The organism is Actinokineospora terrae (assembly GCF_900111175.1).
Taxonomy (GTDB): Bacteria; Actinomycetota; Actinomycetes; order Mycobacteriales; family Pseudonocardiaceae; genus Actinokineospora; species Actinokineospora terrae.
The window spans coordinates 457767-505507 of the sequence record NZ_FOGI01000007.1; the positions used below are offsets into that span (position 1 = coordinate 457767).

Here is a 47741-nt window from a genome sequence, read left to right on the forward strand (position 1 = left end):
GGGGTCGCGTTAGGGGTTCGCGTCGTTGACCTGCTCGTGGGGAGCGTATCCCGGCTCTAGCGCCGGTGAAGTAATCGCCGCGTTTGGTAAAGAGGAGGTCGGTAGGGGCGATAGGTCTAAGACAGTCACCTTTGGTCGAAGGGGGGCAGGCGATGCTGTGGATCCGTGGGCTCTGGGTGGCCGCTGTGGCGGCAGGCTCCGTGGGCGGCCTGTCCGGCGCGGCGTACACCCTCTTGCAGTCGCAGTCCCGACAAGCGCGCAGCATCATCGGTGTACCCCGCGACCTGCCGTTCAACGCGGACGGCTGCTACCTGCCCGACGGAACCGGCCCTGGGCAGGTCGCCGACGCTCTTACCTTCGGCATCTTCGGTGACTCCACCGCCGCGGGGCTGGGTGCTGAGTCGCCGGAAGCGCTACCTGGCGTGCAGCTCGCGAGGGGCCTGGCCGAGGAGGCGGGCCGCCCGGTGCGGCTCACGACCTACGCGGTCGTCGGCTCCCGCAGTACCCACCTCGCCGACCAAGTCGACCGCGCGCTGTTAGACCCACCGAGGGCCGCTGTGGTCATGGTCGGCGGTAATGACGTGACGGCTCGGCTCGGAGTGGCCGCGTGCGCCGAACTGCTCGGCGAGCAGGTCCGGCGGCTGGTCGCGGCTGGCACCGGTGTCGTCGTCGGAACCTGCCCCGACCTGGGCACGGTCCGGCCGATCCCGCAGCCGCTGCGGTCGCTGGCGCAGCGGTGGAGCCTGGCCCTGGGCCGCGCGCAGGCCCGTGCCCTGGTCGGCAGCGGCGCCGCTGTGGTGCCCATGACGCTGGTGTCGCGGCACTTCGCCCGGCGCCCAGACGAGCTGTTCAGCCCGGACCGGTTCCACCCCAACGGCGCCGGGTACGGGCTGGCGGCGGGCGTGATCCTCGCCCCACTGTGCGCGGTGGCCGGGGTGTGCCACAGTGCGGTGACACCCGGCTGAGCAGCGTGGCTCCACGGGTGAGTTACCCGAGGGTAACCTCAGCGGTGTCGTGCTGGACCGGCCTACCGCGAAGGAGCACCCGCCATGCCAGAGGCAGTCATCGTCTCCGCTGTCCGCTCGCCGATCGGCCGGGCGGGCAAGGGTTCCCTGGTCGACATCCGACCGGACGACCTGACCGCGCAGATGGTCCGCGCCGCCCTGGACCGGGTGCCCGCGCTCGACCCCACCGACATCGACGACCTCATGCTCGGCTGCGGCCTGCCCGGCGGCGAGCAGGGCAACAACATCGGCCGGATCGTCTCGGTGCTGCTCGGCTACGACTTCCTGCCCGGCTGCACCGTCACCCGCTACTGCGCCTCGTCGCTGCAGACCACCCGCATGGCGCTGCACGCGATCAAGGCGGGCGAGGGCGAGGTGTTCATCTCCGCCGGGGTGGAGACCGTGTCGCGCTTCGCCAAGGGCAGTTCCGACTCCTGGCCCGACACCCACAACCCGATCTTCGCCGAGGCCGAGGCGCGCACCGCGGCGGTCGCCGAGTCCGGCGCCGACGAGTGGCACGACCCGCGCCTGGACGGCCGGGTGCCCAACGCCTACCTCGCGATGGGCCAGACCGCCGAGAACCTGGCGCTGGCCAAGGGGATCACCCGCGAGGAGATGGACCACTTCGGCGTCCGCTCGCAGAACCGCGCGGAGCAGGCGATCAAGGACGGCTTCTGGGCCAGGGAGATCACGCCGGTGACCCTCCCGGACGGACGCGTGGTGGAGACCGACGACGGCCCGCGCGCCGGGGTGAACTACGAGAAGACCGCGACGCTGCAGCCGGTGTTCCGACCGGACGGTCGGGTCACCGCGGGCAACTGCTGCCCGCTCAACGACGGCGCGGCGGCCCTGGTGATCATGTCCGACCGCAAGGCGGCCGAGCTGGGGCTGACGCCGCTGGCGCGGATCGTCGCCACCGGCGTCTCCGGGCTGTCGCCGGAGATCATGGGCCTCGGGCCGGTCGAGGCGTCCCGGCGCGCGCTGGCCATCGCCGGTCTGTCCATCTCGGACATCGACCTGGTGGAGATCAACGAGGCGTTCGCCGCCCAGGTCATCCCCTCGGCGCGGGAACTGGGCGTCGACGACGACAAGCTCAACGTCAACGGCGGCGCCATCGCGGTCGGCCACCCGTTCGGCATGACCGGCGCCAGGATCGCCACCACGCTGATCAACTCGCTGCAGTGGCACGACAAGCAGTTCGGCCTGGAGACCATGTGCGTCGGCGGCGGCCAGGGCATGGCCATGGTGTTGGAGCGCTTGAGCTGAAGCTCTGAGACAAACGAGGACGGCCACCCCATCGGCACGTGGGGTGGCCGTCCTCGTTGTCGAGCGTTGGCTTGGGATCAGCCGCCGTACGGGACCGCCTTGGTCAGGGTGACCTTCTGGGTCTTGCCGTTGGGCAGGTCGTACTCCCTGGTCTCGCCCTCCTTGGCGCCGAGCAGCGCGCGGCCGAGCGGGGACTCGGGGGAGTAGACCTCCAGCTCGCCCTCGCCGCCCTCCTCGCGGGTGGCCAGCAGGAAGACCTCTTCGTCGTCATCGCCGTCGTAGCGGACGGTCAGCACCATGCCCGGCTCGGCGATGCCGTCGTTGGCGGGCGCCTCGCCCACCTTCGCGCCGCGCAGCAGTTCCTGGAGGTGGCGGATCCGGGCCTCCTGCTGGCCCTGCTCCTCGCGGGCGGCGTGGTACCCGCCGTTCTCCTTGAGGTCACCCTCCTCGCGGCTGGTGTTGATCTTCTGCGCGATGACCGGGCGGTTCTCAATCAGCTCGTCGAGCTCGTTCTTGAGCCGGTTGTAGGCCTCCTGGGTCAACCAGGTCACCTGGGTGTCGCTCACGGTCACCAACTCCTCGTCGTACTCCGGGCCCGTGGTCACAGGCCGGCAAACCAGGCCTGGTGGTGCGCCCGGAATGGAAAAAACACGGCCCTCCTAGGGGCCGTGCAGGTCTACGAGCGTACCACGAACACACGTGCTATAACGCCCGTTTTGTCTGGCTAATCGCTTTTCCGGCTGGAGTTCACCCCGTTGGCGGCGCGGTTGTGGACAGGTAGGAGGGTACCTGGTACGAGCAACCGAAGACGTCCGCGGTGACCGGTTCGCCGCTGCTCGCGATGACCGTCGTCATCCGCACGGACGCCTGGCCCGGCGCGATGTACACCTCTTTGCGACCGGTCTCGTCGCCGTTGATGCCGCGCACCCGAACCACGCACACCGCGGCCTGCTCCGGGGTGGTCCTGGTCACGTCGAAGGTCATCCGCATCCGGTTGCCCGGCTCCTCGCTGAACCCGGTCCGCTCGGCCTCGATGGGCGCGGTGCCGAGGTTCTTGTAGCCGAGGAACGCGACCACGATCCCCGCCGCCAACCCGAGGATCACCAGCACCACGGCGGTGCGGCGCGACCTCGGCGCCCGGCGCGCGCCGTAGCGGCCCTCTGGCGGTGTGCGACCGGCGGCGGTCATAGCGGGGGCCTCCTCACCGGGGCGGTCCACCAGGCGGGAACAATGGTCCCCGCCCGGCGCGTTGCGCTGTTCGGGTCGAGTATCCGCCGTGTGCGGGACCACGTTCCAGGAGGGGGCCGAGGAGGACCATGTCCGAGAAGCTGCGTTTGATGGCCGTGCACGCCCACCCCGACGACGAGTCGAGCAAGGGCGCGGCGACGATGGCCAAGTACGTCGCCGATGGGCACGAGGTCATGGTGGTCACCTGCACCGGTGGCGAGCGCGGGGACATCCTCAACCCGGCCATGGACCGCCCCGAGGTCACCGCCGACATCCCCGGGGTGCGCCGCGCCGAGATGGCCAGGGCCGCCGAGATCCTGGGCGTCTCGCACCGCTGGCTCGGCTTCGTCGACTCCGGCCTGCCCGAGGGCGACCCGCTGCCGCCGCTGCCCGAGGGCTGCTTCGCCCTGGTGCCGCTGGAGGAGTCGGTGCCGCCGCTGGTCAGGGCCATCCGCGAGTTCCGCCCGCACGTCGTCATCACCTACGACGAGAACGGCGGCTACCCGCACCCCGACCACATCCGCTGCCACGAGGTCTCCATCGCCGCCTTCGACGCCGCGGGCGACCCGGATCTGCACCAGGACGCGGGCGAGCCCTGGCAGCCGCTGAAGCTGTACTACTCGCACGGCTTCAGCCGCGCCCGCCTGGTCGCCATCCACGAGGCCCTGCTCGAACGCGGCCTCGAGTCCCCCTACGGCGAGTGGCTGGAGAACTGGCCCGCCGAACGCGGCGACATCGCCCACCGCGTCACCTCCCGCGTCGAGTGCGCCGACTACTTCGAGGTCCGCGACGCCGCCCTGCTGGCGCACGCCACCCAGATCGACCCCAACAGCCGCTGGTTCGCGGTACCGCTGGACCTGCAGCGCACCATCTGGCCGTACGAGGAGTACGAGCTGGTCCGCTCCCTGGTCGACAGCACCCTCCCGGAAGACGATCTCTTCTCCGGCCTCCGCGAGAAGGCCTCCCTGTGATCGCCGCCCTGCCCGGTGCCGACTTCCCGACCACCTTCGCCCAGGTCCAGACCAACCCCCCCAAACCCGCCGACCCCGGCGGCCAGGGCGAGGACTTCGGCAAGTCGTCGCCGTTGGGGTTCTTGATCCTGGTCCTGTTCTTCGTGGCGGTCGCCTTCCTGGTCCGCTCCATGACCAAGCACCTCAAGCGCCTCCCGGAGTCCTTCGACAACCCCACCGACGAGCCCGCCGAGGGCGCCGACCCCCCAGCCAAGCCCGCGGCGGGCTAGTCAATCTCACAGTCTTGGGTCGACCGGCTCCGACTCCAAGGCCAAGACGGCGAACACGGCCTCGTGCACGCGCCAGAGGGGTTCGGCCTTCACGAGTCGGTCCAGGGCTTCCAGGCCCAGGGCGTACTCGCGCAGGGCCAGGGAGCGCTTCGGGCCGAGTTTGCGGTCTCGGAGGCGGCTGAGGTGGTTGGGGTAGTCCGGGCCGTAGACGATGCGGAGGTAGTCGGGGCCGCGGACCTTGAGGCCGGGGAGGGTGAGTTTGCGGCCGGTGCGGACGAAGTTGGCGGCGGGTTTCACCACCATCCCCTCGCCGCCCGCCGCGGTCATCGATTCCCACCAGGCCACACCGGCGGCCACCGACTCGGCGCTGGTCGGGTCCACCTCGAGCCGCGCGGTCGTCGTGAACAGCCCGGGGTCGGCCGCGTGTAGCCGGTCGGCGATCGCCAGGTGCCAGGTGTGCGGGCGGTCGTGGTACGTGGTGCCCTCGCTGGCCAGGACCTGGAACGGCGCCAGCCGCACGCCGTCGAGTCCGGCGGTCGGCAGGCAGTAGCGGCGGTAGGCGTCGCGGAAGGCCGAGGCGTTGGCCAGGCGCGCCGAGGTGCGGGACAACAGGTCGCCCACCGGCACGCCCCGGTCGACCGCGTTGCCCACTGCGGACAGGGCAGCCGGTAGCGCGGCGTGGGCGGCGGCACCCACGGCGGCGAACCGGGTGGTGATCAGGTCCATCGCCTTGGCGCTCCACGGCAGCAGTTCCGCGTCCAGCAGCAGCCAGTCCGTGTCCAGTTCGTCCCACAGGTCCGCGACCGCCGCCCGGACCCGGTGCAGCAGCGCCGCGGTCGTCGCCTCGTCGAAGAACGGCCGCCCGGTCCGCGTGTAGACGGCCCCGTCGCCCTCCACCGCGAACCGCCGGGGACCGACCGCCGCCGAACGGGTCACCAGCACCACGGCCCGTGACCCCATGTGCTTCTCCTCGCACAGCACCGGCAGCGACCCGAACCCGGCGAACGCCTCCCGCGGGTGCTCCAGGACGTCCCCGTCCCGGTGCGTCTCCGCGGGTGCCATCGTCGGCGGCAGGTACACCAACCACCGCGGGTCGACCGAGAACCGGCTCATCACCTCCAACGCCGCCGCCGACTGCTCGCCGCGCACCGTCACCGCGCCCTGCGCCCACGTCTGCACGACCCGGCGCCCCATGACGTCGTCCAACGTCAGCGCGGTCGGCTCCCGATCGGGCAGCGGCGCCACCAGCGGGCGCACCGGCTCGTACCAGACCTCGTGCGCCGCAACCGAAACCAGCTCGCGCTCCGGGTACCGCAGTGCCGTGAGCTTGCCGCCGAAGACGCACCCGGTGTCCAGGCACATCGTCGAGTTGACCCACTCCGCGTCGGGCACCGGCGTGTGTCCATACAGGACCATCGCGCGCCCCCGATAGTCCCGCGCCCACGGGTACCGCACCGGCAGCCCGTACTCGTCGGTCTCCCCGGTGGTCTCCCCGTACAGCGCGAACGACCGCACCCGCCCCGACGCGCGCCCGTGGAACTCCTCCGGCAGACCGGCGTGCGCGACGACCAGCGCGCCGCCGTCGAGCACGTAGTGCCCGATCAGGCTGTCGCAGAACGCCGTCGCGCGCTCGACGAACTCCGGTGGCTCCGCCGCCAGCTGCTCCAGCGACTCGGCCAGCCCGTGCCGCACCGTCACCTGCTTGCCGCGCAACGCCCGCAGCAGCTTGTGCTCGTGGTTGCCCGACACCGCCAGCGCCGAGCCGGACTCGACCATGCCCATCGCCAGCCGCAGCACGCCCGGTGTGTCCGGGCCGCGGTCGACCAGGTCGCCGACGAACACCGCGCGCCGCCCGGCCGGGTGCGCCGCGCCGACCGCGCGCCCCCGCTCGTCGCGGTCGATGGCGTACCCCAGTTCGCCGAGCAGCTCCTCCAGCTCCACCCGGCAGCCGTGCACGTCGCCGATCACGTCGAACGGCCCGGTCTCGCCGCGCCGGTCGTTGCGCAGCGGCTCGACCACGATCCGCGCCGCGTCCACTTCGGACTCCCCGCGCAGCACGTGCACCCGCCGGAAGCCCTCCTTGGCCAGCGACCGCAGCGACCGGCGCAGCTCGGTGACCTGCCGGTGCACCACGTGCGCGCCGAAGTCCCGGTCCGGCCGGTCGGCGTTGCGCCGCACGCACACCGACTCCGGCAGGTCCAGCACGACCGCGACCGGCAGCACGTTGTGCTCCTTGGCCAGCCGGATCAGCGCGGCCCGCGGCCCCGGCTGGGTGTTCGTCGCGTCGACCACCGTGACCAGACCGGCCCGCAAGCGCTTGCCCGCGATGTAGTGCAGGGCGTCGAAGGCCTCGGCCGACGCGCCCTGGTCGTTCTCGTCGTCGCTGACCAGGCCGCGGAAGAAGTCGCTGGAGAGCACCTGGGTCGCCGCGAAGCGCGTGCGCGCGAAGGTCGACTTGCCGGAGCCGGAGGCGCCGATCAACACGACCAGCGCCATGTCCGGGATGGTGAGGTCCATCTACGCCTCCTCCGTGCTGAACACGGCCAGCTGGGTCGCCGGGCCGAGGTCGGGGTCGACCGGGCCGACGGGTCCGAATCGGACGGTGTAGCCGGTGCGCGCGGCCACCGCGCCCGCCCACTCCTGGAACTGCGCCCTCGTCCACTCGAACCGGTGGTCCGGGTGGCGGTGCTCCGCCTGTCCGAGCAGCGGGTTGTACTCGACGTTCGGGGTGGTCACGACGACGTGCCTCGGCCGGGCGACGCCGAACACGACCCGTTCCAGCGCGGGCAGCCGAGCCGGGTCGACGTGCTCGACGACCTCCATCAGCACCGCCGCGTCGAACCCGGCCAGCTCGGGGTCGGTGTAGGTCAGCGACGAGTGCCGCAGCGACACCCGGGACCTGGCCCGGTCCGGCAGCTTGGCCAGCCGCCGCTGCGCCGCGTCCAGGGCGCCCGCGGACACGTCGGTGCCGAGGATCTCGGTGAACGCCGTGTCCGCGACCAGCCGCTCCAACAGCGCGCCACCGCCGCAACCGAGGTCGAGGACCCGACGCGCGCCGACCTCGTGCAGCGCGGCGACCACGGCCTCCGCCCGCAGCGCCGCCAACGGCCGGTGCGACGGTGCCTGCTCCTCCGGCAGCGTGCCGTCGAGTTCGGACAGCTGGGTGAGCGCGTCGCGCACGTACCCGCGCTGGTGGGCCAGGTAGCGGCGGCTCACCAGGTCCCGCTCGGGGTGGCCGGGCAACCAGTCGCCCCCGGCGCGGACCAGCTTCGCGACCTCGTCCTCGCCGACCCAGTAGTGCTTGGTGTCGTCGAGCACCGGCAGCAGCACATAGAGGTGCCGCAGCGCGTCAGCCAGCCTGAGCCGACCGGTGAGCCTCAGGTCCAGGAACCGCGAGTCGCCCCAGGCGGGGAACGCCGGGTCCAGCGGCACCGGGGTGGTCTCGACCTGCCAGCCCAGCGGCGCGAACAGCCGTTCGGCCAGGTCAGCGTCACCCTGGTGCGCAACGGCCGGTAGGTGCACCACCAGCGGGATGGCCTGCTCGGCCAGCTCTGGACGCGCGTCGCAGCGACCGTTCATCGCCGTGCGGAACACCGACCCGATGGCCACGGCCATGAGCGACCCGGACGCGTAAGGCCGGTCATCGACGTAACTGCTGCCGGGGCGGCTCTTGGCCAGGGTGATCGGGTCGACCTCCAGCAGCAGCGCCGCCGTGCACACCGACTCGTCCGCTTGTGGGTAGAACACGTGCGCGGTACCGGACGCGATCGCGAAGGACTGCGCCCGGTCGGGGTGCTTGAACAGCAGGTAGCCCAGGTCGGTCGCCGGGCGCGCGGTGGTCGAGACGGTCAGCAGCACGTCCGCGAGTGTGGCAAACCCGAGTACCCGCCGACACCTCGGTTTGAGAGGCTGGGGGCATGGCGAACCGGCTGCAGGACTCGACCAGCCCCTACCTGCTCCAGCACAAGGACAACCCGGTCGACTGGTGGGAGTGGGGCACCGAGGCGTTCGCCGAGGCCGCTCGCCGCGACGTCCCGGTGCTGCTGTCGGTCGGCTACGCGGCCTGCCACTGGTGCCACGTGATGGCGCACGAGTCGTTCGAGGACGCCGCGACCGCCGCCCTGATGAACGCCCACTTCGTCAACATCAAGGTCGACCGCGAGGAACGCCCCGACGTCGACGCCGTCTACATGACCGCGACCCAGGCCATGACCGGGCAGGGCGGCTGGCCGATGACCGCGTTCCTCACCCCGGCGGGCGAGCCGTTGCACTGCGGCACCTACTACCCGCCGACCCCGCGCTCCGGCATGCCGTCGTTCCGCCAGCTGCTGACCGCCGTGCACGAGGCCTGGTCGTCGGGCGATGACGAGGTGCGGCAGGCCGGTGCCCGGGTCGTGGCCGAGCTGCGCGAGCAGACCGGGCCGATGGAAGCATCCGTTGTGGACTCTTCGGTGCTCGCAGGCGCGGCGACATCGCTGCTGGGGTCCTACGACCGGGTCAACGCCGGGTTCGGGGGCGCGCCCAAGTTCCCGCCGACGATGGCACTGGAGTTCTTGCTGCGCCACCACGAACGCACTGGTTCGGTGGAGTCGCTGTCCATTGTGGAGACCACCGCGCTCGCGATGGCCGATGGCGGGCTCAACGACCAGCTCGCAGGCGGCTTCGCCCGCTACAGCGTGGACGCGGGCTGGGTCGTGCCGCACTTCGAGAAGATGCTGTACGACAACGCTTTGCTGCTGCGGCTCTACGCCCACCTCGCCCGCCGGACCGGCGCCGACCGGTACCACGAGGTCGCCAGGGACACGGCCGGGTTCCTGCTGCGCGACCTGGGGACGTCTCAGGGTGGGTTCGCCTCGTCGTTGGACGCGGACACCGAGGGCGTGGAGGGGGCGACCTACGTGTGGACCCCGACCCAGGTGGTTGAGGTCCTGGGAGCCGAGGACGGCGGGTGGGCCGCTGAATTGCTGGGCGTCACCGAGGACGGCACGTTCGAGCACGGGGCGTCCACGCTGCGGTTGATCAGGGCGGTCGACGATCGGGCCAGGTGGGAGCGGGTGCGCGCGGCCCTGGTCGAGGCCAGGTCCAGGCGGCCGCAGCCCGGTCGTGACGACAAGGTGGTCACCGCGTGGAACGGGCTGGCGATCGCCGCGCTGGCCGAGGCGGGCATGGCACTCGGCGAGCCGTCGTGGGTCGCGGCGGGGGAGCGGGCGGCGTCGTTGCTGCTCGACCTGCACCTGGTCGACGGCAGGCTCCGGCGGACATCGCGCGACGGTGTCGTCGGCGCGGCGGCCGGGGTGCTGGAGGACTACGGGACTCTCGCGGAGGCGCTGTTCGTCCTGCACCAGGCGACGGGCGCGCTTCGTTGGCTGGACGCGGGATGCGCGTTGCTGGACACCGCGCTCGCGCGCTTCGCCGACCCCGCGGCTCCCGGCGCCTACCACGACACCGCCGACGACGCGGACGCCCTGGTGTGGCGTCCCGGCGATCCGGGGGACAACGCGAGCCCATCCGGGGCTTCGGCGTTGGCCGGGGCGTTGCTGCTGGGCGATTCCCTTGCCGGACATGGGCGCGGGTACCGGGAGGCCGCGGAGTCGGCGCTGTCCCGCGCGGGTGTGCTGGCTTCGCGCGCGCCCCGGTTCGCCGGGCATTGGCTGACCGTCGCGGAAGCCATCGCCTCGGGACCGGTCCAGGTCGCGGTCGTCGGCCCGGATCGCGAATCCCTTGTCGCTGCTGCTATCGCGCATGCCCACGGCGGCGCGGTCGTGCTGAGCGGGGAGACCGGAGCGTCGCCGTTGTTGGCGGACCGACCCGCGGTTGATGGGCGTGCGGCTGCTTACGTGTGCCGGGGGTATGTTTGCGACCGTCCAGTGACCACAGTGGACGAACTGGTCGCGGCCTTGGAGAACGTGTGAGCGAGATCTGGCGCCTGCTGCGCGGCACCGACCTGGTCGGCGAGATCACCATCACCGACCGCGACTTCCCGTGGCTGTACGGTGATTTCACCGCCCACCCCGGCTTCGCCGAGTTCCAGCCGCTGTTCGCCCAAGAGCTGGAACTCCTCAACGCCGACGACGACCACGAGGCGTGGGAGTCGGTCTACGAGAAGGTCACCGGCTCCCTGGCGCTGGTCTCCCCGGACGGCCCGGTGACCCACTTCCTGCTGCACGTCGACGGCGCCGAGGCCTGGTTCCGCTACATCGCCTAGTCGACCAGCTCGCCGTGCAGCAGGCTCATGACGATCATGTCGTGCAGTTCGCCGTCGCGGCGGAAGTACTGGCGGAGGCGGCCTTCCTCGACGAAGCCGACCTTGCGGTAGAGGTGGCGGGCGGGTTCGTTGTCGGCCACCACGAAGAGCTGGATCGCGTGCAGGCGCATGTCGTCGAAGCCCCAGCGGCACACCAGGCGCAGGGCCTCGCCGCCGTAGCCCTTGTTCCAGGTGTCGGGGTCGCCGAGGTAGATGTCGAGTTCCGCGCGGCCGGTCTCCGGGCGGGCGTCGCGCAGGGCGATGTAGCCGACCAGGCGGGACTCGGCGATCGTCTCGATGGCGAAGCGGCAGCGCTCGTGGCTGTTGGCCGGGAGGTCCGCGAAGCGCTTGCGCAGTTGCGCGCGAGACTCCGGGTACGACGTCTCCATCCAGCGCATGGCGTGCTCGTCGTGGTGCCACCGCCAGAACGTGTCGGCGTCCTCCGGCTCGATGGCGCGCAGCCGCACCCGTTCCCCGATCAGCGTCATACCCCCACCCTAAATCGGCCCACCACCGGTTTTGCAGGTGTAACGTTGTAATCAGGTAAGCGAGAGGAGCCGTCATGTCCGACGACGTCACCGCCTGGTTCACCGGGCGGCTGCCCGACACCTGGTTCACCGAGAAGCCCGCCATCACCGTCGACCGGGAGGAGATCCTGCTGGTCGGCACCCTGCCGCCGCTCGCCGAGCAGTTCCAGGACGAGGCCGCGACCGCCGCCGCCGAGTCCGGCCGCATCGCGCGCTGGCGGGAGGAGACCAGGGACCACCGCATCGAGATCGCCCGCCAAGCCGAGCACCGCTACGGCCGCAAGGTCGCCTGGGGCGCCCGCGTCGGCGGCACCGAGGAACTGTTCACAACCCTCTCGGTCCCCGTCATGACCCGCCTGCGCCAACCAGAACGCCGAACCCTCGACACCCTCGTCGACGCAGGCGTCGCCCGCTCACGATCCGAAGCCCTGGCCTGGGCCGTCCGCCTGGTCGGCAAGCACGCCGAGGAATGGCTGGCCGACCTCCGCACCGCCATGACCACGGTCGAGGACCTGCGCACCAAGGGCCCCAACCTCTAACCGGGCCAAGGGCCTCTTACCACTAGCGCGCCGTCGGGGTCAGTCCGTGGCCTCGGCGGCCGCCAGGGCGGTTTCCACGCGTTCTCGGGCGCCTGCCAGGTGGCGGTCGCAGATCTTGGCCAGGGACTCGCCGCGTTCCCAGAGGGTCAGGGACTCCTCCAGCGGCAGTCCGCCCGCTTCCAGTCTCGCCACCACCGCGGCCAGTTCGTCTCGTGCCTGTTCGTAGCCGGGTTCGGTCACCGTGTGGGGCTTTCCTGTCGGATGCGGGCGAGGGCGGCGGCCACCGCCTGGTCGTAGCCGATGAAGGCCTCGGCGAAGTCCTCGCCGTCGCGGTCGGCGACGGCTTCCTCGATGCGGCAGCGGGCCTCGTCGATCCTGCCGCGGTTGTTGTCGGTCGTGTACGCCGCCGCGGCCGCCGACAGTTCGCGCAGGCGGGTGGGCAGCTGGTGGCGGCCGGGGGCGTCGCAGCCAGCCAGCAGCGCGGCCCAGCACTCGGCGGCGGCTGAGTCGGCGCGGCGGACGGTGGCCTGGACCACCCCGGTGGCGCACACCCGGCCGACCGTGGACAGGGTGAGCGGGAGGAACGTCGGTTCGCGACAGGTCCGCATCGGCAGGATCAGCCTCCTTCGCCCTCCCGGCCGCCGGTGACGACCGCGTGCAGTGCGCCGTCGGCGAGCCGGATGCGGACCTCGACGCCCTCGGCGACGTCCTCGATGGAGCGGAGAACCCGGGGAGTCCCGTCGGCATCGGTGTGCTGTACGACCGCGTACCCTCGGGCAAGGGTGGCGGCTGGCCCCAAGGTCGTCAAGCGGGCTTTCGTCGCGTCCAGCGCTGCCCGCTCCTGTGCCAACCGCGCCAGCAGCGCCCGGCGACCCCGCTCGAGCAGCGAATCCACCTGCTCCGCGCGCCGCACCAGCGGGGTGATCGGGTCGGCGAGCACCGGTCGGCTGCGCAGCTGGGTGAGCAGCCGGACCTCGCGATCCACCCATCCGTGCAACGCCCGGCGGGCCCGGTCGCGCAGCTGGCGGACCCTGGCCGACTCCTCCGCCACGTCCGGGACCACCCGTTTGCCCGCGTCGGTCGGCGTCGAGCAGCGCAGGTCGGCGACGTGGTCGAGCAGCGGGGTGTCCGGTTCGTGCCCGATCGCGCTCAGCACCGGCGTGCGGCAGTCGGACACCGCGCGGCACAGCGCCTCGTCGGAGAACGGCAGCAGGTCCTCCACGCTGCCGCCGCCGCGGGCGATGACGATCACCTCGACCTCGGGGTCGCGGTCGAGCACCCGCAGCGCGTCCAGGATCTGCGGGACGGCCAGCGCGCCCTGCACCGCCACGTTCTCCACCCGGAACCGCACCGCGGGCCACCGGGCGCTCGCGTTGGCCAGCACGTCCCGCTCCGCCGCCGACGCGCGACCGGTGATCAGGCCTACCTTCGCGGGCAGGAACGGCGGCTTGCGCTTGCGCCGCGGGTCGAACATGCCCTCCGCGGCCAGCAGCCTGCGCAGCCGCTCGATCCTGGCCAGCAGCTCACCGATGCCGACCGCGCGGATCTCGTCGGCGCGCAGCCTCAGCGAGCCGCGGTTGAGGTAGAAGGTGGGCTTGGCGTGCACGACGACCCTGGCGCCGTCCGACAGCGGCGGCTCGTGCTCGCGCAGCATCTGCGTCGAGCAGGTGACCGTCATCGACACGTCGGCGGCGGGGTCGCGCAGGGTGAGGAACGCGGTACCGGTGCCCGGGCGGGCCGAGATCTGCGTGACCTGGCCCTCCACCCACACCGTGCCCAGCTTGTGCACCCAGTCGGCGATCTTGCGGGCGACCGTGCGGACCGGCCACGGCTCCTCGGCGGTGGGCGCGCTCACGTGGCGGGGGTGTCCCGCAGCGTGGCGAGCCTGCGGGTGAGCATGCCGACGTACGACGGGCGGTTCTCGGTGGCGCGCTCGTGCGCCAGCAACTCCTCCAGCGCGGCGACGTCGAACCCGCGCAGCCGGGCGCGCAGCTGCGCCAGCGACAACTCCCCGTAGTTCGGCACCGACGCGGGCCCGACGACCACCGGCACCTCATCGGACTCGACCGCCTCGACCACGACCGGCGCCGCGGTGTCCTCTTCGGCCAGGTCGACAGCCGCCGGGGCGGCGGTGTCCTCGTCGACCGCCTGGTCGTCGAGGTCCTCGTCGAAGGTCGCCCACTCCGGCTCGTCCTCGACCGGGCGCAGCGCGGCGATCGCCTCGTCGCCCTTGATCGCCAGCTCGGTGACCTGCTGCTGCACCCGCATGGACACCTGCAGCGCCTGGCTGGCCACGGTGACCGGCAGCCCGGCGATGCGGGTGGGCAGGTCGCGGGCGTGCTCAAGCGCGGTGGCGGCGAGCCCCGCCGCGACCCGCAACGGCAGCGGGAGTGACTTCATGCTTCCTAGCCTGCCTGAATCCACCCGATCTGCACAGTGACTCGCCCGCCCACCGCCCGCAGACTCGCCCGCCCACCGCCCGCAGACTCGCCCACCCACCTGTCCTGGGCCGCCCGTCCCCTGTGACCCCACGTACACCCCACCGAACAGGAGAGTCACCGCGAGCGCCCGTACCCTGGACGGCATGAGCGCCACCACCAAACGCGTCCTGCTGGCCAAGCCGCGCGGCTACTGCGCCGGTGTCGACCGCGCGGTGATCACCGTGGAGCAGGCACTGGAGACCTACGGGCCACCGGTGTACGTGCGCAAGGAGATCGTCCACAACAAGCACGTGGTCGAGACCCTGCGCGACCGCGGCGCCATCTTCGTCGACGAGGCCGACGAGGTGCCCGAGGGCGCGCTCGTCGTGTTCTCCGCGCACGGGGTCTCGCCCGCGGTCCACGACCAGGCGGCCCAGCGCAACCTGCGCACCATCGACGCCACCTGCCCGCTGGTCACCAAGGTCCACTTCGAGGCCAAGCGGTTCGCCAAGGACGACTACGACATCCTGCTCATCGGCCACGAGGGCCACGAGGAGGTCGAGGGCACCGCCGGTGAGGCGCCCGACCACGTGCAGCTCGTGGACACCGCCGAGGACGTCGACAAGGTCGTGGTGCGCGACCCGTCGAAGGTGATCTGGCTGTCGCAGACGACGCTGTCGGTCGACGAGACCCTGGAGCGGGTCGACCAGCTGCGCGAGCGCTTCCCGGACCTGCAGAACCCGCCGAGCGACGACATCTGCTACGCCACCTCCAACCGCCAGACCGCGGTGAAGGCCATGGCGCCGCAGTGCGAGCTGGTGATCGTGGTCGGCTCGCAGAACTCGTCGAACTCCAAGCGGCTGGTCGAGGTCGCGCTGCAGGCGGGCGCGAAGGCCTCGTACCTGGTCGACTTCGCCAAAGAGGTCGACGAGTCCTGGTTGGACGGTGTCAGCACGGTCGGCGTCACCAGCGGCGCCTCGGTGCCCGACATCCTGGTGATGGACCTGGTGGCCTGGCTGGCCGAACGCGGCTACGGCGAGGTCGAGGAGATCACCACGGCTGAGGAGAAGGTCACCTTCTCGCTGCCCGCCGAACTGCGCAAGGCGCGCAAGGCCGCCGCCAACTAGTCGACGGCCCCGGCCAGCAGTCTGAAGTCGTCGGCGGTGGCGTTGCCGGTGATCAGCAGTCGGACGCCGGAGACGTCGGCGACCCAGGCCTGTTCGTCACGGCGGCCGGGGAAGACCGTCCACTGTGTACCGTCGACCGTCACCGCCTCCGTGGCCAGGCCCAGCGTGCCGGTCTCGGCGGCGACCAGGTCGGTCAGCTGCGCGTCGGACTGGCTGAGCTGGATGAAGTGGTCCGGCGTCAGCCACCCGGCCCGCACCACGCGGCCGGTCGGCTCGACCGACCCGCTGCTGAGCGAGTTCCCCTGCCAGCCCGGGGGCACCGCGGGCACCCGGACCTTGAACGGCGCCTGCGCGCGCGAGAGCCCCGCGGCGACGTCGACCCTCGGTGCCGAGGCCGGGTCGGCCTGCGGCGCCCCCGGGCTGAACGTGCACGCCCGGAACAGCAGCAGCGGGATGCCGACCATGAGCAGCAGTGCCAGCATCGACAGCAGGATGTCGCGCGGGCCGTGGGTCAGCCGGTTGCCGGAAGCCATTCGCCCATAATCGCAACCCGCCCCGCCGCCCCCGCACGCACACCGCGTGACGAGCAGCACGGTCGTCGCCGTAAGCAGGTACACACCGTGGTCTGGGAGGATGCGGATTGGTCTGCACAGCTCGCAGGCTGCCCGCGCCGATCCGGGAGGCAGTATGAACACTCCGACCACCACTTCGACGCCCGCGCGACGCCGGGAGGCACCCGACCGCAACCTGGCGATGGAGCTGGTCCGGGTCACCGAGGCCGCGGCGATGGCGGCGGGCCGCTGGGTCGGCCGCGGCGACAAGAACGGCGGCGACCAGGCGGCGGTCGACGCGATGCGGATGCTGATCGGCACCGTCACCATGCGCGGGGTCGTGGTGATCGGCGAGGGCGAGAAGGACGAGGCGCCCATGCTGTTCAACGGCGAGGAGGTCGGCAACGGCGACGGCCCCGACTGCGACGTCGCGGTCGACCCGATCGACGGCACCACGCTGATGGCCAAGGGCATGCCCAACGCCCTCGCGGTCCTCGCGGTGGCCGAGCGCGGCGCCATGTTCGACCCGTCCGCGGTGTTCTACATGGAGAAGCTGGCGGTCGGCCCCGAGGCGGCCGACGTGGTGGACATCACCGCCCCGGTCGCGGAGAACATCCGCCGGGTCGCGCGCGCCAAGAGCACCGACGTCTCCGACGTGACGGTCTGCATCCTCGACCGGCCCCGGCACGACAGCCTGGTCAAGGAGGTCCGCGAGGCGGGCGCCCGGATCCACTTCATCTCCGACGGCGACGTCGCGGGCGCCATCTCCGCCGCTCGCCCGAACACCGGCGTCGACCTGCTGCTGGGCATCGGCGGCACTCCGGAGGGCATCATCGCCGCCGCTGCGCTCAAGTGCATGGGCGGCGCGATCCAGGGCAAGCTGTGGCCCAAGGACGACGCCGAGCGCGGGCGGGCCATCGACGCGGGCCACGACCTGGACCGGGTGCTGCTGACCGACGACCTGGTGCGCGGCGACAACGTGTTCTTCTGCGCGACCGGTGTCACCGACGGCGACCTGCTGCGCGGCGTGCACTACCGCTCCGGCGGCTGCACCACCCAGTCGATCGTGATGCGCTCGAAGTCCGGCACGGTCCGCATGATCGACGGCTTCCACCGGCTCACCAAGCTGCGCGAGTACTCGTCGGTCGACTTCGACATCGACTCCTCCGAGACCGACGCCATCCCGCCGCTCCCGTAGTCCCCATCCGCCTGTCCCCACCCGCCAGTCCCCGCCTGCCGCCCGTGGGGTCGTCGAACCCCACGGGTGTCCGGGTCCATTCGGGTTCGTTCGAGCCACCGGGTAACGGATCGGTCGCGGTGGACAACCCTGAGTGGTCCCCGGTCGTCATCCTTGTCGACGGGGTGTCTACCCAGACGCCCGCTGGGGTAGTCGAGGAGCGAGACATGAAGGTCAACCGGCTGATAGCGGGCGCGGTGGTCGCCGCGGCCGCCCTGCTGGCCACGGCGTGCGGCACCGGGGATGCCGCCCCGGCCGCGCAGCAGGTCCAGGCCGCGACCACGACGACCACCACCACGGTCGCGCCGACCACGACCACCACTACTACGACGGCGGCCCCCACTACGACGACCACCACGGTGGCGCCGCCGGTGACGACAACGACGACGAAGAAGAAGCCGCCGGTCACCACGACCACCACGAAGAAGCCCAAGCCGTCGACCACGGCCAAGCCCGCGCCCGCCCCGGTCGAGGGTGTTCCGTGCGCGGCGACGGTGTCGGCCTGCATCGACCTGTCGGCGAACCAGTCCTGGCTGCTCAAGGACGGCAAGGTCGTCCTCGGCCCGGTCCCGATCACCCACGGCCGCGCCGGCTACCGCACCCCGGTCGGCACCTTCAAGGTGGGCTGGAAGGACATCGACCACAAGAGCCGCGAGTTCAACGACGCCCCGATGCCCTTCTCGGTCTTCTTCAACGGCGGCATCGCCTTCCACCAGGGCAGCCTGAAGGTCCCGAGCCACGGCTGCATCCACCTCTCCGCCTCCGCCGCGAAGGCCTACTTCAACGGCCTCTCCGTCGGCGACACGGTCCAGGTCGTGGCCTGACAGTTCTTGCGATAAGACGCGGCTCTTACGACAAGAGGCGGCGGAGAACATCTCCGCCGCCTCTTTCGTGTCCTGGTCCTTATTCCGCGTTGCTGGAGTGCCCCGGGAACAGGTGCGCGTCGGGGTCGAGCGCTACGGCGATGTTGTTCACCGCGGTCGCCGCCTCGCCGAAACCGGTCGCGATCAGCTTCACCTTGCCCGGGTAAGCCGCCACGTCACCGGCGGCATAAACCTTGTCTCTAGCCGTGCGCATCGTGGAGTCGACCGTGATGGAACGGTGGTCGATTTCCAGCCCCCACGAGTCGATCGGGCCTAGGTCCGCGGTGAAACCGAGTGCGGCGACCACTGCCTGCGCAGGTAGTACCAACGTCTCCCCGCCAACGGATAGCTCTACCTCGTGCAGGCCGTCGTCATCGCCCCGCAGGTCGGTCACCTGGGCGTCGGTGATGATCCGGACGCCGAGGGCCTCGACCTGCCGGACGGTGGCGGGCATGGCGCGGAACCTGGCGCGGCGGTGCACGAGGGTCACCGAGGTGGCGATCGGGTGCAGGGCCAGGGCCCAGTCGAACGCCGAGTCGCCGCCGCCGACGATCACCACGTCCTGGCCGCGGTGCACCTCCAGGCTGGGCACGAAGTGCACCATCCCCCGGCCGAGCCAGCCGGATCCGGCGGGCAGCGGGCGCGGGGTGAACTCGCCGATGCCCGCGGTGATCAGCACGGCCCCGGTGTCGACGACCGTCCCGCCGTCGAGCTCGACGTGGAACCGGTCCTCCACTTGGGACAGCGTGAGCGCGCGGCGGCCGAGCAGGTAGGTGGGTTTCCACTGGTCGGCCTGCTCGACCAGGGACGTCACCAGGTCCCGGCCGCGCACCGAGGGGAACCCGGCGACGTCGAAGATCTGCTTCTCCGGGTACATCGCGGTGATCTGCCCGCCGGGTTCGGGCAGCGAGTCGACCACGGCGGTGCGCAGGTCGCGGAACCCGGCGTAATAGGCGGCGAACAGGCCGGTGGGGCCTGCGCCGATGATGACGAGGTCGACTTCGGTGGTGGTGGGAGCGGTCATCGGGGTACCTGCCCTTCCACGTGGTGGGCGTCCGGCACCCACCCTATTGCCGCGAACCGGGGTGTGGGGAAGCCGACCATGCCGTCGACTGGCGGGGCGACGACACTGGCGGGCATGGGCGAGTTCCGCATCGAGCACGACACCATGGGTGAGGTCAGGGTCCCGGCCGAGGCGCTGTGGCGGGCGCAGACGCAACGGGCCGTGGCGAACTTCCCGATCTCCGGGCGCGGCCTGGAACGGGCGCAGATCCGCGCGCTCGGCCTGCTCAAGGCCGCCGCGGCGCGGGTCAACGGCAGGCTGGGGGTGCTGCCCGCCGACGTGGCCGCCGCGATCGCGGCCGCCGCCACCGAGGTCGCCGAGGGCGCGCACGACGAACACTTCCCGATCGACGTGTTCCAGACCGGCTCGGGCACCTCGTCCAACATGAACGCCAACGAGGTCATCGCGACCCTGGCCAGCCGGGCGCTCGGCCGCGACGTGCACCCCAACGACCACGTCAACGCCTCGCAGTCGTCCAACGACACCTTCCCGACCACGCTGCACCTGGCCGCGACCGAGGCCGTGGTCACCGACGTCATCCCGGCGCTGGAGCAGCTCGCGGCGGCCGTCGAGGCCCGCGCGGCCGAGTGGGGCGAGGTCGTCAAGTCCGGCCGCACGCACCTGATGGACGCGGTGCCGATCACCCTGGGCCAGGAGGCCGGGGCGTGGGCGGCGCAGGTCCGCTACGGCGTCGAGCGGCTCCGGTCCGTGCTGCCCCGGCTGGGTGAGCTGCCGATCGGCGGGACCGCGGTGGGCAGCGGGCTCAACGCGCCGCGCGGGTTCGGCGCGGCGGTGTCGGCGGAACTGGCCGAGGTGACCGCGCTGCCGGTGACCGAGGCGCGCGACCACTTCGAGGCGCAGGCCACCCAGGACTCGGTGGTGGAGGCGTCCGGGCAGCTGCGCACGGTCGCGGTGTCGCTGTTCAAGATCGCCAACGACCTGCGCTGGCTGGGCTCCGGACCGCGCACCGGCCTGGCCGAGCTGGCCCTGCCCGACCTGCAACCGGGCTCGTCGATCATGCCGGGCAAGGTGAACCCGGTCATCCCCGAGGCGACGATGATGGTGGTCGCCCAGGTCATCGGCAACGACGCCGCGGTGGCGTTCGCGGGCAGCCAGGGCAACTTCCAGCTCAACGTGATGCTGCCGGTGATCGCCCGCAACGTGCTGGAGTCGGCGCGGCTGCTGGCCGCGGTGGCCAGGCTGCTGGCCGAGAAGGTCGTCGCCGGGGTAGCGCCGGACGTCGAGCGGCTGCGCGAGTACGCCGAGGGCTCGCCGTCGATCGTGACCCCGCTCAACGGCTTCCTGGGCTACGAGGAGGCGGCCTCGATCGCCAAGCAGTCGCTCAAGGAGCGCAAGACCATCCGCGACGTCGTCATCGAACGGGGTCACGTGGCGGCGGGGAAGCTGACGGAGCAACAGCTGGACGAGGCGCTCGACGTGCTGCGGATGGCCAAGGGGAACGGGTAAGCAGGCCGATCACGCAGCCCGCCCCTACTACTACGACACCCGCCACGCCCGTCAGCGTCAAGCTCTGGGAGCCGACCGCGATCGACACAGCCAGTCCTGCCGCGGGCATCACCCCGATGAGCACTCCGGCGCGGTCGGCCCCCAGGACGTTCACGGCCTGGTACCAGATGACGAAAGCGACGACGGTCAACACAGCGACGACCGATAGCGCTGTCCACTCGCGATTGGTCGGTGTCTGCCATGGCTCGTAGACCACGGCCAGGCAGGCACCGACAACGGCCGCGATGATGTGGCACCACAACGCCACGGAAAGCCCGCCGAGCCTGCCGACAACCCTTACCGCGAACAGGGTGAAACCGGCCTCGCACAGCATGGTCAGGACCGCTAGCAGCAACCCAGGGCCCTCCCAGCTACCGCCGCCGGACAGCACAACCACGCCCGCGACGACCACGGCCGCTCCTACGAGCGGCTGCGCGGACGGCCTGCGCTTGGCCATGAGCGGCGCGACGACCGCCAACACGAGCGGGCTGCCGCCGAGGACGGCCGCGACCAGGCCGGGTTCGGCGTGGTGCTGGGCGGTGATCATGAAGGCGTTGAAGCCGAGCATGCCGACGGCGACGATCGCCAGCAGCGCGGGGACGTCCCTGGCCTTCGGGGCCGTGAGCGGCACGCGCCTGGCGAGCGCCCACGCGGCGAGCAGGATCGCGCCGACGCCGTAGCGCGCCGACTGGCCGGTCAGCAGCGGGTAGTCCACGAGCATGCCGGACAGCGGGACGGAACCGCCGATCATGGCCGAGGTGAGCAGGCCTGCGCCGATGGCCAGGCGGTAGCGGGAGGTGGGCACCTGCCCAGCGTCGCCCGGAAGTGGACCCGACAACAGCTCCACTTCGCGGTATGTGGACTGGTCCACTTGCTCGTGCCGGTCCGGCCGGGGTGGCCCGTAGGCTGGGGACATGTCCTCCTTCCGCGAGTTGCTCGTCCCCGGCCTGGCCGAGGTCGGGCGCGGTCAGCGTGGTCGCGCGCTAGAGGCAGCGGTGCGAGCCGCGATCCGCGACGGGAGGCTGCCGCAAGGGACGCGGTTGCCGTCCACACGCGACCTAGCCGTGCAGCTCGGCCTGTCGCGGGGGACTGTCAGCTCCGTCTACGCCCAACTCGTCGCCGAGGGGTATCTGCGCGCGAAGCACGGCTCGGGGACGACCGTGGCCACCACGCCCGCGAGTTCGGAGGCAGCGTCACCTCCGCCGGTGAAGACCCAGACTCGGTGGCGCTATGACCTCCGGCCAGGCGTGCCCGCTCTCTCGGCGTTCCCCCGGTCCGAGTGGCAGGCGGCGATGCGAGCGGGCTTGGCGACACTGACCGACGACGACCTGGGCTACCCGGACCCGGCAGGTCTACCGGCGTTGCGCACCGAGCTCGCCGGCTACCTGGGACGTGCCAGGGCGGTCGAGGCGGCCGATGTCGTCGTCACGCACGGCGTCGCGGAGAGCCAGTCGCTGATGGCGCAGATCCTGCGGGCGGACGGTCACCGGACCATCGCGGTGGAAGATCCGACCCACCCTGGGGCTGCGGAGGCTCTAGCGGCGCACGGGTTGCGGCCGGTTCCGGTGCCGGTAGACGAAGACGGCATGCGGGTGGACCTGTTGCCGCGCACGGGGTGCCGTGCGGTGCTGGTCACCTCGGCGCACCAGTTCCCTCTAGGCGTCGTCCTGAGCCCCCAGCGTCGGCGAGCCTTGGTGAGCTGGGCACGCGAACGCGACGGGTATGTCCTAGAGGACGACTACGACGCCGAGCACCGGTACGACCGGCCAGCGGTAGGGACAACGCAGGTTCTTGACCGCGACCGGGTCGTCTACCTCGGCAGCGTCAGCAAGGTCTTGGCGCCCGCGATCCGGCTGGGGTGGATGGTCGTCCCCGCCGCGCTGCGGGACCGGGTGGTCGACCACAAGCGCCTGTCGGACCTGGGCTGCTCCCCGATGCCCCAGGCCGCGTTGGCACATTTGCTGCGCTCTGGCGGGTACGACCGACACCTGCGCCGCAGCCGTCAGCTCTACCGGCGTCGTCGCGACGCGCTGCTCGCTGCTGTCGCGGGTGAACTACCGGACTGGCAGCCGCACGGCGTGGCCGCGGGGTTGCACCTGGTGCTACGGCTTCCCGAAGGCACTGACGACCGGGCGTTGCAGGTCGAGTTGGCCAGGCGCGGGATCAACGCACCGGCGCTGTCCGGGTACGCGCTGTCGACCAGTCCCTTCCCCGGGCTGGTGCTCGGCTACGCGGCCCTGTCGGTGGACCGGCTGCGCGCCGCGGTCGCGGAGATCGCCTCGGTCAGCGCGCTCTGACCATCCACTGTGGAGAGCGCAGCGGGGACGCCTCGGTGGCCTGGTGCACCGGTGGCGGTATCGGGATCGCGATCCGGCTCCTGGGTTCGGCGCTGGGCGGTGTGCGGTCGGCACACCCGGACAACACCGCGGCGGCCAAGGTGAGGACTGCGGCGAGGATGAGACGCATCAGGAGGGCTCCACTGGGTACGAGGGGCTCATCCAGGTAGACGCGCGGGTGTGGCCGGGGTTGGGTCCGGTTCCGATCTTCTTTCGGCTGCGGTTGTCAGTGCACCGGGGCACCATGGGCACATGCTGACCCTGACCGATGTGGTGGCCGCCTCCGCCGAGGTGGGCGGCACCCGGTCGCGCCTGGCCAAAGTCGACACCCTCGCTGCCGTGCTGCGCCGCGCCTCGGCCGAGGAGATCGCCCCGCTCGTCGGGTTCCTCACCGGCGCCCCCGTCCAGGGCCGGATCGGCACCGGCTGGCGGACGCTGGTGGCGCTCGACCACCCGCCCGCGGCCGCCGCCACGCTGACCGTCACCCAGGTCGACACCGCGCTGACGGAGCTGGCGCGGACCACCGGCAAGGGCTCCACCGCCACCCGCCGGGCGCTGCTCGACGACCTGTTCGGCGCCGCGACCGAGCCGGAGAAGGCGTTCCTGATCGCCCTGCTCACCGGCGAACTCCGCCAGGGCGCCCTCGAAGGCGTCATGCTCGACGCGGTGGCCAAGGCAGCGGAGGCCCCGATCGCCGCCGTCCGCCGCGCGTTCATGCTCTCCGGCCGCCTACCCGCCACCGCCTCGGTAGCCCTAACCGGCGGCGACTTGGCCGCTATCGGTCTTGAACTCCACCGCCCGGTCCGCCCGATGCTGGCCTCGCCGGGGGAGTCCCTCGCGGACGCGCTGACCCAGCTCACCCCGTGCTCGGTCGAGTACAAACTGGACGGCGCGCGGATCCAGGTGCACAAGACCCCCGACCGGGTGACGATCTACACCCGCTCCCTGCGCGAGATCACCGACAGCGTCCCCGAGCTGGTCGCCCTGGTCCGCGCCCTGCCCTGCACCACGGCGGTCCTCGACGGCGAAACCCTGGCAATCACCGACGACGGCCGCCCCCGCCGCTTCCAGGACACCATGAGCCGCTTCGGCAGCACCGCCGAGGAACAGGTCAAAGCCCTCCTGCTGCACCCGTTCTTCTTCGACTGCCTCCACCTGGACGGTGCGGATCTGATTGATCGACCACTCCGCGACCGCCTATCCGCCCTGCGCACCGCAGTCGGTCAGCACGTCATCCCGGGTGTGGTGGACCCATCGCCCGAGGAAGCCGAGGACTTGGCCGCCCGCGCCCTGTCCGACGGCCACGAAGGCGTGATGGTCAAGGACCTGTCCTCGGTATACGCCGCAGGCCGCCGGGGCAAAGCCTGGCAAAAGATCAAACCCGTCCACACCCTGGACCTGATAGTGATCGGCGCGGAATGGGGCCACGGCCGCCGAACCGGCTACCTCTCCAACCTCCACCTAGCCGCCCGAGACCCCGACGGCGGCCCCCCGATCATGGTAGGCAAAACCTTCAAAGGCCTCACCGACGAATTGCTCCGCTGGCAAACCGAAACCTTCCCCCACTACCAATCCGCTGCTGATAGTTGGTCCATCACCCTCCGCCCCGAACTAGTAGTGGAAATAGCCCTGGACGGCACCCAACCCAGCCCCCGCTACCCCGGCGGCATAGCCCTCCGCTTCGCCCGCGTACTCCGCTACCGCCCCGACAAATCCCCCACCGAAGCCGATACCATCACCACCCTCCGCTCCATGCTGACCCCCTAACCCCTCACCCACAAACACCGATTTCTCTCCCCCAGAGTCCTGCACGATCACTGCCCCCAACGCACCCACTACGGCCGTTCGCCCTCACGTGCCCCCCGCAGGCATTGGTCCCAACGTGCCCCTCTACGACGTTGGCCAGCCACGCGCTCCTCGGAGTCGCTGGTGCCAGGCCGGCTCGATGGGGTGGACTTGTTTTGTGTGGGGGGACGGCACTCGTAGCGTCGTCCACGTGGCAGGGCCTGCTTTTAGGCCCCTGCTTTGTGGTTCTGCCCGGGTGCCGTAGGGGCCCCGCGCAAAACAAGTTCGCCCCATCGAGCAAAGCTCGAAACTCGCGCCCCGGCCAATGCCGCAGGCGAGGCGTTGATCGTCGACGCCGCAGGCGAGACCGAGAGCCAGATCCACTCAGCTCAAGATCAAACCGCTCAAAGCAGCCCCCGATATACAGCCTACCGGGAAGCGCCAACAGAACGGGCCGACCGACCAGGCACCCTGTGGACAACTCCAACGAACAACAGCGGATGGCGGCGATCCCGGGACCTCCTCAAGCCCAGAACCACCGCCACCCGCCACCCCTTAACGTCGTCGCAACGCAGGCCCAGTAGTCATAGCAACCACCGCGGCGACGCCAAGAACCAGAACCCCAAGCACAGCCCAAGGCGTGCTACCGCCACCGGTAGGGCTAACCACCCCCGTGCTCGGGGAAGCAAACCCACCCGCGAGCCCAGACCGGTCGTAAGCAGACCCCGGCATCTTGTCGCCATAGCGGGCGGCTACGTCCCGCTGGTACTGCGACAGCGACTGCACCTTCCCAGTAGCCAGCGACCGGATGGTGCTACCCGTGACCGCGTACCAAGCGTTGGTTTGCGGTTCGCGGAGCAAGAGTGCGCCCGCGGGGACCTTGCCCGCGTTGCGGAACTCCAAGTCGCCCGCCGCGATGTTGGCGACGGTCCACGCGCCGGAAGGTGAGCGGACCGTCCAAACCGAGGCGGTAGAGCTACCTGCGGTTGCGGGGACGGCGACGTAAGCGAGGCGGCCGACCTTGGGGGAGCGGCCGGATACGAAGTCGGGGCTGAGTTCGTATACCGGGACTGATGTCCCCCCGACCTGTGGGGCGGCGAGGCCGGAGACCCCGAGGAACTTGCCCACGGTGGCGGTGACGTCAGGTGCGCTCGCGGCTGCTTGGGCCTTAGCGCTGTCGGCCGGTGTAACAGCGCCTTCGACCGGGTCGGCGCCCGCGTAGCCGGATAGGCCTAGGACTCCGATTGCGGTGAGAGCGAGGGTTGTGAGGATCTTGCGCATGCCGTTCACCGCCTGATTCCGGTCAGGGTGTGGGTCCACGAGAAGCTGGAGTTGTTGACGTAGTAGCTGTAGGTGGCCCAGTTGTAGCGGTAGTTGTCCGGCCACGGGTCGCCCCAGTAGACCCAGCTCTTGGCCGAGTCGAAGCCGTAGAGCACGTGCATGTGGCCGCCGCCGGACTTCCACAGGATCCGGGTCTCGATCGGCTGCGCGGCGTTGAGCTGGGACTGCACCGCCGAGTAGCTGATCGTGTTGTAGACGTAGGAACCCGGGCTGCTGAAGCCCAGCCGGGAGAAGCCGTTGCGGACCTGGGCCAGGTCCGCCTGGTCGTTGGGGCACTGCGTGCCGGTGCTGCGGTTCTTGGCCAGCGCGCAGAAGTTGTTCTGGGACACGTTCACGCCGTGGGACGCGGCGATCGACGTGCCGGACGCCGCCCAGCACCAGTTGGTCTGCTGCTGGGCCTGCATGGTGAACGCGGCGGCCGCCTGGGCCGACGCCGGGGAGCTGACCAGCCAGGCGAGGACGGCCACGAGGGTGGCCGCCAGCGCCGAGCGGGTCGCGGGGCGGGACATTGTGCCTCCTGAAGACGCAGGGTGGAGTGCACGGAAGAGTGCGATCACCGCGTTTCGGGCGACAAGGGCCGCGCAAGGGCTCCCGGACCGTTCCAGCGCGACGGCGCACCTTTACCCACCGGTAGTGCGTGGCTACTGTGAACGTTCACCACTATTCACCCGTTCGAGAATGTCCCGGAGTCGCCGTGACCGCTGACGCGCTGGCCGACGCACTGCGCCGCGGCCCGTTCCACGTGGCCCTGCGCACGGCGATCGAGCACCGGGGCCTGTCCCTGGCCCGGCTGCGGGCGCACCTGGCGCGCATCGAGGTGACCGTCGCCGAGTCCACTCTCAGTTACTGGCAGCGCGGTCTCCGTCACCCGGACATGCCGCACGCGCTGTCCGCCGTGCGCGGGCTGGAGATCGTGCTCGGCCTGCCCGCCGACTCGCTCGTCGTGCTCATCGGACCCCGCCAGCGCGGCACCCGGACCCGCAAGCCGTCCGCGTCGTTCGCCGAGATCGTGGTGGCCGGGCCGACCACCCGGGAGCTGCTGGCTCAGCTGGGCGTCGACCCGGAGCGCTGCAACGCGGGCCTGGAGCTGCGGATGACCCACGAGCGGGTCAGCATCGCCGCCGACCGCACCCAGGGCCGCATCCACACCAGGTTGGTGAGCGTCGCGCGCGAGCAGGGCATCGACCGCTACATCGCCGTCTACCACGGCGAGCCCGACTGCGACATCGACCGCGTGCGGATCGTGGCCGGGGACGGCTGCCGCCTCGGCCGGGTGCGGCGCAAGGGGATCTGCGTGGCCTTCGAGCTGATGTTCGACCGGGGGCTCGCCGAGGGCGACACCGTGGTGCTCAGCTACTCGCTGGAGGACAAGTCCGAGCTGGAGTGTCCCGGCTACTACCGGATCTTCCGCGAACCCAGTGGCCCCTTCCTGTTGCAGTTAGAGCTACCGCCCGGCGACCCGCCTGCCCGGTGCGTGCAAGAGGTGCGGACCAACGACATGCGCCCGCCCTCGGTGTCCGCGGACCTCTACTGCGATCGGGGGTACGTCGTGAGTGCGTACTACCCAGGGGTCGACAGCGGGATAGCCGGTATCACGCTGGAGTGGTCGGAGAACCCGGCGGAACCCCGGGCGCACCCCGTACCGTGACGGGGGTGCGCTTCCTCAACGGCGAGCCCGCCCACGACCTGACCTACGACGACGTCTTCCTGGTGCCCGGCCGCTCCGCGGTCACCAGCCGGTTCGACGTCGACCTGGGCACCTCCGACGGCACCGGCGCCACGATCCCGATCGTCGTGGCGAACATGACCGCGGTCGCCGGGCGCAGGATGGCCGAGACGGTCGCCCGCCGCGGTGGCCTGGTCGTGCTGCCCCAGGACGTCGACCCCGCCGCTGTCGGCGACATCGTGACCTGGGTGAAGTCGCGGCACCTCGCGTGGGACACGCCGCTGGTGCTGACCGCGAACGACTCGGTCGCCGACGCGCTGAACCTGCTGCCGAAGCGGGCGCACGGCGCGGTGGTCGTCGTCGACGGCGAGGGTCGCCCGGTCGGGGTCGTCGACGAGGCCGCGTGCCTGGGCGTGGACCGGTTCACCAGGGTGGGTGAGGTCGCCGACCGCGCGATCGTGATCCTGCCGGTGGACAGCCCGCCGCGGTCGGTCTTCGACTCGCTGCACGACCACTCCGCGCGGGTCGCGCTGGCCGTCGACCCGCAGGGGCGGCTCGCGGGCGTGCTCACCGGCGTGGGCGCGTTGCGCGCGGACATCTACGCGCCCGCCAAGGACGCGGCGGGCCGGTTGCGGATCGCCGCGGCGGTGGGCGTGAACGGCGATGTGGCCGCCAAGGCGGCGGCGCTGCTGGAGTCCGGTGTGGACACGCTGGTGGTCGACACCGCGCACGGCCACCAGGAGAAGATGCTGTCCGCCTTGAAGAGCGTGCGGGCGCTGAACCCGGGCGTGCCGGTGGTGGCGGGCAACGTGGTCACCGCGCAGGGCGTGCGCGACCTGGTGGACGCGGGCGCCGACGTGGTCAAGGTCGGCGTCGGGCCCGGCGCGATGTGCACCACCCGCATGATGACCGGCGTCGGCCGACCGCAGTTCTCCGCGGTGCTGGAGTGCGCGGCCGAGGCGCGCTCGCTGGGCAGGCACGTGTGGGCGGACGGCGGCGTCCGGCACCCGAGGGACGTGGCGCTGGCGCTGGCCGCGGGCGCGTCGTCGGTGATGGTCGGCTCGTGGTTCGCGGGCACCTACGAGTCGCCCGGCGACCTGCTGCGCGACGAACAAGGCCGCCCGTACAAGGAATCCTTCGGCATGGCCTCCAAGCGCGCGGTGTCGGCGCGCACCCGGGCCGACAGCGGGTTCGACCGGGCGCGCAAGGCGCTGTTCGAGGAGGGCATCTCCTCGTCCAGGATGCGGCTGGACCCCAAGGCGCCCGGCGTGGAGGACCTGCTCGACGGGATCTGCTCAGGCGTCCGCTCGGCGTGCACGTACGCGGGGGCGGGCAACCTGGAGGAACTGCACGACCGCGCGGTCGTCGGTGTCCAGTCCGCAGCGGGGTTCGCCGAGGGAAGGCCGCTTCCGTCCGGTTGGTAGCGGCATTTCCGTTCACTCCACAGCGAACATCCGCCAACTCGGTTGACTCCGGGCATATGGTTGCCCGGTGAGAGCAGTCGAGGTCAGCGACCTTGTCAAGCTGTACAAGAAGAACCCCAAGCCCGCGGTGGACGGCCTGAGCTTCGGCGTCGAGGCGGGCGAGGTGTTCGGCTTGCTGGGACCCAACGGCGCCGGGAAGACGACCACCGTCGGGGTGTTGACCACCCGGGTGCTGCCGACCGCCGGGCAGGCGTCGGTGCACGGTGTCGACGTCGTCCGCGACGCGCGCCGGGCCCGGCAGCTGCTGGCCGTGGTGCCGCAGCGCAACAACCTGGACAGATCGCTCAACATCCGGCAGAACCTGCTGTTCCACGCCGCCTACCACGGTGTCCCGCGCGCCGAGCGCAACGCGCGCGCCGACGAGATCCTGGACCGGATGGGCCTGGCCGACCGGGCCAAGGACAAGATCGACATCGTCTCCGGCGGGCAGGCGCAGCGGGTGATGATCGCCAGGGCGCTGATGCACCAGCCGAAGGTGATGTTCCTCGACGAACCGTCCACCGGGCTGGACCCGCAGGCGCGGCTGTTCGTGCACGACCGGGTGAAGGACCTGCGCGCCGAGGGCGTCACGGTCGTGCTCACCACGCACGACATGGACGAGGCGGCCAAGCTGTGCGACCGGGTCGGTATCGTCGACCACGGCAAACTGCTCGCGTTGGACACTCCTGCCGCTCTTACCCGCGGCCTGCCCGGTAGCACCACAGTGAGTGTCACGGTCAACCTGGCGAACACCCCGGTGGAGCTGGTCGAGAAGGCCCTCGCGGGCATCGACGGCGTGGAACGGGTCGAGCGCATCGGTTCAGGTGGACCGGCGGTAGCGCTACCTCCCGGGCTTCCACCGGCAGCTTTGGCCGCTATAGCCGCAAAAGCCGCCGAGGCCCCGGCAGCGCCATCGCCCACGGGTCAGTTCCGGCTCTACACCGGGCACGAGGCAGCGGTAGTCCTACCGGCCGTGCTGCGAGTCCTGGGTGACACCTCGTGCGACGTGACCGACCTGTCCATCGGCACACCCAGCCTCGAAGACGTCTTCATCCACCTCACCGGCCGGGAGCTGCGATGACCACCGCCCCCTCGCCGCTGCGCACCTTCGGCTCGGTGCTGTGGCGCGACACCTTCGTCACCGGCCGCGAACTGGTGCCGTTCCTGGCCCAGGTGATCATCCAGCCGTTCTTCACGCTGTTCATCTTCGGCAAGGTCCTGGCCAACCTCGGCTACGTCGGCCCGGACTACGCGGCCATCCTGCTGCCCGGCATCGTCGCCCTCAACGGCTTCCTCGGCGCGCTGCAGAACACCACCATGCCGCTGATCATGGACTTCTCCTGGACCCGCGAGATCGAGGACCGGCTGCTCGCCCCCATCCCGATCGCCTGGGTCGCGATCGAGAAGATGCTCTTCGGCGCCCTGCGCGGCGTCGTCGCCGCGGTCGTCATGATCCCCATCGGCTTCCTCATCCTCGACGGCGTGCACTGGCCCGCCTCGGCCTGGCTCCCGGTCCTGCTGATCGTCGTCCTCGGCTCCCTGGTCGGCGCCGCGATCGGCATGACCATCGGCACCTCGGTGCAGCCGCGGCAGATCAACATCCTGTTCGCGGTGATCCTGGTCCCGCTCATGTTCACCGGCTCCACCCAGTTCCCCTGGATGGGCCTGGAGAGCGTCCGCTGGTTCCAGGTCCTGTGCGCCCTCAACCCCCTCACCTACGTCAGCGAGGCGATGCGCGCCGAACTGGTCCCCCAGGTCCCGCACATCCCCGTCTGGATCAGCCTCCTGGTCATGCTCGTCGCCTGCGCGGGCTTCGGCACCCTCGGCATCCGCGGCTTCCTCCGCCGCGCCCTCGACTGACGTTCGTCCTGTGGGCCCTCGCGTGACCGGTATCCGGATGGCGCATTGCCCGCGCGGGTCGGCCCCGAGCACGATCGGCTGAGTAGGTCGGGGCCGCGGATCCGGGTCCTGGCAAGCAGACCGCGCTTGGCTGACCCGAAGGCGGTAGCGGATGACGTGGTCGGGATCTGTCCCTGTGGTGCGCCGGGCGCTCGTCGTCGGAGCGGTGTTCGTCGCGTTGATCGGCGTTGGTTGGGTGCCTGCCAGCGCGCGGGTGACGGCGGTGGTCGACGCCGAGTGCCTGGGCACGTTCGACCGGGTGTTCACCCCAGCGGTCACCACCACCCCGCAGACCGTGTCGGCCGCGGCCAGGTACACCTACGGCACCTGCCTGGTCGGCCCCACCGCGACCGGCACCGCGGTCAACAGCGCCACCCTGTCGTGCGTGCCGGTGGTACCCGGCGTGCCGCCCGAGACCGAGGTCGTCACCTGGCTCGACGGCACCGGTGACACGAGCACGGTCGGGTGGTCGAACTCCACCGTCGTCGGTCAGACCGTGGTCCTCACGGGGGAGGTGACCGCGGGCAGGCACCTGCACGCGTCCGCCACCAAGGTCACCTCCGGGCTCAGCTACCTCGGCAGCGTCGCGGGCTGCCTGCTCGGAACCCCCATCGCCAGCACCACCGGCGTGGTCGACAGCTTCCTGCTCACCGGGTGAGCATCGATAGCTAGCGATTGACTTTCGATAGATTCCCCGCGACACTCGATGCATGGTTGCTGCGCATCGAGCGGTACTGCCGCTCCGGTTCCTGCTGGTCGTGCTCTTCGGCGTCCTGGTCCTGTTCCAGACCCTGTCGCTGCCGGGGCAGTTCGCGCACATGGCGCGCGAGGACCCCGAGCTCGCCTACCTGCGCTGGCCCGCGACGGGGGTGGCGGTGTTCTGGGTGCTGTGCGTGCAGGTGGTGATCGTGTCGACCTGGAAGCTGCTCACCCTGGTCAAGACCGACCGGATCTTCAGCGAGGACTCGCTGGTGTGGGTGGACGCGATCGTGTGGGCCATCGCCGCGGGTGGGGTGGTGCTGGTCGGCGTGCTCGGCTACGTCGGGTTCAACGCCGACGATCCGGGGTTGCCGCTGCTGCTGTTCCTGCTGACGGTCGGCGTCACCGTGGTCGGGCTGCTGGTGGTCGTCCTGCGCGCGCTCCTGCGTCAGGCGTCCGCGCTGCGGGCCGACCTGGACTCGGTGATCTGATGCCGATCGTGGTCCGCATCGACGTCGAGTTGGCCAAGCGCAAGATGAGCGTGGGGGAGTTCGCCGAGCGGGTCGGGCTCACGCCCGCGAACGTGGCGGTCCTCAAGAACGGCCGGGCCAAGGCCGTGCGGTTCAGCACGCTGGAGGCCATGTGCCGGGTGCTGGAGTGCCAGCCGGGGGACCTGCTGGAGTGGATCCCGGACTGACCTACGGGTACATCGCCAGCCAGATCGCCACGTAGTGGGGCCCGCGATCCCGCGACCTCGGGCCTGTCGGCGAAACTGGGCCTGACCAGCAAGAACACCTCTCGACACTTCTCGGCGTTTGTGGCTGCTCCCTGACCTCTCACGGCCTGCGGACGGCCTGGCGGGCCCTGGTCTCACAGCGAGACCAGGGCCCGCCGTTCTCGTCTCTAGGGCTTGGACTACCCCGGCTTCCTCGTCCTCGGCCGCCCTTGCGGTGAGAGCTGGTTGTCAAGAGTGAGGCTCCGCCTCATCGCGTCAGCGACGCCGTCAGGCGCTCTTGATGACCGGCTCTCACCGTAAGACGATCGGGCCGATGAGGAAGCCCTCGCGTGCTCCGCTGACGCCTCCGTCCTCCGCGCTGCCTGTGTGGCGCGGCACCTCCCACCGCCAGGCTGCAACCTGGTGCCGCGCGCCCGCGCGGGCGGAGCGAAGCGGGAGCCCGCGCCGTGGCGCGACGGACACCAGACCACCAGCCCAACGCGCTAGGCCCACTGGTGCCGCGCCGCGCAGGCGGCGCGGCCTTGATCCCATAGAGGCAAGTTCAGCAGAGTTCTAGGTAGCTCGAAGCTGCTCAGATCATCCTGACGGAAGCTGAAGATCACAGCAAATTGCCAAAGCCGGAATAATTCGGCATTTGTCATACAGGAAGCGCAATCTTGGCTGAACTATTAAACTCGATTCATTTTGCCAGCTGGCAAGCAGGATCCTTGCGGCCCTCCAAGTTTACCCGTAGGATCCTGCATCCTTAGTACTCTTCATGCTGCGGACGGAAGCCGGGTTTCGGATGACAAGAGTTCCTGAAGATGTTTACGAAGAAGATTATTCTTGGCCCGAAGAGCCAGTGGCTACTTACGCTCAGGCTATAGACAGGCTTCAGGAGAAGTGGGCCGGTCGCGTAGATATTGACCTAGTTTGGATGGGAAAGCGTGGCCCTGGACGCGATGCGCGCCTGGCATTCCTTGACCACAACCGTATTGAACTGTTTGCTCGCAGAATTCGCTCAGCCGCGCACGCAAGCTTGTTTGAAAACGTCATAGACGGCGCATGTCCCATATTTGGTCGCCACGCCCTATGGTATCCAGGTTCCGACACGATAGTCGCCCGAATCGTGGGAGACTACGCTGGGATGATCAATTTTCTGGGTCGCCGAATTGCCCGCCTTCAACCTGGGGCAAAGGTTTCCAGGGAAAGTTCGCTCGGTCGTGACGTACTCGGTCTGCTTCAAAGCGAAGGGGTTGTTATAACGGCAGAGCCGCAGTCTTCCGCGTCAAACTCGGGACGAACCTTAAGAATAACGAACGCGACCCGCGACTTGGGGGGCTTCTATCGCAACAGGTACCAATACGGGAGCTGGCTGTCCCTAGAGATGCGCAACTTCGGGGTCACGGACGTGTCTGCCGCAGAGTCCATCCTTACTGGGCACGGCTCCAGCTTTCTTTATGGCATTACACGTTCTTCGGGCGTTTCGCTACGGCTCTGGGATTCCAGTTCCCGACTGACCATTCGGAATCGCCGAGCCGATAGGACGATAAAGTTTCCGACGCGCAGGTATGAAGAGATACCTGCAATGTTGTACGCAAAGGCAAGTGAAGCGGGAAGGGACTCGCTCGAAAGGTACCTCAAGTATTATCAAGTCCTGGAATACTTCATGCCTAGAGCATCAGAGGATCTCAAGTTAGCCCAGAATGCCAACTCAATGCGTAAAACTCTAACGCCATACCCCATCGGAGATGAAAATAGAGATAATCTCGGCATCGAAAGGAATAAGCTGGAAGCGGTGATTGACGCAGCCACGACAAGTGTCCAGGTTATCGGTTTTCTTATGGGAGGTCCGACCCTATCTGTATTGAGCAATGCTAGGGTCTTGCAGGATGTGCACGCTTTGCCAGCGGATCCTGCCGGAAAGATAATTAGTGGAGTGATATATCAAAAAGAAGTTGCGAAGCGGGTATATGCAATCCGATGTCGAATCGTACATACGAAGGAAGAGTTCAACAACGGCCACGTAGGCCCTCTGCTTCCCTACGGTCGTGAAGCGAGGGACCTTGAGCCTGACATTGGACTCGTCCGCTTCCTGGCAGAACGCGCACTCCAGCACTGGTCCCAGCCGCTGAGCTGACTTGATGGCTGGCCGATTCGCTGGACTAACGCCCTGTGGGTGATGTCCGCAGGGATCGATGACGGTGGCAGATGTATGTCAGCGGCGGTCTTCTCGGAGTAGACGCGCGAGTTCGTTGGCTATGCCCGGGGTGGCGGCGACGGTGGTTGTCGACTGGAAGTTGTGGGGTTGTCCGGTGATGTCGGTGACGAGTGCTCCGGCTTCGGTGGCGATGAGGATGCCTGCGGCGGTGTCCCAGGGGTTGTTGGACAGGATCACGGTGGCGTCGGTGCGGCCTTCGGCGACCCAGGCTAGGTCGATTGCGGCTGAGCCGAACATCCGGATCCGCTCGACGCGGTCGGCTAGGCGTGTGGTGATGGCTAGTTGGTCGCGGTTCTTGTACTCGGCGTCGGTGCCCACGGCGTAGTCGCCGAGTGAGACGAACGAATCGGCGAGTGACGTGGTCGTGCTGGTGCTCATGCGGCCGTGGGCTGAGTAGGCACCGGCTCCCGATACGGCGGTGTAGTGCATGTGCAGGGCCGGGAGGTCGATGACGGCGACTACGGGGCGTTCGTCGACGACCAAGGCGAGGGATACGGCGTAGAGGGGGACGCCGTGGACCAGGTTGGAGGTGCCGTCGATGGGGTCGAGGGTCCACATGGATCGGCCGACGTCGGTGGAGCCTTCTTCTTCGCCGAGGAAACCGATGTCTGGGGTTTGCTCGTGCAGGTAGGCGCGTACGGCTCGTTCGATGCCGATGTCGAGGTCTGTCACCCGGTCGCGGTCGCCCTTGTCGTGGACAGACAGGGAGCCTGCTCGGTCGATCAAGTCTCGGGCGAGGGTGACGGCGTCTTCGGCGATCTTGAGCAGTGGTTGGTAGTCGGTCACGCGGTGACCTGGCGGGAGCGGGTCCACAAGGAGTTGAAGACCTCGTTGAAGGTGTCGAATAGGCCCGGGTTAGGGCCGTTCTCGGCGACCAGCGTTGGGGATTCGAGTCCTCGGCCGTTGGGCAGGTAGGGCTGCACGACGCACAGGGTGTCGTTGACGATGGTGATGTTGAAGCGGATGGTCTCGTCGTAGACGTGCAGGCGCAGGCGTGGGGCTGCCTCGGGGCTGAGTTTGAGGGCTACGCGCTTCATGGCCTCGATGTTGACGCGGGTCAGGGTGGACAGCAGGTCTTCCGGGTGGTCTTCCTCGACGCAGCGGCGGCGGATGGCTTCGCCGTCGGGGTCGAGGAAGAGGCAGTGAACCTCAGCGCCGGTCTCGATGAGATCGACTAGGTCGCGGTCAGGGTACTGCTGGCACAACAGGTTGAGCGACAGCCCTGCCATGCGGATGCTGCTGGCGCCGTCGAACAGCTTGTGCGGCGGCATCTGGTGGTGGAACTCGGATCGGCTGATGTAAGCCGCGGTGAGTCCCGCGAGTTCAGGACGAGCCTGGGTGGACGCGGTGGCGACCTCGGCGGGCTCGGGGACGAAGTTGATCGCGCCAGCCGAGGGGCCGAAGAGTTGTTCGGCGGTCCAGTTCGGGAACATCTGTTCCAGGACTCGGCAGTGTTCGCCGTAGGGCACGCCGATGAGTTCGCCGGACAACCAGCGGTAGTACTGCGCCTTGCTGGGGTAGCCGCGCATCAAGCCAGGGTCGATCTTGGCGGCGGCCTTGTCGTACTCCCGGCAGAAGCTGGGATAGCCGCGCACCCGACGTTGCCGGAGCAGCTCGCGCAACAGCGTGCCGGATTCACCCATCACCGCGCCTCCGTGTGACTCGATGCGGTCAAGGCTACCACGAGTGAGACAAAACGAGACTGATGGAGCCTTATTGATCTTAAGGGAGACCACAGCGGTGTCGAGAGTGGACTTCCAACGAGCCGATTTTGTAGTCAGCGGTCAAAGAGCGGCCGGTGACGCAAAGGAGCCAGGCAGATGGGGATCACGAAGGGACACCGTTTCCCGATCACGTTCGCTGATGCGTTCCCGCAGGGGTTGGTGTTGGTGGGCGAGGTAGGGCCGAACACGGAGTTTCAGTCGCGGGAGGATCGGGCGGCGGGGCGGCCGGTGCGGCAGCGGGTGGATGAGGTGAGTGGGCAGCGGCAGTGGAAGGCCACGGTCACCGACCCGAGTGAGGTGAACGCGAAGAGGGCGTCGTTTGAGGTGACGTTGTTGGCTGATGTGCAGCCGGTTCCGACGTCGGTGGAGGCGTTGCCGGGGATGCGGGCGGTGGAACTGGTCGGGCTGACGGCGGAACCTCGCGTGTCGGGGAATGGGGAGTTCAAGTACCTGTCGTACATCTATCGGGCGACTGGGTTCGCTGGCGCTGATTCGCGCGGGAAGTCGCCAGAGGCGTCGGGGAAGGCGGCGTGACGGTGATGGGTTTCGCGTCATCCGGTACCCCCATCGGGAGCATGCCGCCTGAACTGGTCGAGCGCTGGGAGGCCGCGTACTCGCGGTACGACGGCGGGGACCTTCACGACATGGCGGACGTCTCGGCGGCGGTGGGGACGTTGTGGCGAGAGATGGCCACCGCCGTGCCCGGAAGTCCGTGGTGGTTGGTCGCGGCGCTGGTCACCGCCGCTGAGGCGTTCGAAGCACAGTCGCGGGACTGGGCGGGGCGGCAGCGTGCCAGGACTGACGGCCAGGTCCGCCATCTTCCCGGCGCGTTCGACCGATCTGCACAAGGTCTGGGGCGGTGAGTGCGGTGGAGTGCGCGCGGAACGTCCCGAAGGTTGCTCCGGTGGGCGGGAATCAATTCGTGTTGTCACGGCTCCCACAGACGACGGCAGAAGTCCGGGCACGGGCGACGGAATTGGGGCAGGGCTGGCCCGCCTTCGTGCCGACCTTGGTTTCCGATCTCGATGACCTCATCAACTACGCGCGAGAGGTCAAGGAGAGCTTCGCGAAGGAGACCTTCGGCGAAGGGTCTGCGATCGACAACCTGGATTCCACCGCGTACGGGGTGATCGAAGCGTGTCGATGGCTTCAGGTGTTCCAGTTCCGGGACAGGGACTGACACTTGGAGCGTGGAGGGCCTACGGGGTGGGCCGGTGTGGCGAAGGTGATCACTGATCGACTGGCCGTGTTGGGGATGCGGCAGCGGGAGTTGGCGGAGCGGGCGAAGGTGTCGCAGGCGATCGTGCGGGAGTTGCAGTACGACACCGATCGGCGGCGGCGTAGTGCCCGCACGCTTGAGGCGATCTCGATCGCGCTAGGGCTGCACCCGACGCACCTGTTGGATGTGGCGCTGGGGAGTGTGCCCAAACCGGTCCCGCTGCCGGAGGACCCGCCACAGGACTTCTTCGTGACGTGGGCGCAAGAGCAGGCGCGGCTGATGAGTCTTGTCGAGGATCTGCACCGAAAAGTCGACGAACTTCGCCGTTCGCGTTGAACGTTTCGTTCTAGGGGCACAGAAGCGGTCAGTGGGGTGCGCGCCAGTGCCCGCTTCTGTGCCTGTCTACTCGTGAGGGAGCAGACGTGGAAATCCTAGACACCGTGGCCTGTGGTGCGGGGATGTCGTTTCAGGGACCGCATCGGGTGATGTGTGGTGGTGGTCGGTGATGGGTAGGTGGGCTGATCCGGCGCCATTGGAGGTTTCGCGGCCTCGGTTGCCGTGGTGGACGCTGCTTCCCGGTAAGGCCCAGTTGGTCCTTCTGCCGGTCGCTGCGGTGTGGGTCGCTATATGGCTGGCGGCGCGGGCGCTACGGGTCAGTTGGTATTACCCGGCGACCATGGCGGCCTCTGCGCTCGGGATTGGCGTGTGGGCATGGCGCGGACCGTGGGTGGCGGGTTCGGCGGTCGTCGCGATCGGTGTTGCCGTGTTTGTGTGGTGGTGGCGGGCCACGGACCGGTTCAGCGCTCGGATGTGGTGGGCACGTACGGAGTTCCGGCGGATCGCGGTGTACGCGCGGCAGTGGCGCACCGTCATGCGCTTGGCGAACCTGGACGGGCGGGCTCGCGGTCGAGAGTACCTGCCTCGGTTGAGGCGGACGCGGTCGGAGGGCTGGCGGGACCGGGTCCGGGTGCGGATGGTCAAAGGCCAGGCACCGGAGCAGTGGGAGGCGCGGGCTTCCGGGTTGGCGCACTCGTTCCGGGCTCGCTCGTGTCGGGTTCGGGTGATCAAGCCAGGGACGATCGAACTGGACTTGGTGCACTCGGACCCGTTGGCCTCACCGGTGACGCTTCCCCAACTCGGTGACGCGGTCGATCTGCGGCGGGTGACCATCGGGCGCACTGAGACAGGTAAGCCATGGCACCTCCGGTTGCTGGGCAACCATGTGCTCACCGTGGGGGCAACAGGGGCGGGCAAGGGCTCGCTGCTGTGGTCAGTGATCTGGGCGTTGGCACCCATGGTCAAGGCCGGGGCGGTGCGACTGGTCGGCGTGGACCCGAAGGGTGGGATGGAACTTGGCCAGGTCCCTGACGTCTTCGACCGGGTCGTCTATGACGGTGGGGAAGCCGCGGTGACCCTGCTGGAACAGACCGCCGCTGACGTGCGGGAACGGGCTGGGTCGTATCGCGGGGTGCGACGCGGGTGGTCCCCGGAGACCGGTGATCCGTTCACGGTGCTGGTGGTCGATGAGTTGGCGGACTTGATCGCCTACCAGCCGGACAAGCGGCTGCGTGAGCGTGCGCAGGGAGCCTTGCAGACCATCGCATCTCAAGGCCGCGCACCAGGACTCGCGGTACTGGGGTTCGTGCAGGACCCGCGCAAAGAGGTCGTCCCGTTCCGGCACCTGTTCCCGACCCGGGTCGCGATGCGCCTGGACGAACCGACACAGGTGGACATGGTCTTGGGCGACGGCCTGCGTTCACGCGGCGCCAACGCCCACGAGATCCCCGACGCGACACCAGGCGTCGCCTGGATCAAACAAGACGGACAACGCGACCCGGTACGGGCACGCGCGTTCAACATCACCGACTCAAACCTGGTCGAGCTGCGCCACTACATCACCGGCACAGCCGCCACCGTCATCCCCTTCCCCGAAAACACAACACATGGAGGACAAGCAGCATGACCGCCACACTCGACACCCGCCCGGCCCGCGTCGACATCTGGGCCGAACTCCCCCGACTCGCACAGGCGGCCCGCGACCACGTCGAACGTCACCCCGAACTGTCGGTGGCCAGCATCGACGTGTTCACCACCGATCTCGCCTCCGGCCGGGTGGAGATCTACGTCTGCGGGGACCTCCCGCTCTCCTGCCTGCGACTGCTCGCCTGGTGGGACACCTTCGCAGGCACCTCGGCGTGCTTGGAGATCGAGGACGACCCCCAGCAGCCCAAGGCCATGCTGTTCGGGCGCCTCCAGGACGGCACCCAGGTCACCGTCGTCGCGCCACTGGCCGAAGAGCACGTCATCGGCGTCGACCGCACCAGGATCGGTGACTGGGTCCTGGACTGGCTCCGCGCTCACGCCGTGGCGACCACATGACGGCCAACGTCACACCCCTGCACCGGGGACCACTCGCCACAGACGTCATCCGCAGCACCGCCGAACAACACGGCGTGTGTGTCCGACCGTTCACCATGGAAGTCACCGACCCTGCTACCGGCACGATCAACTACATCGGTGTCCCATGTGGCTCCACAGTGGAATCCATCTGCCTGCCCTGCGCTCGCAAGGCTCGGTCCCTGCGGATGACCCAGTGCCGAGAGGGCTGGCATCTCGCCGAGGAACCCGTCACCGCTGCTAACGAGCCCACCGGCGAACATCGGACCCTGGTGGAGCGGCGCGCTGATCTCGTCGCCGAATACCGGATTTCAGCGGGCGCGGACGCGGATGACCTGCGGGAGGAGATCCGCTCCCTGGACTGCGAGCTTCACCAGCTCGGCGTCCGGGGACGGCTCCCCAACCCGGACGGGGCGGACAAGCGTGCCCCGGTGCGGTCGACCAAGCGGCGCCAGGACGCGCCGAACCTGCCTCGGCGGCGGGTGGAGAAGCGCACCGTGGGCCGTGAGTACGCAGGAGGGTTCCGACCCTCGATGTTCGTGACCCTCACCTGTGACACCTACGGCCCCGTCCGCTCCGACGGCTCCCCCATCAACCCGGACCGATATGACTACCGGCGAGCAGCCCGCGACGCCGTGCACTTCGCCTCCTTGGTCGATCGCTGGTGGCAGAACCTCCGCCGCGTCGTCGGCTGGGACGTGCAGTACTTCGCCACCGTCGAACCCCAGAAACGCGCAGCACCACACCTGCACGCCGCATTCCGAGGGACCGTGTCACACGCAGTGCTGCGGCAGGTCACCGCTGCGACCTACCTCCAGGTGTGGTGGCCAGCCCACGACCACCTGCTCTACGGCGGCGCTCACCTGCCGGTGTGGTCCCCGGATGCGGCGGGGTTCATCGATCCTCAGTCACGTCGACCGCTCACCGCCTGGGCTGATGCATTGGACCAGGTCGAAGTCCCGGCACACGTGGTCACCTTCGGTCCGCAGGTGCACTCCAAGGGCATCCTGGGTGGTACCGAGGAAGCCGGGCGGCATGTCGGCTATCTGACCAAGTACCTCACCAAATCAACGGGTGAGGTGGTCCAGGCCGATACCCACACTCAGCGCGACCACCACGACCGGCTCCACGCCGAGCTGGCCGTAACCCCCTGCTCTCCCAGGTGCGCGGTCTGGCTCCTCTACGGCGTCCAACCCCTTGGCGCCACGTCCAAGACCACCCCCGGGCATTGCAAGGGCCGCGCCCACCGCCGTACCACTCTGGGGCTGCCTGGTCGGCGGGTGCTGGTGTCACGGAAGTGGTCGGGCAAAACACTCGCCGACCACAAGGCAGACCGATCGGCGTTCGTAGCCGACACCCTGGCAGCGGTCGGAATCGTCAAACCGGCACGAGACACCTCTGCATTGGTCTGGCGCAAGCTTGCCCCCGGGGATCGCAACGCACCACCCAGGGATCACCTCGTCATGCGCGCCATCGCCGAGCGCGTCACCTGGCGAGCTGAATATGAACGCGCACTGCTCGCCGCGCAACCACCGGATCCGAGTCTTTCAGCAACTCTGCCCATGGTGGCTTGAACAGGGAGAACTGCGGTGGACAACGTTCGACACATCACGCCCCTCTGGACCGTCGATGACGTCGCCGAGTACCTCGGGGTTCCTGTCAAGACTTTGTACCAGTGGAAGTGGAGGGGTGAAGGTCCGCCGGTCCGGAAGGTAGGACGGCATCTCCGATACGACCCGGCCGCCGTGCAGGCGTGGTTCCTCGCGGATGCGGCCTAGCACCAGGAAAGGACGTCGATGGCGCACATCCAAGATCGCTGGTACCGGAAGGTCGTCGATCCGGTCGACGGGAAGGCTCGTCGAGAGAGGACGGCCCTCTACGGCAAGGGCGACCGGTACAAGGTTCGGTACCTCGACCCTGAAGGGCGAGAACGGTCGAAGTCGTTCCCGGACCGCAAGAAGAAGGATGCCGACGACTTCCTGATCGCTGTCGAGAACGACAAGCGGGAGGGGAAGTACCTCGACCCCGATCGGGCGCGGATGGGTTTCGTGACCTTCGCCAACCAGTGGGTCGACTCTCAGACGTTCGACTACACGACCCGGGAGCGCATCTCCGGGAGGTTGCGGGTCCACCTCTACCCGTTCTTCGAGAGGAAGTCCCTCGGCGCGATCAAGCCGGGCGAGGTGCAAGCGTGGCTGCGTCAGTTGCAGGACAGAGCCGTGTCGGTCAACTACCGCGTCCTGCTCTTCACGCACCTGGCTTCGATCCTCAACGCCGCCGTCGATGACAAGCGCATCCTTGAGAACCCCTGTCACGCTCGGAGCATCACGAGGCCGCAGGTCGAACAGAAGCGAGTGTCTGTCTGGTCGGGCTCACGGGCTTCAGCCGTCCAGGACGCCCTACCGGACAGGTTCAAGATCGCTGTCCCTATGGGGGCTGGATGCGGACTGCGGCAGGGTGAGGTCTTCGGCCTCTCACCGGATGACCTCGACCGAGAAGCCGAAGTCGTGAACGTGCTCCGTCAGATCCGGCTCGTCGGGAACCAGCCTGTGTTCGCCCCACCCAAGCGGGGGAAGACCAGGAGTGCACCTCTTGCCAGCGCCGTCCTGCGAGAGTTCGACGAGTACATGGAGCAGTTCCCGCCCACGACGCTCACCCTGCCCTGGCTACACCCGGAGGGGGACCCTGTCACCGTGCGAGTGATCATGGTGGACGAGGACGGCGGGGCGTGCCGACGCGGAGCGTTCAACCTCCGCGTCTGGCGACCGGCACTCATCCGGGCCGGGATTGAGAGCCCGACCCGCGACGACGGTATGCATGCGCTCCGCCACCTCTTCGCCTCGGTCCTGCTCGATGCCGGAGAGTCGATCAAGGCTGTCGCCGAGTACCTCGGACACAGCGACCCGGGGTTCACGCTGCGTGTCTACACGCATCTCCTGGCCAGCAGCCACGACCGCACCCGCCGAGCTGTCGATGCCTTCATCGACGGTCTCCACGACCCGGACGCTCCCGGTGACGGCCTGCTGGCGGCCTGAGTAACCACCGAACCCGTGAATCCCCAGCTACGGGTACATCGCCAGCCAGATCGCCACGTAGTGGCAGATCGCGGCGAGGACGGTGGCGGCGTGGAAGAACTCGTGGTGGCCGAAGGTGCCGGGCCACGGGTTCGGCCATTTTGTCGCGTAGAACACGGCGCCGACGGTGTAGAACAGGCCGCCGACGAGCAGGAGCACCAGGGCGGCGACACCGGCGTGCGCCAGCAGCTGCGGCAGGACGAACACCGCCACCCAGCCGAGGGCGATGTAGATCGGCGTGCCCAGCCACCGCGGGGCGTGCGGCCACAGCAGCTTCAGACCGACGCCGAGCACCGCGCCGCCCCAGACCACCGCGAGCACGATGTAGCCGGTCGGCTGGTCCATCGCCAGCAGGCTGAACGGCGTGTAGGTGCCCGCGATGAACAGGAAGATCATCGAGTGGTCGAGCCGCTTCATCATGGTGTGCGCGCGCTTGGTCACCCACCAGCGGCGGTGGTAGAGCGCGCTGACCCCGAAGAGACCGAGCACGGTGGCGCCGTAGATCGCGGTGGCCAACGCCGCGGTCGCCGACACGGTCGCCGCCATCGAGACCAGCGTGCCCCCGGTGGCGAACGACAGGAAGAACGACCACATGTGGATGACCCCGCGCATACGGGGCTTCGCGTGCCGCGGACTGGGCGCGGTCGGGGTCGCTGCCGTCACCCCACCGAGGTTACGGGACCGTAGGTTCTTCCGCCGGGCATGTGTGCGCCGGACCACAACCGGCCGGTATCTCACGACCAGCCGACGACCTCGCGGTGCTCCACCGCGAAGCACCGGTCCATCACGACGTCGAGTCCGCCTGCTGCGGCCAGCAGGGCCGCTTCCGTGTTGATCACCCCCAGTTGCAGCCACAGCGCCCCGGCGCCCACCGCGACGGCCTCGTGCGCCACCTCCACCGCGTGCTCAGGCCTGCGGAACACGTCGACGACGTCGATCGGGCCCGGGACTGCGGCCAGGGACGGGTACGCGGGCAGTCCCTCCCACTCGGTGAGGGCTGGGTTCACCGGAAAGAGGGTCAGGCCGCTGGCCACCAGGTAGGACGCCACGCCGTGGCTTGGGCGGGTGGGGGTGGCGCTCAGCCCGACCACGGCGATCGTGCGCGACTCCCTGACCAGCCGTTCCACCACGGCGAGGTCCTGCCATATCGGATCGATCTCGGTACGGTGCACGTCCCCAGTGTCCCCCGGACCGGGCCGGTGCGGCGTAACCTTGTCGGCCGTGAGTCTGCGGCGGCGCGTGGCCGACATCGTCTATGGCATCTACGAGAAGCGACTCGTCCAGCAGGCGGGCGGGCGCACCCCCCGGCACGTCGGGGTGATGCTCGACGGCAACCGGCGGTGGGCGCGGGAGGCGGGCTTCACCGACGTCAACGACGGCCACCGGGTCGGCGCCAGGCGCATCGCCGACCTGCTCGGGTGGTGCGAGGAAGCCGGGGTCGAGGTGGTGACCCTGTGGCTGCTGTCCACCGACAACCTCAACCGCGACGCCGCCGAGCTGCAGCCGCTGCTGGAGATCATCGGCGACGTGGTCGACGAGCTGGCCGAGCCGGGCGCGCCGTGGCGGCTGCGCATCATCGGCGCGCTGGACGTGCTGCCGGTGGAGACCGCGACCAGGCTCAAGGCCGCCGCGGGCCGGGCGGCTGGCCGAGAGGGCGTCGAGGTCAACATCGCGGTCGGCTACGGCGGCAGGCAGGAGATCGCCGACGCGGTGCGCAAGCTGCTGCAGCAGCACGCCGAGGCGGGCACCAGCATCGAGGCGCTGGCCGAGGTGCTCGACGTCGACCACATCTCCGAGCACCTCTACACCTCCGGCCAGCCCGACCCGGACCTGGTGATCAGGACCTCCGGCGAGCAGCGGCTCTCCGGCTTCCTGCTCTGGCAGTCGGCGCACTCGGAATTCCACTTCTGCGAGGCCTACTGGCCGGATTTCCGCCGCACCGATTTCCTGCGCGCACTCCGGGCGTACGGAATACGCCACCGCCGATTCGGTTCTTGATCTCGCGAACCGCCCATTTCGCCGGGTGGTGCGGGTTTTACCGCCGTACCGGTGGTCCCGGCCCTGGTCCGATACGCAGCGTCAAGGTCGCTAGGGGCCGACCCCCTACCGGTCGGGTGTGGATGCCGAGACTCGTTCGGCCGCTGCCATCCGTGACCGGTTGTGCTACCTGGGTGCCCGAGCGATAACGCTGCGCGTTCGCGTGGACCCGGGATGTCACGATGATGACGAAATGGAAAATCACCTGGCTGGCAGCGTGCCGATTGTCGGACTCCGCAGGTAGCTTTCGAAGTGTCGGACCGTGTCCACTGCGGCCCGTCCCGGGAGGCCCTGGTCGTGAGAGTGACGATCGCGAGGGGGCCGGCGCCCGGCTCCCGCGGGGAGCGAGGTGGACGCCGGTAAGACCGTGCGTCGGCTTCGCAACCCAGCCAGGGCCGGTTGCCCGGCCCACCGAGGAAGCGGGCGCGGGTGCCGCGCTCGCGAGGGAGTTGCCGTGACTGCTTCGCGTTCGTCCACAGGCCTTTCCTCACGTCAGTCGAGCTCTCAGGAGGCAGAACCAGCCAGGCGCACCTACGTCCTCGACACCTCCGTGCTGCTGGCGGACCCCTGGGCGCTGACCAGGTTCGCCGAGCACTCGGTGGTCGTCCCGCTGGTGGTCATCAGCGAGTTGGAGGGCAAGCGGCACCACCCCGAACTGGGCTGGTTCGCCAGGGAGACGCTCCGGTTGCTCGACGACCTGCGGCGGCTGCACGGCAGGCTCGACAAGCCGATCCCGGTCGGCGACGGCACCCTGCACATCGAGCTGAACCACTCCGACCCGTCGGTGCTGCCGCCCGGCTTCCGCACCGACGGCAACGACGCCAGGATCCTCGCCTGCGCGCTCAACCTGGCCGCGGAGGGCCTCGCGGTCACGCTGGTCACCAAGGACATCCCGCTGCGGGTCAAGGCGGGCGCGGTCGGCCTCGACGCCGACGAGTACCGCGCCGGTGAGGTCAGCCCGTCCGGCTGGAACGGCATGGCCGACCTCGACGTCCCGATCGAGGCGGTCGACGCCCTGTTCGAGTCCGGCAGCATCGACCCGGCCGACTACGGCATCCCCTCGGCCGCCGAACTGCCGACCAACACCGGCCTGCGGTTATTGGCCGGGTCCTCCAGCGCCCTCGGCCGCGTCACCGCCGACAAGCAACTGCGCCTGGTCCGCGGCGACCGCGAGGCGTTCGGCCTGCACGGCCGCTCCGCCGAACAGCGCATCGCCCTCGACCTCCTGCTCGACAACGACATCGGCATCGTCTCCCTCGGCGGCCGCGCGGGCACCGGCAAGTCCGCACTGGCACTGTGCGCGGGCCTCGAAGCCGTCATGGAACGCGGCCTGCACAAGCGAGTGGTCGTCTTCCGCCCGATGTACGCGGTCGGCGGCCAGGACCTCGGCTACCTCCCGGGCACCGAGAGCGAGAAGATGCTCCCCTGGGCCCAAGCCGTGTTCGACACCCTCGGCGCCCTCGTGGGAAAACCCGTCATCGACGAGGTCCTGCACCGGGGCATGCTCGAAGTCCTCCCCCTGACCCACATCCGCGGCCGCTCCCTCCACGACACCTTCGTCATCGTCGACGAGGCCCAGTCATTGGAACGCAACGTCCTGCTGACGGTGCTGTCGCGGTTGGGGTCCGGTTCGCGGGTCGTGCTGACGCATGATGTTGCTCAGCGGGACAACTTGCGGGTGGGCCGCCACGACGGGGTGGCGGCGGTGATCGAGAAGCTGAAGGGGCACCCGCTGTTCGCGCATGTGACGTTGACGCGGTCTGAGCGGTCGCCGATCGCCGCGCTGGTGACGGAGATGCTGGAAGACCACGCGGGTTAGAGGCTGTTTTAGCTTGACTGCTGCCGGTGGGACCGCGTGCCCCACCGGCAGCAACACTTACAAACCCTGCGACGTCGGCCCCAACCCGGCCTTCACAATCGTTGGCCCTCACGCGCCCCTCTACAACGTTGGCCAACCACCCGGACCTCACAGACGTTGGCCAGCCACGCGCTCCTCGGAGTCGCTGGTGCCAAGCCGGCTCGATGGGGCGGACTTGTTTTGTGTGGGGGAACGGCACCCGTAGCGTCGTTCGCGGACAGGGCCACGCTTTGCGGTCCTGCCACGGGTGTCGTAGGGGCCCTTGGCCTCAATTGGTCGATGCGCCGGTGTGGGATGATCTTCGTGGTCGAGTGATCGGAGATCGTGTTCGGTGGCGTGTCGTGTGGTGTTGGGTTTTGACGAGCGGGAGACGATCTCGCGGGAGTTGCGGGCTGGGCGGTCTTTCCGGTTTATTGGGAGGGTGTTGGGGCGGCATCATTCGGTGGTCGCGCGTGAGGTGGCTCGTAATGGTGGTCGTGTCGCTTATCGGGCG

The 47741-nt window shown here is 69.5% G+C and carries 52 protein-coding genes; 33 read left to right on the forward strand and 19 right to left on the reverse strand.

Annotated features, from left to right (window positions below; all coding sequences use genetic code 11):
- Nucleotides 1-152 precede the first annotated feature (152 nt).
- The gene (locus BMY07_RS18565; protein WP_092780075.1) at nucleotides 153-965 is read left to right on the forward strand and encodes an SGNH/GDSL hydrolase family protein; all 813 of its coding nucleotides are present in this window, start codon (nucleotides 153-155) and stop codon (nucleotides 963-965) included.
- An 84-nt stretch (nucleotides 966-1049) separates the two neighbouring features.
- On the forward strand, nucleotides 1050-2270 hold the full coding sequence (locus BMY07_RS18570; protein WP_092779877.1) for an acetyl-CoA C-acetyltransferase: 1221 nt from the start codon (nucleotides 1050-1052) through the stop codon (nucleotides 2268-2270).
- A 77-nt stretch (nucleotides 2271-2347) separates the two neighbouring features.
- Here BMY07_RS18570 and greA read toward each other — a convergent pair whose 3' ends face one another.
- The gene (gene greA, locus BMY07_RS18575; protein WP_092780077.1) at nucleotides 2348-2842 is read right to left on the reverse strand and encodes a transcription elongation factor GreA; all 495 of its coding nucleotides are present in this window, start codon (nucleotides 2840-2842) and stop codon (nucleotides 2348-2350) included.
- Between the two features lie 175 nt (nucleotides 2843-3017).
- Nucleotides 3018-3458, reverse strand: a complete 441-nt coding sequence (locus BMY07_RS18580) for a DUF4307 domain-containing protein (RefSeq protein WP_092779879.1) — start codon at nucleotides 3456-3458, stop codon at nucleotides 3018-3020.
- A gap of 128 nt (nucleotides 3459-3586) precedes the next feature.
- Between BMY07_RS18580 and mca the strand changes: the two genes are divergently transcribed.
- Together mca and BMY07_RS18590 are read left to right on the forward strand one after the other, a co-directional pair.
- Nucleotides 3587-4468: a mycothiol conjugate amidase Mca gene (mca, locus tag BMY07_RS18585; RefSeq protein ID WP_092779881.1), complete on the forward strand. Its 882-nt coding sequence runs from the start codon at nucleotides 3587-3589 to the stop codon at nucleotides 4466-4468.
- On the forward strand, nucleotides 4465-4737 hold the full coding sequence (locus tag BMY07_RS18590; RefSeq protein ID WP_092779883.1) for a hypothetical protein: 273 nt from the start codon (nucleotides 4465-4467) through the stop codon (nucleotides 4735-4737). Before mca ends, BMY07_RS18590 begins: the two co-directional genes overlap by 4 nt.
- 6 nt (nucleotides 4738-4743) lie before the next feature.
- Here BMY07_RS18590 and BMY07_RS18595 read toward each other — a convergent pair whose 3' ends face one another.
- Together BMY07_RS18595 and BMY07_RS18600 are read right to left on the reverse strand one after the other, a co-directional pair.
- Nucleotides 4744-7254, reverse strand: coding sequence for a polynucleotide kinase-phosphatase (locus tag BMY07_RS18595; protein ID WP_092779885.1), 2511 nt, complete (start codon nucleotides 7252-7254; stop codon nucleotides 4744-4746).
- Complete coding sequence (locus tag BMY07_RS18600) at nucleotides 7255-8595, reverse strand: 3' terminal RNA ribose 2'-O-methyltransferase Hen1 (RefSeq protein WP_092779887.1); 1341 nt, start codon at nucleotides 8593-8595, stop codon at nucleotides 7255-7257.
- 59 nt (nucleotides 8596-8654) lie between these two features.
- On the opposite strand from BMY07_RS18600, the gene BMY07_RS18605 reads away from it, so the two are divergent.
- Both BMY07_RS18605 and BMY07_RS18610 read left to right on the forward strand, forming a co-directional pair.
- Nucleotides 8655-10649 (forward strand): thioredoxin domain-containing protein, encoded by a 1995-nt coding sequence (locus tag BMY07_RS18605; protein ID WP_092779889.1) that lies wholly within the window; start codon nucleotides 8655-8657, stop codon nucleotides 10647-10649.
- A complete protein-coding gene (locus BMY07_RS18610) occupies nucleotides 10646-10942 on the forward strand; it encodes a hypothetical protein (RefSeq protein WP_092779891.1) in 297 nt (98 codons plus the stop codon). Before BMY07_RS18605 ends, BMY07_RS18610 begins: the two co-directional genes overlap by 4 nt.
- On the opposite strand, the gene BMY07_RS18615 is transcribed toward BMY07_RS18610, so the two are convergent.
- Nucleotides 10939-11469, reverse strand: coding sequence for a GNAT family N-acetyltransferase (locus BMY07_RS18615; RefSeq protein WP_092779893.1), 531 nt, complete (start codon nucleotides 11467-11469; stop codon nucleotides 10939-10941). The genes BMY07_RS18610 and BMY07_RS18615 overlap by 4 nt on opposite strands.
- Nucleotides 11470-11543: 74 nt before the next feature.
- On the opposite strand from BMY07_RS18615, the gene BMY07_RS18620 reads away from it, so the two are divergent.
- Nucleotides 11544-12047 carry a hypothetical protein gene (locus tag BMY07_RS18620; protein WP_092779895.1) on the forward strand — a complete coding sequence of 168 codons (504 nt, stop codon included), beginning with the start codon at nucleotides 11544-11546 and terminating at the stop codon, nucleotides 12045-12047.
- A gap of 39 nt (nucleotides 12048-12086) precedes the next feature.
- On the opposite strand, the gene BMY07_RS18625 is transcribed toward BMY07_RS18620, so the two are convergent.
- The 4 genes from BMY07_RS18625 to BMY07_RS18640 are packed head-to-tail and all read right to left on the reverse strand — an operon-like array spanning nucleotide 12087 to nucleotide 14447.
- Nucleotides 12087-12287, reverse strand: a complete 201-nt coding sequence (locus BMY07_RS18625; RefSeq protein WP_092779897.1) for an exodeoxyribonuclease VII small subunit — start codon at nucleotides 12285-12287, stop codon at nucleotides 12087-12089.
- Nucleotides 12284-12655 (reverse strand): sugar ABC transporter substrate-binding protein, encoded by a 372-nt coding sequence (locus BMY07_RS18630; protein WP_092779899.1) that lies wholly within the window; start codon nucleotides 12653-12655, stop codon nucleotides 12284-12286. The genes BMY07_RS18625 and BMY07_RS18630 overlap by 4 nt, the downstream gene beginning before the upstream one ends.
- Before the next feature lie 8 nt (nucleotides 12656-12663).
- Nucleotides 12664-13902, reverse strand: a complete 1239-nt coding sequence (gene xseA, locus BMY07_RS18635) for an exodeoxyribonuclease VII large subunit (RefSeq protein WP_092779901.1) — start codon at nucleotides 13900-13902, stop codon at nucleotides 12664-12666.
- Nucleotides 13899-14447, reverse strand: a complete 549-nt coding sequence (locus tag BMY07_RS18640; RefSeq protein ID WP_092779903.1) for a lipid droplet-associated protein — start codon at nucleotides 14445-14447, stop codon at nucleotides 13899-13901. Before BMY07_RS18640 ends, xseA begins: the two co-directional genes overlap by 4 nt.
- A gap of 184 nt (nucleotides 14448-14631) precedes the next feature.
- Between BMY07_RS18640 and BMY07_RS18645 the strand changes: the two genes are divergently transcribed.
- Complete coding sequence (locus BMY07_RS18645; RefSeq protein ID WP_092779905.1) at nucleotides 14632-15594, forward strand: 4-hydroxy-3-methylbut-2-enyl diphosphate reductase; 963 nt, start codon at nucleotides 14632-14634, stop codon at nucleotides 15592-15594.
- On the opposite strand, the gene BMY07_RS18650 is transcribed toward BMY07_RS18645, so the two are convergent.
- Nucleotides 15591-16127: a DUF4245 family protein gene (locus BMY07_RS18650; protein WP_092779907.1), complete on the reverse strand. Its 537-nt coding sequence runs from the start codon at nucleotides 16125-16127 to the stop codon at nucleotides 15591-15593. The genes BMY07_RS18645 and BMY07_RS18650 overlap by 4 nt on opposite strands.
- A 154-nt stretch (nucleotides 16128-16281) precedes the next feature.
- On the opposite strand from BMY07_RS18650, the gene glpX reads away from it, so the two are divergent.
- Together glpX and BMY07_RS18660 are read left to right on the forward strand one after the other, a co-directional pair.
- Nucleotides 16282-17343 (forward strand): class II fructose-bisphosphatase, encoded by a 1062-nt coding sequence (glpX, locus tag BMY07_RS18655; protein ID WP_092779909.1) that lies wholly within the window; start codon nucleotides 16282-16284, stop codon nucleotides 17341-17343.
- Nucleotides 17344-17549: 206 nt separating this feature from the next.
- A complete protein-coding gene (locus tag BMY07_RS18660) occupies nucleotides 17550-18206 on the forward strand; it encodes a L,D-transpeptidase (RefSeq protein WP_092779911.1) in 657 nt (218 codons plus the stop codon).
- A gap of 79 nt (nucleotides 18207-18285) precedes the next feature.
- Here BMY07_RS18660 and BMY07_RS18665 read toward each other — a convergent pair whose 3' ends face one another.
- Nucleotides 18286-19269 carry an NAD(P)/FAD-dependent oxidoreductase gene (locus tag BMY07_RS18665; protein ID WP_092779913.1) on the reverse strand — a complete coding sequence of 328 codons (984 nt, stop codon included), beginning with the start codon at nucleotides 19267-19269 and terminating at the stop codon, nucleotides 18286-18288.
- Nucleotides 19270-19383: 114 nt separating this feature from the next.
- Between BMY07_RS18665 and BMY07_RS18670 the strand changes: the two genes are divergently transcribed.
- Nucleotides 19384-20775, forward strand: coding sequence for a class II fumarate hydratase (locus BMY07_RS18670; protein WP_092779915.1), 1392 nt, complete (start codon nucleotides 19384-19386; stop codon nucleotides 20773-20775).
- Here the strand turns inward: BMY07_RS18670 and BMY07_RS18675 are convergent.
- The gene (locus tag BMY07_RS18675; RefSeq protein WP_092779917.1) at nucleotides 20681-21730 is read right to left on the reverse strand and encodes a DMT family transporter; all 1050 of its coding nucleotides are present in this window, start codon (nucleotides 21728-21730) and stop codon (nucleotides 20681-20683) included. The genes BMY07_RS18670 and BMY07_RS18675 overlap by 95 nt on opposite strands.
- On the opposite strand from BMY07_RS18675, the gene pdxR reads away from it, so the two are divergent.
- Nucleotides 21729-23111, forward strand: a complete 1383-nt coding sequence (gene pdxR, locus BMY07_RS18680; protein ID WP_092779919.1) for a MocR-like pyridoxine biosynthesis transcription factor PdxR — start codon at nucleotides 21729-21731, stop codon at nucleotides 23109-23111. The two genes, BMY07_RS18675 and pdxR, sit on opposite strands and share 2 nt — an antisense overlap.
- On the opposite strand, the gene BMY07_RS18685 is transcribed toward pdxR, so the two are convergent.
- Complete coding sequence (locus BMY07_RS18685; RefSeq protein ID WP_092779921.1) at nucleotides 23098-23280, reverse strand: hypothetical protein; 183 nt, start codon at nucleotides 23278-23280, stop codon at nucleotides 23098-23100. The genes pdxR and BMY07_RS18685 overlap by 14 nt on opposite strands.
- A gap of 125 nt (nucleotides 23281-23405) precedes the next feature.
- Here BMY07_RS18685 and BMY07_RS18690 point away from each other — a divergent pair, with 125 nt between their 5' ends.
- Nucleotides 23406-24917 carry an ATP-dependent DNA ligase gene (locus BMY07_RS18690; protein WP_092780079.1) on the forward strand — a complete coding sequence of 504 codons (1512 nt, stop codon included), beginning with the start codon at nucleotides 23406-23408 and terminating at the stop codon, nucleotides 24915-24917.
- Nucleotides 24918-25490: 573 nt separating this feature from the next.
- On the opposite strand, the gene BMY07_RS33760 is transcribed toward BMY07_RS18690, so the two are convergent.
- Nucleotides 25491-26216, reverse strand: coding sequence for a hypothetical protein (locus BMY07_RS33760; RefSeq protein WP_143073540.1), 726 nt, complete (start codon nucleotides 26214-26216; stop codon nucleotides 25491-25493).
- A 5-nt stretch (nucleotides 26217-26221) separates the two neighbouring features.
- The gene (locus tag BMY07_RS18695; protein ID WP_092779923.1) at nucleotides 26222-26785 is read right to left on the reverse strand and encodes a papain-like cysteine protease family protein; all 564 of its coding nucleotides are present in this window, start codon (nucleotides 26783-26785) and stop codon (nucleotides 26222-26224) included.
- Between the two features lie 185 nt (nucleotides 26786-26970).
- Here BMY07_RS18695 and BMY07_RS18700 point away from each other — a divergent pair, with 185 nt between their 5' ends.
- The 8 genes from BMY07_RS18700 to BMY07_RS33765 all read left to right on the forward strand — a co-directional run bounded on the left by BMY07_RS18700 (nucleotide 26971) and on the right by BMY07_RS33765 (nucleotide 34858).
- Nucleotides 26971-27924 carry a hypothetical protein gene (locus BMY07_RS18700; RefSeq protein WP_092779925.1) on the forward strand — a complete coding sequence of 318 codons (954 nt, stop codon included), beginning with the start codon at nucleotides 26971-26973 and terminating at the stop codon, nucleotides 27922-27924.
- Between the two features lie 5 nt (nucleotides 27925-27929).
- The gene (locus BMY07_RS18705; protein WP_092780081.1) at nucleotides 27930-29366 is read left to right on the forward strand and encodes a GuaB1 family IMP dehydrogenase-related protein; all 1437 of its coding nucleotides are present in this window, start codon (nucleotides 27930-27932) and stop codon (nucleotides 29364-29366) included.
- A 67-nt stretch (nucleotides 29367-29433) separates the two neighbouring features.
- Nucleotides 29434-30486, forward strand: coding sequence for an ABC transporter ATP-binding protein (locus BMY07_RS18710; RefSeq protein WP_092779927.1), 1053 nt, complete (start codon nucleotides 29434-29436; stop codon nucleotides 30484-30486).
- The gene (locus tag BMY07_RS18715; RefSeq protein ID WP_092779929.1) at nucleotides 30483-31265 is read left to right on the forward strand and encodes an ABC transporter permease; all 783 of its coding nucleotides are present in this window, start codon (nucleotides 30483-30485) and stop codon (nucleotides 31263-31265) included. Before BMY07_RS18710 ends, BMY07_RS18715 begins: the two co-directional genes overlap by 4 nt.
- 151 nt (nucleotides 31266-31416) lie before the next feature.
- Nucleotides 31417-31962 (forward strand): hypothetical protein, encoded by a 546-nt coding sequence (locus BMY07_RS18720; protein ID WP_177215634.1) that lies wholly within the window; start codon nucleotides 31417-31419, stop codon nucleotides 31960-31962.
- Between the two features lie 52 nt (nucleotides 31963-32014).
- Nucleotides 32015-32494, forward strand: a complete 480-nt coding sequence (locus BMY07_RS18725; RefSeq protein ID WP_092779933.1) for a DUF2975 domain-containing protein — start codon at nucleotides 32015-32017, stop codon at nucleotides 32492-32494.
- A complete protein-coding gene (locus tag BMY07_RS18730; RefSeq protein WP_092779936.1) occupies nucleotides 32494-32700 on the forward strand; it encodes a helix-turn-helix domain-containing protein in 207 nt (68 codons plus the stop codon). Before BMY07_RS18725 ends, BMY07_RS18730 begins: the two co-directional genes overlap by 1 nt.
- 1606 nt (nucleotides 32701-34306) lie before the next feature.
- Nucleotides 34307-34858 (forward strand): hypothetical protein, encoded by a 552-nt coding sequence (locus BMY07_RS33765; protein ID WP_143073542.1) that lies wholly within the window; start codon nucleotides 34307-34309, stop codon nucleotides 34856-34858.
- A 78-nt stretch (nucleotides 34859-34936) separates the two neighbouring features.
- Here BMY07_RS33765 and BMY07_RS18735 read toward each other — a convergent pair whose 3' ends face one another.
- Both BMY07_RS18735 and BMY07_RS18740 read right to left on the reverse strand, forming a co-directional pair.
- A complete protein-coding gene (locus tag BMY07_RS18735) occupies nucleotides 34937-35725 on the reverse strand; it encodes an inositol monophosphatase family protein (RefSeq protein ID WP_092780083.1) in 789 nt (262 codons plus the stop codon).
- The gene (locus BMY07_RS18740) at nucleotides 35722-36582 is read right to left on the reverse strand and encodes a DUF5919 domain-containing protein (RefSeq protein WP_092779938.1); all 861 of its coding nucleotides are present in this window, start codon (nucleotides 36580-36582) and stop codon (nucleotides 35722-35724) included. Before BMY07_RS18740 ends, BMY07_RS18735 begins: the two co-directional genes overlap by 4 nt.
- A 177-nt stretch (nucleotides 36583-36759) precedes the next feature.
- On the opposite strand from BMY07_RS18740, the gene BMY07_RS18745 reads away from it, so the two are divergent.
- The 9 genes from BMY07_RS18745 (at nucleotide 36760) to BMY07_RS18785 (ending at nucleotide 43314) form a co-directional block, all read left to right on the forward strand.
- Nucleotides 36760-37197 (forward strand): hypothetical protein, encoded by a 438-nt coding sequence (locus tag BMY07_RS18745; protein WP_092779940.1) that lies wholly within the window; start codon nucleotides 36760-36762, stop codon nucleotides 37195-37197.
- Nucleotides 37198-37238: 41 nt separating this feature from the next.
- A complete protein-coding gene (locus BMY07_RS18750; protein ID WP_143073543.1) occupies nucleotides 37239-37526 on the forward strand; it encodes a hypothetical protein in 288 nt (95 codons plus the stop codon).
- Complete coding sequence (locus BMY07_RS18755) at nucleotides 37523-37843, forward strand: hypothetical protein (protein ID WP_143073544.1); 321 nt, start codon at nucleotides 37523-37525, stop codon at nucleotides 37841-37843. The genes BMY07_RS18750 and BMY07_RS18755 overlap by 4 nt, the downstream gene beginning before the upstream one ends.
- A gap of 36 nt (nucleotides 37844-37879) precedes the next feature.
- Nucleotides 37880-38218, forward strand: coding sequence for a helix-turn-helix domain-containing protein (locus BMY07_RS18760; protein ID WP_425426323.1), 339 nt, complete (start codon nucleotides 37880-37882; stop codon nucleotides 38216-38218).
- A gap of 217 nt (nucleotides 38219-38435) precedes the next feature.
- Nucleotides 38436-39845 (forward strand): FtsK/SpoIIIE domain-containing protein, encoded by a 1410-nt coding sequence (locus BMY07_RS18765; RefSeq protein ID WP_342741545.1) that lies wholly within the window; start codon nucleotides 38436-38438, stop codon nucleotides 39843-39845.
- The gene (locus BMY07_RS18770) at nucleotides 39842-40261 is read left to right on the forward strand and encodes a hypothetical protein (RefSeq protein ID WP_092779948.1); all 420 of its coding nucleotides are present in this window, start codon (nucleotides 39842-39844) and stop codon (nucleotides 40259-40261) included. Before BMY07_RS18765 ends, BMY07_RS18770 begins: the two co-directional genes overlap by 4 nt.
- The gene (locus tag BMY07_RS18775) at nucleotides 40258-41853 is read left to right on the forward strand and encodes a replication initiator (RefSeq protein ID WP_092779950.1); all 1596 of its coding nucleotides are present in this window, start codon (nucleotides 40258-40260) and stop codon (nucleotides 41851-41853) included. Before BMY07_RS18770 ends, BMY07_RS18775 begins: the two co-directional genes overlap by 4 nt.
- A gap of 15 nt (nucleotides 41854-41868) precedes the next feature.
- On the forward strand, nucleotides 41869-42057 hold the full coding sequence (locus tag BMY07_RS18780) for a helix-turn-helix domain-containing protein (RefSeq protein ID WP_092779952.1): 189 nt from the start codon (nucleotides 41869-41871) through the stop codon (nucleotides 42055-42057).
- A gap of 18 nt (nucleotides 42058-42075) precedes the next feature.
- Nucleotides 42076-43314 carry a tyrosine-type recombinase/integrase gene (locus tag BMY07_RS18785; protein ID WP_092779954.1) on the forward strand — a complete coding sequence of 413 codons (1239 nt, stop codon included), beginning with the start codon at nucleotides 42076-42078 and terminating at the stop codon, nucleotides 43312-43314.
- 27 nt (nucleotides 43315-43341) lie between these two features.
- On the opposite strand, the gene trhA is transcribed toward BMY07_RS18785, so the two are convergent.
- Both trhA and BMY07_RS18795 read right to left on the reverse strand, forming a co-directional pair.
- Nucleotides 43342-43965, reverse strand: coding sequence for a PAQR family membrane homeostasis protein TrhA (trhA, locus tag BMY07_RS18790; RefSeq protein WP_092779956.1), 624 nt, complete (start codon nucleotides 43963-43965; stop codon nucleotides 43342-43344).
- 122 nt (nucleotides 43966-44087) lie between these two features.
- Nucleotides 44088-44525: a CoA-binding protein gene (locus BMY07_RS18795; RefSeq protein WP_245782471.1), complete on the reverse strand. Its 438-nt coding sequence runs from the start codon at nucleotides 44523-44525 to the stop codon at nucleotides 44088-44090.
- 49 nt (nucleotides 44526-44574) lie between these two features.
- On the opposite strand from BMY07_RS18795, the gene BMY07_RS18800 reads away from it, so the two are divergent.
- The 3 genes from BMY07_RS18800 to BMY07_RS18810 form a co-directional block, all read left to right on the forward strand.
- Nucleotides 44575-45351, forward strand: coding sequence for an isoprenyl transferase (locus tag BMY07_RS18800; protein ID WP_177215635.1), 777 nt, complete (start codon nucleotides 44575-44577; stop codon nucleotides 45349-45351).
- Between the two features lie 493 nt (nucleotides 45352-45844).
- Nucleotides 45845-47209: an RNA 5'-3' helicase PhoH2 gene (phoH2, locus tag BMY07_RS18805; RefSeq protein ID WP_092779960.1), complete on the forward strand. Its 1365-nt coding sequence runs from the start codon at nucleotides 45845-45847 to the stop codon at nucleotides 47207-47209.
- A 385-nt stretch (nucleotides 47210-47594) separates the two neighbouring features.
- Nucleotides 47595-47741 (forward strand): helix-turn-helix domain-containing protein (locus BMY07_RS18810; protein WP_245782488.1); only part of this gene is annotated, 147 nt, incomplete at its 3' end.

Coding starts and splice junctions, on each gene's coding strand:
- BMY07_RS18570 (WP_092779877.1), top strand. CDS start 1,050: ATGCCAGAGGCAGTCATCGTCTCCGCTGTCCGCTCGCCGATCGGCCGG.
- BMY07_RS18665 (WP_092779913.1), bottom strand. CDS start 19,269: ATGACCGCTCCCACCACCACCGAAGTCGACCTCGTCATCATCGGCGCA.
- BMY07_RS18740 (WP_092779938.1), bottom strand. CDS start 36,582: ATGGGTGAATCCGGCACGCTGTTGCGCGAGCTGCTCCGGCAACGTCGG.
- BMY07_RS18650 (WP_092779907.1), bottom strand. CDS start 16,127: ATGGCTTCCGGCAACCGGCTGACCCACGGCCCGCGCGACATCCTGCTG.
- BMY07_RS18645 (WP_092779905.1), top strand. CDS start 14,632: ATGAGCGCCACCACCAAACGCGTCCTGCTGGCCAAGCCGCGCGGCTAC.
- BMY07_RS18775 (WP_092779950.1), top strand. CDS start 40,258: ATGACGGCCAACGTCACACCCCTGCACCGGGGACCACTCGCCACAGAC.
- BMY07_RS18725 (WP_092779933.1), top strand. CDS start 32,015: ATGGTTGCTGCGCATCGAGCGGTACTGCCGCTCCGGTTCCTGCTGGTC.
- BMY07_RS18715 (WP_092779929.1), top strand. CDS start 30,483: ATGACCACCGCCCCCTCGCCGCTGCGCACCTTCGGCTCGGTGCTGTGG.
- BMY07_RS18750 (WP_143073543.1), top strand. CDS start 37,239: ATGCCGCCTGAACTGGTCGAGCGCTGGGAGGCCGCGTACTCGCGGTAC.
- BMY07_RS18605 (WP_092779889.1), top strand. CDS start 8,655: ATGGCGAACCGGCTGCAGGACTCGACCAGCCCCTACCTGCTCCAGCAC.
- BMY07_RS18770 (WP_092779948.1), top strand. CDS start 39,842: ATGACCGCCACACTCGACACCCGCCCGGCCCGCGTCGACATCTGGGCC.
- pdxR (WP_092779919.1), top strand. CDS start 21,729: ATGTCCTCCTTCCGCGAGTTGCTCGTCCCCGGCCTGGCCGAGGTCGGG.
- BMY07_RS18615 (WP_092779893.1), bottom strand. CDS start 11,469: ATGACGCTGATCGGGGAACGGGTGCGGCTGCGCGCCATCGAGCCGGAG.
- mca (WP_092779881.1), top strand. CDS start 3,587: ATGTCCGAGAAGCTGCGTTTGATGGCCGTGCACGCCCACCCCGACGAC.
- BMY07_RS18660 (WP_092779911.1), top strand. CDS start 17,550: ATGAAGGTCAACCGGCTGATAGCGGGCGCGGTGGTCGCCGCGGCCGCC.
- BMY07_RS18745 (WP_092779940.1), top strand. CDS start 36,760: ATGGGGATCACGAAGGGACACCGTTTCCCGATCACGTTCGCTGATGCG.
- BMY07_RS33765 (WP_143073542.1), top strand. CDS start 34,307: ATGTTGTACGCAAAGGCAAGTGAAGCGGGAAGGGACTCGCTCGAAAGG.
- BMY07_RS18640 (WP_092779903.1), bottom strand. CDS start 14,447: ATGAAGTCACTCCCGCTGCCGTTGCGGGTCGCGGCGGGGCTCGCCGCC.
- BMY07_RS18685 (WP_092779921.1), bottom strand. CDS start 23,280: ATGCGTCTCATCCTCGCCGCAGTCCTCACCTTGGCCGCCGCGGTGTTG.
- BMY07_RS18630 (WP_092779899.1), bottom strand. CDS start 12,655: ATGCGGACCTGTCGCGAACCGACGTTCCTCCCGCTCACCCTGTCCACG.
- BMY07_RS18565 (WP_092780075.1), top strand. CDS start 153: ATGCTGTGGATCCGTGGGCTCTGGGTGGCCGCTGTGGCGGCAGGCTCC.
- trhA (WP_092779956.1), bottom strand. CDS start 43,965: ATGCGCGGGGTCATCCACATGTGGTCGTTCTTCCTGTCGTTCGCCACC.
- BMY07_RS18620 (WP_092779895.1), top strand. CDS start 11,544: ATGTCCGACGACGTCACCGCCTGGTTCACCGGGCGGCTGCCCGACACC.
- BMY07_RS18580 (WP_092779879.1), bottom strand. CDS start 3,458: ATGACCGCCGCCGGTCGCACACCGCCAGAGGGCCGCTACGGCGCGCGC.
- BMY07_RS18670 (WP_092779915.1), top strand. CDS start 19,384: ATGGGCGAGTTCCGCATCGAGCACGACACCATGGGTGAGGTCAGGGTC.
- BMY07_RS18720 (WP_177215634.1), top strand. CDS start 31,417: ATGACGTGGTCGGGATCTGTCCCTGTGGTGCGCCGGGCGCTCGTCGTC.
- BMY07_RS18730 (WP_092779936.1), top strand. CDS start 32,494: ATGCCGATCGTGGTCCGCATCGACGTCGAGTTGGCCAAGCGCAAGATG.
- glpX (WP_092779909.1), top strand. CDS start 16,282: ATGAACACTCCGACCACCACTTCGACGCCCGCGCGACGCCGGGAGGCA.
- BMY07_RS18695 (WP_092779923.1), bottom strand. CDS start 26,785: ATGTCCCGCCCCGCGACCCGCTCGGCGCTGGCGGCCACCCTCGTGGCC.
- BMY07_RS33760 (WP_143073540.1), bottom strand. CDS start 26,216: ATGCGCAAGATCCTCACAACCCTCGCTCTCACCGCAATCGGAGTCCTA.
- BMY07_RS18785 (WP_092779954.1), top strand. CDS start 42,076: ATGGCGCACATCCAAGATCGCTGGTACCGGAAGGTCGTCGATCCGGTC.
- BMY07_RS18595 (WP_092779885.1), bottom strand. CDS start 7,254: ATGGACCTCACCATCCCGGACATGGCGCTGGTCGTGTTGATCGGCGCC.
- BMY07_RS18675 (WP_092779917.1), bottom strand. CDS start 21,730: ATGTCCCCAGCCTACGGGCCACCCCGGCCGGACCGGCACGAGCAAGTG.